General features: G+C 59.3%; 51 protein-coding genes and 1 tRNA gene. 16 read left to right on the top strand and 36 right to left on the bottom strand.

Going from position 1 to position 51,474, the window contains the following annotated elements; all coding sequences use genetic code 11:
- On the top strand, nucleotides 1-165 hold a 165-nt coding region (locus K6U75_12925), incomplete at its 5' end, for a hypothetical protein (GenBank protein ID MCL6475942.1).
- Between the two features lie 6 nt (nucleotides 166-171).
- Here K6U75_12925 and K6U75_12930 read toward each other — a convergent pair.
- From K6U75_12930 to K6U75_12975, 10 genes are all read right to left on the bottom strand, one after another.
- Entirely contained in the window at nucleotides 172-834 is a 663-nt protein-coding gene (locus K6U75_12930) for a hypothetical protein (protein MCL6475943.1), read from the bottom strand.
- 23 nt (nucleotides 835-857) lie between these two features.
- The gene (locus K6U75_12935) at nucleotides 858-1,202 is read right to left on the bottom strand and encodes a hypothetical protein (protein ID MCL6475944.1); all 345 of its coding nucleotides are present in this window, start codon (nucleotides 1,200-1,202) and stop codon (nucleotides 858-860) included.
- Nucleotides 1,202-2,056, bottom strand: coding sequence for an NAD+ synthase (locus K6U75_12940; protein MCL6475945.1), 855 nt, complete (start codon nucleotides 2,054-2,056; stop codon nucleotides 1,202-1,204). The genes K6U75_12935 and K6U75_12940 overlap by 1 nt, the downstream gene beginning before the upstream one ends.
- 5 nt (nucleotides 2,057-2,061) lie before the next feature.
- A complete protein-coding gene (locus K6U75_12945) occupies nucleotides 2,062-2,964 on the bottom strand; it encodes a beta-ureidopropionase (protein ID MCL6475946.1) in 903 nt (300 codons plus the stop codon).
- Between the two features lie 268 nt (nucleotides 2,965-3,232).
- Nucleotides 3,233-4,225, bottom strand: a complete 993-nt coding sequence (gene murB / locus K6U75_12950; protein MCL6475947.1) for a UDP-N-acetylmuramate dehydrogenase — start codon at nucleotides 4,223-4,225, stop codon at nucleotides 3,233-3,235.
- A 29-nt stretch (nucleotides 4,226-4,254) separates the two neighbouring features.
- Nucleotides 4,255-4,347: transfer RNA gene (locus tag K6U75_12955), tRNA-Ser, on the bottom strand.
- Nucleotides 4,348-4,448: 101 nt separating this feature from the next.
- Nucleotides 4,449-5,225: a PD-(D/E)XK nuclease family protein gene (locus K6U75_12960; GenBank protein ID MCL6475948.1), complete on the bottom strand. Its 777-nt coding sequence runs from the start codon at nucleotides 5,223-5,225 to the stop codon at nucleotides 4,449-4,451.
- A 2-nt stretch (nucleotides 5,226-5,227) separates the two neighbouring features.
- Entirely contained in the window at nucleotides 5,228-5,695 is a 468-nt protein-coding gene (locus K6U75_12965) for a hypothetical protein (GenBank protein MCL6475949.1), read from the bottom strand.
- Nucleotides 5,685-6,752: a malate dehydrogenase gene (locus K6U75_12970; protein ID MCL6475950.1), complete on the bottom strand. Its 1,068-nt coding sequence runs from the start codon at nucleotides 6,750-6,752 to the stop codon at nucleotides 5,685-5,687. Before K6U75_12970 ends, K6U75_12965 begins: the two co-directional genes overlap by 11 nt.
- A 2-nt stretch (nucleotides 6,753-6,754) precedes the next feature.
- Nucleotides 6,755-7,297 (bottom strand): cob(I)yrinic acid a,c-diamide adenosyltransferase, encoded by a 543-nt coding sequence (locus K6U75_12975; GenBank protein MCL6475951.1) that lies wholly within the window; start codon nucleotides 7,295-7,297, stop codon nucleotides 6,755-6,757.
- A gap of 123 nt (nucleotides 7,298-7,420) precedes the next feature.
- Between K6U75_12975 and K6U75_12980 the strand changes: the two genes are divergently transcribed.
- Complete coding sequence (locus K6U75_12980; GenBank protein MCL6475952.1) at nucleotides 7,421-7,960, top strand: thermonuclease family protein; 540 nt, start codon at nucleotides 7,421-7,423, stop codon at nucleotides 7,958-7,960.
- Between the two features lie 89 nt (nucleotides 7,961-8,049).
- On the opposite strand, the gene K6U75_12985 is transcribed toward K6U75_12980, so the two are convergent.
- The 7 genes from K6U75_12985 to K6U75_13015 form a co-directional block, all read right to left on the bottom strand.
- Entirely contained in the window at nucleotides 8,050-10,956 is a 2,907-nt protein-coding gene (locus tag K6U75_12985; GenBank protein ID MCL6475953.1) for a hypothetical protein, read from the bottom strand.
- A gap of 447 nt (nucleotides 10,957-11,403) precedes the next feature.
- Nucleotides 11,404-11,799, bottom strand: a complete 396-nt coding sequence (locus K6U75_12990; GenBank protein MCL6475954.1) for a polysaccharide biosynthesis/export family protein — start codon at nucleotides 11,797-11,799, stop codon at nucleotides 11,404-11,406.
- 27 nt (nucleotides 11,800-11,826) lie between these two features.
- Nucleotides 11,827-12,600: an enoyl-ACP reductase gene (locus K6U75_12995; GenBank protein MCL6475955.1), complete on the bottom strand. Its 774-nt coding sequence runs from the start codon at nucleotides 12,598-12,600 to the stop codon at nucleotides 11,827-11,829.
- A gap of 84 nt (nucleotides 12,601-12,684) precedes the next feature.
- Nucleotides 12,685-13,050, bottom strand: a complete 366-nt coding sequence (fliT, locus tag K6U75_13000) for a flagellar protein FliT (protein ID MCL6475956.1) — start codon at nucleotides 13,048-13,050, stop codon at nucleotides 12,685-12,687.
- Nucleotides 13,040-13,468 (bottom strand): flagellar export chaperone FliS, encoded by a 429-nt coding sequence (fliS, locus tag K6U75_13005; GenBank protein MCL6475957.1) that lies wholly within the window; start codon nucleotides 13,466-13,468, stop codon nucleotides 13,040-13,042. Before fliS ends, fliT begins: the two co-directional genes overlap by 11 nt.
- Nucleotides 13,469-13,496: 28 nt before the next feature.
- A complete protein-coding gene (fliD, locus tag K6U75_13010) occupies nucleotides 13,497-15,776 on the bottom strand; it encodes a flagellar filament capping protein FliD (protein ID MCL6475958.1) in 2,280 nt (759 codons plus the stop codon).
- Nucleotides 15,777-15,819: 43 nt separating this feature from the next.
- Nucleotides 15,820-16,245 carry a hypothetical protein gene (locus K6U75_13015; protein ID MCL6475959.1) on the bottom strand — a complete coding sequence of 142 codons (426 nt, stop codon included), beginning with the start codon at nucleotides 16,243-16,245 and terminating at the stop codon, nucleotides 15,820-15,822.
- A gap of 92 nt (nucleotides 16,246-16,337) precedes the next feature.
- On the opposite strand from K6U75_13015, the gene K6U75_13020 reads away from it, so the two are divergent.
- The 3 genes from K6U75_13020 to K6U75_13030 all read left to right on the top strand — a co-directional run bounded on the left by K6U75_13020 (nucleotide 16,338) and on the right by K6U75_13030 (nucleotide 20,740).
- The gene (locus K6U75_13020) at nucleotides 16,338-18,407 is read left to right on the top strand and encodes a glycosyl hydrolase (GenBank protein ID MCL6475960.1); all 2,070 of its coding nucleotides are present in this window, start codon (nucleotides 16,338-16,340) and stop codon (nucleotides 18,405-18,407) included.
- A gap of 16 nt (nucleotides 18,408-18,423) precedes the next feature.
- The gene (locus K6U75_13025; GenBank protein ID MCL6475961.1) at nucleotides 18,424-20,469 is read left to right on the top strand and encodes a glycosyl hydrolase; all 2,046 of its coding nucleotides are present in this window, start codon (nucleotides 18,424-18,426) and stop codon (nucleotides 20,467-20,469) included.
- 127 nt (nucleotides 20,470-20,596) lie between these two features.
- On the top strand, nucleotides 20,597-20,740 hold the full coding sequence (locus tag K6U75_13030; GenBank protein MCL6475962.1) for a hypothetical protein: 144 nt from the start codon (nucleotides 20,597-20,599) through the stop codon (nucleotides 20,738-20,740).
- Nucleotides 20,741-21,274: 534 nt separating this feature from the next.
- Here K6U75_13030 and ilvA read toward each other — a convergent pair.
- From ilvA to K6U75_13045, 3 genes are all read right to left on the bottom strand, one after another.
- Nucleotides 21,275-22,483, bottom strand: a complete 1,209-nt coding sequence (ilvA, locus tag K6U75_13035) for a threonine ammonia-lyase (protein MCL6475963.1) — start codon at nucleotides 22,481-22,483, stop codon at nucleotides 21,275-21,277.
- 30 nt (nucleotides 22,484-22,513) lie between these two features.
- Complete coding sequence (locus K6U75_13040) at nucleotides 22,514-23,500, bottom strand: ABC transporter substrate-binding protein (protein MCL6475964.1); 987 nt, start codon at nucleotides 23,498-23,500, stop codon at nucleotides 22,514-22,516.
- Between the two features lie 142 nt (nucleotides 23,501-23,642).
- Nucleotides 23,643-24,488, bottom strand: coding sequence for an SAM-dependent chlorinase/fluorinase (locus K6U75_13045; protein MCL6475965.1), 846 nt, complete (start codon nucleotides 24,486-24,488; stop codon nucleotides 23,643-23,645).
- Nucleotides 24,489-24,723: 235 nt separating this feature from the next.
- Here K6U75_13045 and K6U75_13050 point away from each other — a divergent pair, with 235 nt between their 5' ends.
- From K6U75_13050 to K6U75_13075, 6 genes are all read left to right on the top strand, one after another.
- Nucleotides 24,724-25,326: a sigma-70 family RNA polymerase sigma factor gene (locus K6U75_13050; protein ID MCL6475966.1), complete on the top strand. Its 603-nt coding sequence runs from the start codon at nucleotides 24,724-24,726 to the stop codon at nucleotides 25,324-25,326.
- Nucleotides 25,323-26,060, top strand: a complete 738-nt coding sequence (locus K6U75_13055; protein ID MCL6475967.1) for a hypothetical protein — start codon at nucleotides 25,323-25,325, stop codon at nucleotides 26,058-26,060. Before K6U75_13050 ends, K6U75_13055 begins: the two co-directional genes overlap by 4 nt.
- A 13-nt stretch (nucleotides 26,061-26,073) precedes the next feature.
- Nucleotides 26,074-27,210 carry a S1C family serine protease gene (locus K6U75_13060; GenBank protein MCL6475968.1) on the top strand — a complete coding sequence of 379 codons (1,137 nt, stop codon included), beginning with the start codon at nucleotides 26,074-26,076 and terminating at the stop codon, nucleotides 27,208-27,210.
- On the top strand, nucleotides 27,207-27,677 hold the full coding sequence (locus K6U75_13065) for a hypothetical protein (GenBank protein MCL6475969.1): 471 nt from the start codon (nucleotides 27,207-27,209) through the stop codon (nucleotides 27,675-27,677). The genes K6U75_13060 and K6U75_13065 overlap by 4 nt, the downstream gene beginning before the upstream one ends.
- Before the next feature lie 105 nt (nucleotides 27,678-27,782).
- Nucleotides 27,783-29,084, top strand: a complete 1,302-nt coding sequence (locus K6U75_13070) for a glycoside hydrolase family 140 protein (GenBank protein MCL6475970.1) — start codon at nucleotides 27,783-27,785, stop codon at nucleotides 29,082-29,084.
- Nucleotides 29,085-29,123: 39 nt separating this feature from the next.
- Nucleotides 29,124-30,074, top strand: a complete 951-nt coding sequence (locus K6U75_13075; GenBank protein MCL6475971.1) for an aldo/keto reductase — start codon at nucleotides 29,124-29,126, stop codon at nucleotides 30,072-30,074.
- On the opposite strand, the gene proC is transcribed toward K6U75_13075, so the two are convergent.
- The 10 genes from proC to K6U75_13125 all read right to left on the bottom strand — a co-directional run bounded on the left by proC (nucleotide 30,071) and on the right by K6U75_13125 (nucleotide 39,179).
- Nucleotides 30,071-30,883, bottom strand: a complete 813-nt coding sequence (gene proC, locus K6U75_13080; GenBank protein MCL6475972.1) for a pyrroline-5-carboxylate reductase — start codon at nucleotides 30,881-30,883, stop codon at nucleotides 30,071-30,073. The two genes, K6U75_13075 and proC, sit on opposite strands and share 4 nt — an antisense overlap.
- The gene (locus K6U75_13085) at nucleotides 30,880-31,287 is read right to left on the bottom strand and encodes a cell division protein SepF (protein ID MCL6475973.1); all 408 of its coding nucleotides are present in this window, start codon (nucleotides 31,285-31,287) and stop codon (nucleotides 30,880-30,882) included. Before K6U75_13085 ends, proC begins: the two co-directional genes overlap by 4 nt.
- 14 nt (nucleotides 31,288-31,301) lie before the next feature.
- Complete coding sequence (locus K6U75_13090; GenBank protein MCL6475974.1) at nucleotides 31,302-31,979, bottom strand: YggS family pyridoxal phosphate-dependent enzyme; 678 nt, start codon at nucleotides 31,977-31,979, stop codon at nucleotides 31,302-31,304.
- Entirely contained in the window at nucleotides 31,976-32,692 is a 717-nt protein-coding gene (gene phoU, locus K6U75_13095; protein MCL6475975.1) for a phosphate signaling complex protein PhoU, read from the bottom strand. Before phoU ends, K6U75_13090 begins: the two co-directional genes overlap by 4 nt.
- Before the next feature lie 93 nt (nucleotides 32,693-32,785).
- Entirely contained in the window at nucleotides 32,786-34,327 is a 1,542-nt protein-coding gene (locus tag K6U75_13100; GenBank protein ID MCL6475976.1) for a calcineurin-like phosphoesterase family protein, read from the bottom strand.
- 17 nt (nucleotides 34,328-34,344) lie between these two features.
- Nucleotides 34,345-35,145 (bottom strand): phosphate ABC transporter ATP-binding protein PstB, encoded by an 801-nt coding sequence (gene pstB, locus K6U75_13105; GenBank protein MCL6475977.1) that lies wholly within the window; start codon nucleotides 35,143-35,145, stop codon nucleotides 34,345-34,347.
- 68 nt (nucleotides 35,146-35,213) lie between these two features.
- Entirely contained in the window at nucleotides 35,214-36,071 is an 858-nt protein-coding gene (gene pstA / locus K6U75_13110) for a phosphate ABC transporter permease PstA (protein ID MCL6475978.1), read from the bottom strand.
- A complete protein-coding gene (gene pstC, locus K6U75_13115; protein ID MCL6475979.1) occupies nucleotides 36,071-37,045 on the bottom strand; it encodes a phosphate ABC transporter permease subunit PstC in 975 nt (324 codons plus the stop codon). Before pstC ends, pstA begins: the two co-directional genes overlap by 1 nt.
- A 4-nt stretch (nucleotides 37,046-37,049) precedes the next feature.
- A complete protein-coding gene (gene pstS / locus K6U75_13120) occupies nucleotides 37,050-38,105 on the bottom strand; it encodes a phosphate ABC transporter substrate-binding protein PstS (protein MCL6475980.1) in 1,056 nt (351 codons plus the stop codon).
- Nucleotides 38,106-38,195: 90 nt separating this feature from the next.
- The gene (locus K6U75_13125) at nucleotides 38,196-39,179 is read right to left on the bottom strand and encodes a DUF3187 family protein (GenBank protein ID MCL6475981.1); all 984 of its coding nucleotides are present in this window, start codon (nucleotides 39,177-39,179) and stop codon (nucleotides 38,196-38,198) included.
- 132 nt (nucleotides 39,180-39,311) lie between these two features.
- Here K6U75_13125 and K6U75_13130 point away from each other — a divergent pair, with 132 nt between their 5' ends.
- Nucleotides 39,312-39,773, top strand: a complete 462-nt coding sequence (locus K6U75_13130; protein ID MCL6475982.1) for a heme-binding protein — start codon at nucleotides 39,312-39,314, stop codon at nucleotides 39,771-39,773.
- Nucleotides 39,774-39,776: 3 nt separating this feature from the next.
- Here the strand turns inward: K6U75_13130 and K6U75_13135 are convergent, their stop codons facing one another.
- From K6U75_13135 to malQ, 6 genes are all read right to left on the bottom strand, one after another.
- Nucleotides 39,777-40,724, bottom strand: a complete 948-nt coding sequence (locus K6U75_13135) for an SDR family oxidoreductase (protein MCL6475983.1) — start codon at nucleotides 40,722-40,724, stop codon at nucleotides 39,777-39,779.
- Nucleotides 40,725-40,740: 16 nt separating this feature from the next.
- Nucleotides 40,741-42,945, bottom strand: a complete 2,205-nt coding sequence (locus K6U75_13140) for a DUF5703 domain-containing protein (GenBank protein ID MCL6475984.1) — start codon at nucleotides 42,943-42,945, stop codon at nucleotides 40,741-40,743.
- A gap of 155 nt (nucleotides 42,946-43,100) precedes the next feature.
- Entirely contained in the window at nucleotides 43,101-43,442 is a 342-nt protein-coding gene (locus K6U75_13145) for a hypothetical protein (protein MCL6475985.1), read from the bottom strand.
- 60 nt (nucleotides 43,443-43,502) lie between these two features.
- Nucleotides 43,503-43,910 carry a DUF1559 domain-containing protein gene (locus K6U75_13150; protein ID MCL6475986.1) on the bottom strand — a complete coding sequence of 136 codons (408 nt, stop codon included), beginning with the start codon at nucleotides 43,908-43,910 and terminating at the stop codon, nucleotides 43,503-43,505.
- Nucleotides 43,911-43,960: 50 nt separating this feature from the next.
- Nucleotides 43,961-44,197 carry a hypothetical protein gene (locus tag K6U75_13155; protein MCL6475987.1) on the bottom strand — a complete coding sequence of 79 codons (237 nt, stop codon included), beginning with the start codon at nucleotides 44,195-44,197 and terminating at the stop codon, nucleotides 43,961-43,963.
- Between the two features lie 77 nt (nucleotides 44,198-44,274).
- Nucleotides 44,275-45,777 carry a 4-alpha-glucanotransferase gene (gene malQ / locus K6U75_13160; protein ID MCL6475988.1) on the bottom strand — a complete coding sequence of 501 codons (1,503 nt, stop codon included), beginning with the start codon at nucleotides 45,775-45,777 and terminating at the stop codon, nucleotides 44,275-44,277.
- A gap of 72 nt (nucleotides 45,778-45,849) precedes the next feature.
- Here malQ and K6U75_13165 point away from each other — a divergent pair, with 72 nt between their 5' ends.
- From K6U75_13165 to K6U75_13180, 4 genes are all read left to right on the top strand, one after another.
- The gene (locus tag K6U75_13165) at nucleotides 45,850-46,212 is read left to right on the top strand and encodes a nucleotidyltransferase domain-containing protein (protein ID MCL6475989.1); all 363 of its coding nucleotides are present in this window, start codon (nucleotides 45,850-45,852) and stop codon (nucleotides 46,210-46,212) included.
- Nucleotides 46,209-46,706: a hypothetical protein gene (locus K6U75_13170; protein MCL6475990.1), complete on the top strand. Its 498-nt coding sequence runs from the start codon at nucleotides 46,209-46,211 to the stop codon at nucleotides 46,704-46,706. The genes K6U75_13165 and K6U75_13170 overlap by 4 nt, the downstream gene beginning before the upstream one ends.
- Nucleotides 46,699-48,111 carry a glycoside hydrolase family 13 protein gene (locus tag K6U75_13175; GenBank protein ID MCL6475991.1) on the top strand — a complete coding sequence of 471 codons (1,413 nt, stop codon included), beginning with the start codon at nucleotides 46,699-46,701 and terminating at the stop codon, nucleotides 48,109-48,111. The genes K6U75_13170 and K6U75_13175 overlap by 8 nt, the downstream gene beginning before the upstream one ends.
- A gap of 267 nt (nucleotides 48,112-48,378) precedes the next feature.
- A complete protein-coding gene (locus K6U75_13180; GenBank protein MCL6475992.1) occupies nucleotides 48,379-51,000 on the top strand; it encodes a DUF4838 domain-containing protein in 2,622 nt (873 codons plus the stop codon).
- Nucleotides 51,001-51,474 lie beyond the last annotated feature (474 nt).

The raw sequence follows: 51,474 nt of genomic DNA on the forward strand, positions 1-51,474 counted from the left end.
GACTGCACGAAGCGCACAGACTGGCACGGCGGGGGTATCAACATGGTGTTTGCGGATGGTCATGCCCGCTGGGCGCCTTTGGGTGGCATCTACTACCGCAACTGGAAGCGGGATATGCCCGAGTGGCATCCGAACTGGAACAAGCCCATCACCCAGGACTGGTAGACACACTTAGTCGGGAGTGTCGGGTTCGGCTACCGCCTGTTTCTGGTAGTTTTCCAGCTGTTCCAGCAGCAGGCGCATTTTGCGGGCGTGCGTCTCGGCGAGGAAGGGGTATCTTTCTACCAGCCGTACCGCCAGCGCGTAGAACCGCTCGCCGTTCGATTTGAACTCCTGCGCCACGCGCTGCAGCAACGGCATCAGCTGCTCAGGGGCAATGCAGGGCTTCTCCGACTCCTCCAGCTCCTGAAACAGGCGCAACATGCGCAGGGTCAGCGTGTTGAGGGTGAGTTCGTGGTAGACGCCGGTAATGGCAACGTATAACTCCTGTTCCTTCTCATCGCGGATGGGCAGGGTGATGTACTGCTGCAGGGCGTCGCGCTGGCTGCGCAGAGAGTAGGGCTCGGCAACCCAGCGGTAAAGGGCATCCTGCACCTCCTGCGGAGTGAGTATCTTCGCCTCGTGCGCCTTCAGCCAGCCGTCGATGATGGACTCGATGTAGGCGTTCCACGCGGCGTTGTCCAGTGCCTCCACCACGAGACGGTGCAGGATGTCGCGGCGACGCGATTCCTCGCGCGTGCGCTCGCGGAACACCTCCCAGCGCTTGAACAGAAAGTAAGTGCCTGCCGCACTTCCTGCCCCGATGATTGCCCCAACAATCAGCGAACTATCCATCCTGTCCTTCTGTTCGTGACTTCCTACCGCAAAAACTCTGCTTCAATCCATTCGCGGTTTTCGGGCAGTACGCGACCACCCAGCTGCATATCTATCACCACGCCACCCAGCCGTTGCGCAAGGTAGAAGGCGATGTCCATCGCCTGCCGGATGATCTCGACTCGCCGGTCCTCGCGTGCCCGCACCGCAATCAGTATAATCCCCGGACTTTCTGGCGAGCCAACGTCTACCCATACGGTTCCCTCTGCATTGGCGGCGATACAGCCTCCCTCGCTGGCGTTCAGCCCGATGGCTTGCAGAGCACCCTCTACCTCTTCCCAGCACCACTCGGTGTCTTCGTCTTCGGGTTCGATCATCAGGTCATACATCAGTAGTCCACCGGACGCAAATAGTAGTCATTGATCGACGTGGTGGAGAGCATGGCGGTGGTCGGCAGGTGACGTTTCCAGTGTGTGCTCTCCAGCCGTGCTTTGACCAGAAGTATCTTCTCGCGCGGATAGCCCATCTCCTCAATCTGCTCCACGCGATACCCGCGCAACAGGAAGTACAGTATCTGGTCAGCAAGGTGGTAGGAGATACCCAGGTCGTCCTCGTCTGTCTGCCCGACAATCAGGTCGGCAGAGGCGGGCTTGGACACAATCACCTCTGGCACACCCAGATACCGCGCCAGCTGCCACACCTGCGTCTTGAACAGGTCGCCCAGCGGGTTAATGGGGGGCGAGTCGTCGGCGTGCCACGTGAAGTAGCCAAACAGCCGCTCCGTCTTATTGCCGGTACCCACAGGCAGGGCGTTCAGCTTCGCGGAGAGGTCAAACAGCACAATCATGCGCATTCGCGCCATCACGTTGCCGCGTCGTCTACCGTCGGCATCGGGTTCGTACTGCAGATAACCGTCCACGGCAGGCGTGATGTCTATCGTGCGCGAGTGGATGCCCAGCTGGTCTATCACCAGCTGCGCGTGTTCCAGGCTCTCCGTGCTGCTGGTGCGGTAAGGCATACGGATGCCCCACACATTCTCTGCACCCAGAGCACGAGCGCACAAGAACGCCGTCACTGATGAGTCGACCCCACCGGACAGTCCCACCACGGCGCGGTAGAACCCCCGTCGGCGTATCATCTCGTCGCGCAGGAACTCTACCAGCCACTCGGTGACCAGCGGTGCATTGATGCGCAGCAGCTCCTCGGCGTCGTGTGTGCGCTCAGGGGCTTGGATGACTTCCAGTTTGCTCATTGTCGGTGCCTCGCATGTTGCTCTGCGGCGATTTCCTGCATCTCTATCAACAGGTCTGCCAGTCCCGCCTCCAGGTCAGCGAGCAGGGGAGCGTTCGCCCGTGCGATCGCTATCTCTTCGGTGTCGATAGTAGCGGTAATCATTGCTTCCCTCATCAGGGGAGCAGACACCACCACCTGCCCGAAGGGGTTCACCACCATCGAGTTCCCGACGAAGCCCTTGCCTCCCTCAAAGCCCACCAGGCTGGCGTTCACCACCCACACTCCATGCTCTTCCGCCATGTTACACAGCAGCTGCTGCCACTTCATGGCGTTGCCCACGCTCTCACCGTGAAAGCCCCTGCCGGGTGAGGCGGCAATCACGTAAAACACCTCGGCTCCCTTCAAGGCGGCGATGGCTCCCGTAATCGAGTGCCACACATCTTCACAGATTAATACGGTGGCGGGACCGAATCGCGTGGGGAATACCTCAATGTTACGCCCTCGCGCCACAAAACGCTTCTCCTGAAACACGCCGTAGGTGGGCAGGAAGAACTTGCGATGTGTGTGCACAGTGCGGCACGATTCGGACTGTGCGCTGAGGGTGAGGTAGAGGGCGGAGTTATAATACTTACCGTGCCACACCTCATAGAAACCCAGCACCACATCCAGCGGCTCTGGTCGCGCAAAGGGCAGATAGCGTTTCACCAGCGCCTCCAGTATCTGCTCGCGTGTTCGCGCCGCTTCGCGCACACCGCCCTCCAGAAAATATCCCGAAGTGATGGTTTCGGGAAACACCACGACATCAGCGGGCACGCCGTCTTCCACAATCTGACGCAATATCTCGGCGACCCTGTCCAGATTGTGCTCCACATCGCCCTTGCGTGGCTTGAATTGTACGGCGACGACACGGATTTTCATCTGCAGACCTCAGTCCTGCATTTTCAGCCCTGAAAGAAGTCTGAGCCAATGCTCTACCTGCTCCGTCGTTTCCGGTGTTACCCTGCCCCAAAGTTCCACAAATCGTTCCCGAGACAGGCAACGAGTGCCCTCGCACATGATGAAGCTCCGCTTGACCACGCCACCTAGTCCGTGCGAAGACGGGCATACGCCTCGTGAAGCTGACACGGACTGTCGTCGTCTGCTACGCAAAAAGTATCCCATATTGTCTGCGGGCTTGTCAACGTTTTTACGACCAGTCCCCGACAGTGAGTACCTCCTCTTCGAGCAGAACCCCAAACCTCTCGAAAACCACCTGCTTGACCAAATCTGCCAGTTTACGGATATCGGTCGCGGTAGCACCTCCGGCATTGATGAGAAAGTTCGCGTGTTTCACAGACACCATTGCCCCTCCAACGCGCGTGCCCTTCAGCCCCGCCTCCGCAATCAGGTAACCCGCAGGTACGACGCCCGCCTCTTTCAGTCCGGTAGGCAAACTGTATAGCTTCTGAGCCAGTTCCACATCATATACGTTCTTGAAGAAGCTGCCCGCCGAGGGGTTGGGGGGCTGTCGTTCGATGCGCCAGCGTTGCAGCTCGCGCGCTTTGGCGAAAATCTGGCGGCGGTCGCCACGGCGCAGACGCAGGGTTACTGCCAGTATAGCCGCGCGCGGGGGGTCCGGACGGCGCAGGATGCTGTCGCGGTAGGAGAACTGCATCCACTCTTGCGTCACCCGCTGGCGTTCGCCCTCTACCACCACGTCTATCGTCTCCACGAGGTCGCCGATGTTTTCGCGGAACGCCCCCGCGTTGGAGATGAGCGCACCACCCACCGTGCCCGGAATACCCACCGCGAACTCCAGCCCGGACAGCCCCGCCTGCGCGGTTTTGAGGAACAGCAACTGAAAGGGTGCGCCCGACTCCGAAAAGGTGATTTCTCCCACCTCGATGCGGCGACAGCAGTTGTATACCACCAGTCCACGGATGCCTTTATCGCTGACCAGCAGGTTGCTACCCAGTCCCAGGATGAAGGTGGGTACGCAAAGCTGATGCGCAGTGATGACCACCTGTGCGAACTCTTCGATGTCGGTCACCCTGTAGAAAAGGTCGGCGGGACCGCCCACGCGCAAGGTAGTATAGTTCTTTAGAGGTTCATTCAATCGCAGGTGAGAGGGAACGGGAACCGCCTGCATCAGGCGATGCAGAGCCTCAGACAGCGGCGTTTGCTGGCGCGGTGTGGTCACAAGTTTCGTCTGCCACCGAAGGAATAAAATGGCGGAGAGGGCGGGATTCGAACCCGCGACCCAGCTCTTCGCCGGGTACCCGCTTTCGAGGCGGGCGCACTAGGCCACTATGCGACCTCTCCGCCGTTAAATATACAGCATTTTGGGCGAGGAATCAAGGCGATCGGGGACGCGACCTGTGCTATTGTCGCCGCAGGCTTTAGAGTGCGCTACGCGGCAGGGATTAGAGCCGTTCCCAGATGCGCTGGCACAACGGCAGGAAATCGCACTCCTCGCAGTGCGGGATACGTTTGGGTTCCAGGTACTCGAAGTCGCGGGAGACGATTTCTTCTCCCAGAAGGCGGATGTCTTCGCGAAACTCCGCGAGTTCCTCGTCGGTGAGGCTGGCACTGGCAAACGCGCCCGTCTGCAGCGCGACGATGGTGGCTATAATGCGACGGTCGGGGTAGAGCTGCTTCAACAGCAGCTGGTAACAGCACATCGCGAGGTCATCATGCACCTCTTCGGGGGCGACGTCGGTGCGCCAGCTCTTGTAGTCGATAATCTCCAGTGTGCCGTCGGGGTGTTCGTCCACGCGGTCTACACGCCCTACCAGTGCGAACCTGCCCATGTCCATGCGCAACAACCGTTCCTGCATCAGCAGACGCGGGCGCTGTTCAGGGGGTGTTTGCTGCAGGCTCTCCTGTGTGCGTGCGTGATACTGCTCCAGCAACGCCGCCGCTACCTGCTGGAACTGCTGCTCTTCGTGCGGCGACTCGTAACCTGCCGCTACCCACTGTTGCTGCATCACCTGTTGCAGCTGCTCGACCGTTACGGCTTCCACTCCGCCCGAGGCGTGCAGGTGTTGCAACACCGCGTGCATGGTGGTGCCGAAGGAGTACTCGCGCTTGGCTCGCATATAGAACTTGCCGCGCGGGTTGAGGTAGGTGTGGTAATACTTCACCTCGCACAGCAGGTAGGTTCGGATACGACTGGGACTGAGTACCGGCTTGCGTGCCATCGTTACACCGCCATCACAGCCGAGACCACATCTTTGAGCGTGCCTCGTTCCTGCAGGGAATGCACAGCCCTGTCGACAGCCCGCGTGGCTCCCGTGAGCAAGACCGTTTTGCTGTCTCCGCTTTCCGAGATAATCTCTGTATGCACCTCTCTGGGAAGGTCGGCCATCTTTTCGTCTGGGCTTACGCGGACGATGGCGATACTGCGGAGTTCGCGCGCGGTGTACGGATACGCTTCTACCTGCACCACCTGCTGCAGGCGGGCAAGGGTGCGCAGGAGTGTCTCCTTTTTGCGCTCGGTGGCGTGGAAGCTGAGCACAATCGTGCTGGGCGCCTCCAGCAATCCCGCTGCGCTGCTGCCCAGCGTGGTATCCACCGAGACGCCGCGGCTGGAAAACACCGAGGCGATTGCCGTGAGCGCGCCCGGCTTGTCGTGTACCTTGATCACAAACACCCAGCGCTCATCCACCATGTTTCATCCACTCCCGCAGCTTACGCTGTACCTGGCTGGCTGCCTGCGTCAGCAATCGCGCCTCATCTTCCCACAGCTGCAACGGAACCACCTGCGACCAGCCGTTAGTGCCCACCACGATAGGAGCGCCGATGGTGGTGTGGATGCCATAAAACTCGCCATCCAGCCGCACCTGTCCCGCCACCACAATCTCGCGCCCGTCCATCAGCGTGCGCACCAGGTCTACCGTGACGTTGGCGGTCGCAACGGCTGTTTTCGCCCCCGACAAATGGGTGAGATAGGGCTTCAACACCACTCGCAGGTCAGGTGGGAGGCGGTCGACATGCTCAAACGCCTCGCGAATCAGCCCCTGCTGCAGGTAAGCCAGCGTCTGGATTTTTGCCTGCTGCACTTCGGAGGGGAAATCGGTCAGCTGACGCTTGCCCCGAAGCCGCGCCGTAATAGACAGCATCTCCTCCATATCCATGCCGTAAATACGCAGGCTACTCCACAGGGGAACCATCTGTTCGCCGTGTTCGCCCACCACGAAAGCGTGTACCATCTGGCGACGCACACCCACATCGGCAGCGATTTCGCGACGGAATCGCAGCGAGTCCGAGTATGCCCCGATGCCAATCACCCGATGCCTGCCCAAATAACGGCTGAATATCTCCACGCCCAGCTCCACCGGGTTGGTCACCACGATGACGACCTCGTTGCCGTGTCCATGCTTCTCGATAGCGCCGGCATAGGCATGAAACACGGGCAGGTTTGCCATCGCCAGTGTATCGCGCGATGGTGCGCTGGCGGCGTCCGTGGGAACCGCTTGCCCAGCTGCCATCACGATGATGTCACCGACTACCTCATCGGGGTGCAGGGCTACATCTATTTCGGGGGCGATTTCGGCGTAGGCGTCGGACAGGTCGCTGCGCAAACCGTGTAGCACCCGCTCACTCCTGCCGCCATGCCTGCCCACCAGTTGCAATCGCTCGTTTGGCGACAGCACTCGTTCCGCTACCAGCTGAATGGCGATCTCGCGCCCACAGTCGCCGCTTGCTCCGATAATCGATACGTCCATGTCTACAGTTCCCAGATAATGTCCTGTACGCCTTCGGCGGTGTTGACCGCTCGCGCCATCACAAACAGCAGGTCACCCAGTCGATTCAGATAGGTGAGAATATGCGGATTGCCGGGCTCCACATGGAACAGGCTGACTACGCGCCGCTCTGCGCGACGGCACACGGTGCGCGCCACGTGCAAAGCCGCTGAGGCAACCGTGCCCCCAGGCAGGATGAAATGATGCAGGGGTTCCAGAGTGTCCTCGATCTCGTCAATGTAGTGTTCCAGTTGCTTGACCTGTTGCTCCGAAATGGGCTTGATCACCGGCTTCTTGCCTACCGGAACCGCCAGCTCCGCGCCGATGACGAACAGCTCGCTCTGCACCTGTTGCAGTATCTGCCGGAATCGCTCATGCAACTGGAGATGCGCGATAGCCAGCCCCAGGTGTGCGTTCAGCTCGTCGACGCTGCCGTACGCCTCCACGCGGGGCGAGTCCTTACTCACCCGCTGTGCGCCCAGCAAGCCAGTGGTACCGTCGTCGCCTGTTCTGGTGTAGATACGCATGTCTCCCCTCGCCGGTACTTGATGATACCATTTTGCACCGTCGGGTAGCCGAATGTCAAGCGCAGGCGGGGCAGGGAACAGGGCAAAACCAACAACCTTCGTGGCAGGAATCAGCGTCCTTCCATGTCCAACTATCTCTTCGTGGCGAAAAGGAACCGAAGAACACGAAATGCTACCGTCTCCCTGGCGGCGGTCGTACTCGTTCTGGTGGTGTCCGCGCTGTGGCAGCGATGGATGCCGGCGCGAGGGGACTTCGTCGGCAGGGTGGTGGGCGTCTCTGACGGCGACACCATCGAGGTGATGCGTGCGGGTAGGGCGGTTCGCGTGCGCCTGCAGGGCGTTGATAGCCCGGAAAGCCATCAGGCGTATGGCACGCGGGCGAAACAGTTCACCTCCGATTTGGTGTTCGGCAAGACGGTGGCGGTGCAGGTACGCGGAACCGACCAGTACGGGCGCATCCTGGGCGAGGTCATCCTGCCAGATGGGCGCAGCCTCAACCGCGAACTGGTACGCAACGGCTATGCCTGGTGGTACCGCCGCTATTCGGATGACCCGGTGCTGCAACGTCTGGAGGAGGAGGCGCGGCGCGAAAGGCGTGGCTTGTGGCGCGACAAGAATCCGATACCTCCCTGGGAGTTTCGGAGGGAACGTCGTCAGCGTTAGGAGGTGGCTACACGACCTTCTGTCTGCATTTCCGTGAAAGCGTGGCGTCGGCGTGACCGTGCCTGACCCTCTCATGCCGGGTGCATCCCTCAACTCCCGCTGACAACCACAAATATCCACCTGCCCGATAGTTCCGGGCTGACCTCGATAATCACCCTGTTGCCCTCACGGCGGAAGGGAACCTCCCGCCCTTTGCTGCCCGGGGTCGCTCCCTCGAGGAACAGCTGAAACTGCAGAGGGAACAGGTTTTCGGAGAGCATCAGTCGGGCAGCGCCGTGCACCTGTATTTCCATCACCGCTCCGCCTGGAACTCGCCGTTCTGAGGCGACAGGCGCCCATGCCACCAGCGCCAGCGGGTTTTCACCGAGTCGCTCGGCGAAGTGATAGCGCTGGCCGTCAATCTCTATCTGTGTGCAGTCTGAGCCGCAGAATGCAGCCAGTTCTCCGCGCTCGTCGACGCGGAAGCTCACCGTGCCTGAAGCGTTGACGGTCACGCGGTGACCGTTCACGGCGAAGTCTTTCACTTCCACGCGCTCCGACGGCAGTTTCAGCCGCTGCAGAACCCGTTCATCCTCCTGCCGGTTTCGAGCGAAGCCGCCGCTCCAATCTTCGACGATATCCCGTGTATGAGGAGCGATGGCAATCGCGCCGTTCGGGAAGCGGGTAACCAGATACTGCCCTGTGCGCGAAAGGCATTCGGTGTTGTCGTTCACGCCGGGCAATTTGCCGGTGGGCGAGTAAGCCCCCAGTGCGCTCAATATCTCAAACCAGTTGCGGGCGTCATGCCCCAGGCTGCGGGATTGGTCGTCACGAGGGCGATAGCCGAGGAAGGCAGCGATCCCCCCTCGGGCAGTTCGCCTGAGCGTGCCCACCACCCGCTCACCGACGTGAGCCACTTCCTCAGTGCCTGGCTCAGCCTGCACAGGGTAGATGCGGTCTACCAGAAAGTCGGTCAGGATGGTTTGCGGAGCGACTTCTTTCAGGGTTCCGCTGAAAGTCACCACCCGCCCGGGTGCGGCGATGCCCTCGTTTTGTGCGGGGGTGTAGCGCACACCGAATATCTGTTGCCACAGCGGGAGCGCGGGTTCGCCCTCAGCAGTGAGTACCGGTGGAGGTCCCGACCATATCACCCGACCGCCTGCCTCCACCATCTTCTGCATCAGCTCCAGCGTCTTGCGCGAGGGGAAAGGCTCGAACAACGCCACGAGCGTGGTAAAGCGGTAGTCCCCAATACGGATGGCTCCGCCTTCCAGCTTGCCCTGTTCCAGCAGTTTCCACTGCGTGATGTAGTTGGCGTAGCCGTATTGCGTCATCCAGCTGCCGAACCGCTCTTCCACCGCCACGAGGTCCAGAGGGTAGAGCATCAGCACCTCTACTGCGCGGTGTTGCATACCCTGCACACGCCCATGATACCCCCCGGCGGTTCCATAGGCGCACTGCAACCACCAGTGCCTCTGGCTGATTTCCTGGGGAGACCCCCAGTGCGCCGCGTAAGAGTAGGGCACCTCGTTGAGGATACCGGTGGAACATCCGAGAGCGAGTCCGTAGTAGTTTCTGTCCAGCCAGCCTCCTTCCGAGTGGTCATTCCCGTTGCCGGTTAAGAAATCGCCCCAACGGAAGTAGTCGTAGCACGCCGAAGCCGCCTGATGCACCGTCACCGACCACACAAAGTTCGGGGTGTACTCGTACTTATGGCGGTTCATGTTCTCCTGCCCTACCTGCCAGTAGTCTACGGTGGGACTTTCCGCCCAGGTGGCATGCGCCCGTGCCTCGAGCTTGTGCCCCATGCGCTGCTCGGCATACCGCTTGGCGGCGACGAACAGGTCTACCACTCCATCCTGCAGCAGGCGGTAATAGCGCGCACGGAAAAGAGCGGTCTCGCGGATGGCTTCCGGCGTCGCACCGAAGACGTGCATCACTGGCTGCCGTGCGCTCAGGTCGTTGGCGAAGTCCTCCTGTGCGTACACGAAGTAAATCAGGTATCTGGCAAAGTCGCGGTACTGGTCACCGTACATCTGGGCGTAGCGACGCGCCAGGCTGTCGGTCACGTAGCGCATGGCGAACTCGCCATGTTCATGGTGGTTGAAGTATGCCCAGTCCTGCTGGATGTGCATTTCATCTGAATAGAGGGCATTGAGTTTCACCCCTGCATCCGCATACATATCTACCAGCGACTTCAAAAATGGCAATGCCTTCTCACTGAAATAGTCCATCTCCGGCGAGCGGTATACCTGTATCACCAGCACGCGGTTGAGGTCGCCGATGTCGGTGCGCCCTTCACCGTAGACGCGGATACGTTCAGCGGTAAAGTCTCCTGCCCGCGCCTGAACGTTCGAAAAGACCTCTACCTTTGCAGTCTCGCTAATCTCTACGATGTCGCTGGGGTCTACCACGCGGTACGGTGTGCCGGGGATGGATCGCTCGCGAAAAGCAAACACCCTCACGCCGGCGTCTTCCAGCTCCACCACCCCTTTGTTATTTGCCCAGCGCTTGTGTCGCCAGACCTGCACGCTGAATGCCCCTGTTTTCGGGTCGCGCAAGCCCTTGCGATACTGCATCCACACACCACATTCGCCCGTGCGGGCGCGGTAGGCAGGTCCCACCTCCAGCGGCGAGAGCAGACTGAGCTCCAGCCCCAGTCCATAACCCTGTGCGAACCGGGCGATACCTGCGATACGCTGCACGTACTCGTCCATGTCGGGGGTGTAGCGGCGCGGTCCCGCCTGTCCAGGACGATACTGGCTGAAGAAGTGGTCAAAGGCGATGATGAGAGTACGATGCCCTGCCGCTTTTGCCTGTTCACATACCTGGCGTAAGCTTGCCTCATCTTTTTCAAACGTCAGACTGAGGTTCAGCACCCTGTCGGGGTCGGAAAGCATTTCTAGTTCCTGATCGCTGACCAGAATGATAGCAGACTTGCCGATTTCGAAGCCGTACGCGCCCGGATAGCTGACCAGCTCGGCACGGTAGGTGTTTTCAGGGGCTTCGTTGTTCATGATGGTATCCTCCATATTGGCGAGTGCGGGTATCAGTATCCACAGTGTTACTAATGCCAGATACACCAGTTGCACCAGATGTTCGGCAACGCCTCTTCTCACTGGAGCCTCCTCGTCTGCTGGCGGACCATGCTTTTCAGCGCTTACAAAGACACTTTTCTGTCATGCTGAGTGCAAACGAAGCGTCTCATATCCTGTCACCCTGAGCGCCAGCGAAGGGTGTATGAGATTCTTCGCTTCGCTCAGAATGACAATACTTCAGAATGACGGATGATGTCGGTTTACGTCGCAAGCTTCCTGACAGTCTTCCAGCCACGTAACTCCTATAGTTCATGCCCTGGAGGGCGAACCTCGTGGTGAGCGGTAAAAACACACGCAACACCTCAGCAGGAGCCTTGCCCTCCAACGGGCAATCGGTTCATTAAGAGGTTCCTTACGCCACAGCACCTATCGCATTGGCTTGACGTTTACCTGTGGAAGCACTTCCCGCAGGTGTTTTGCCCATATTTCGCCCAGCTTCAACGGCGTGGTCTTGTTGCGAGCCGCGTGTTTCTTATCGACAGTGACCAGCAAGTTGTCTTTGACATATATCGCCGCCTCGCCACCGGCAATCGGCTTGACCACGATGTCCGAAGGCTGGATATCCGGGTCCTGCAAAATCTTGACCAGCCGCTGCGTAATCGCGTCTGCCCTCTGCTGCGGCGTCATACCGCCTGCGCTGAAGCGGATGCGCAGGATGAGTTCGCCTCCAACCGTGACTTCACCAGGAGGCTCTTCCTGCGCAAAGGTGAGGGGGACCATCGTGAACAGCAACGCCAGTGTCACAACCAGTGTCTTCTTCATCGCAGCAACCTCCATTCCACCTGACTTTTAGACCATGCCCATGACGTGGTAACCGCTATCCACGTAAAGCACCTCGCCCGTGACGCCCCGTGCGAGGTCGCTCAGCAGAAAGAGGGCAGCATCCGCCACCTCTTCGGCTTCCGTGTTGCGTCGCAGGGGAGCGACTTCGCGCACCCTTTGCAGCATGGTGGTAAACCCCGCAATCGCCCGAGCCGCCAGCGTGTTGATAGGTCCCGCCGAAATCGCATTCACCCGAATGCCCTTCGGACCGAGGTCGGAGGCGAGGTAACGCACGCTGGCTTCCAGCGCGGCTTTGGCGACGCCCATGACGTTGTAGTTCGGCACCACGCGCTCGCTGCCGAGGTAAGTCAGCGTCACCACGCTGCTTCCTTCTCCCATCAGAGGCTCCAGCGACCGACACAGCGCGACCAGCGAGAAGACGCTCACGTCCATCGCGATACGGAACCCCTCACGCGAGGTATCCACATAGCGCCCCGATAGCTCCTCTTTCTTCGCAAACGCGACACTGTGTACCAGAATATCCAGTTTGCCCCAGCGCGTCTGTAACTCCTGCGCCAGATTCGCTACCTGCACATCGTCGGATACATCGCACGGCAGGAGCAGCGTTCCCGGTAGACTTTCCGCCAGCGGACGCACGTTTTTCTCCAGACGCTCGTTCTGATATGTTAACGCCAGGTTTGCCCCTTCCTGCGCTAACCGCCGGGCAATCGCCCAGGCGATGCTGCGCTCACTGGCAACACCCAGCACCAGAGCGTTCTTCCCTTCCACCAAACCCGACATGCAATCACAGACCTCCACTTTCACGAATCAACGTCTCCCCTTTGTTCGATGAAAGTGGAACTTATCCCTGCATGAAGGGGAATTTTACGCTGCGCGGTCTTCCAGACCGCCCGTGGAGGCGCCGAAGTGATAGCGTTGCGCGTTTTCGCGGATACGATGGAGAGAAGCCATGTCTGCCCGCAGTGCGGTCATACGTTCTTCCATCATCTGCTGCAGATGCTGGTTCATCTGCCAGAGGTGCTGGGCAAATGCAAGAACTTCAGAGGGTAGTTGAGAGGGAGGTGTCTGCCGCAGTACCTCCAGAATTTGCTCCTGTTCCTGAAGCAGCTGTTGCAATGCAGGCCAGTCCTGACGGCGGATGGCGTCCTCTTGCAGGGCGCAGAGAAGCTTCACCCGCTCGGCATACTTCGCCAGCCACTTCTGCCAGGATGCATCGTCCTCAGGCGGCATGAGACACCTCCATTTTTTCACCGGCTGTTTGGGATGAAGCCTCGCGGACTGCGACTTCCACCTGCGCCCAGGCTTCTCGCAGGCTTTGCAACATCTCGCACACCTTTTGCACCTTTGCTACATCGTCTTGCAGGTTCGCCATCACCAACTGTTCATGCATGAACTGGTACAGCGCCATCAGGTTTTGGGCGATTTCTCCACCTGCTTCCATATCCAGCGAGCTTGCCAGCTCGGTGATAATCCGCTGGGCGCGCACCAGATAATGGTTCTGTTTCTCGCGGTCTCCCTGCTGCATGGCAGCCTGTCCCTGTCTCAAAAAACGGATCGCTCCGTCATACAACATCACCACCAGTTTGGCAGGTGATGCGGTGTCTACCTGCGTACGCTGGTAAACATCGTAGGGGCTTGTCAACGCCATCTTCCGCTTCCCTCTTTGTGAAGGTGTATTATCTTATGTTGAGACTGCTCAGCAGACTGGCTTGTCCGAACAGAGCAGTGAGATACTGCGCCTGAGAGCGCATCTTGTTCAGGGCGTTCTCCATCGACGTGAACTGTGCCCGCAGGTCGTTCGCCCGGCGCTGCATCGCCTCGTCAAACGCCGAGATGCGCTGCTTGATTTCATCGATCTGCTGCTGGATGGTCTTGGTTTCTTCGGTCAGCGCACCGCTGATGGAATCGGTAAACTGCTGAATCAGCTGGAACACCCGGTCTGCGATGCCGCGCGTGACCGTGACAGTGCCGATGATGCCCGGTGTGGTGGCGGTCACCCTTATCTGTAAACCGTCGGTGGTGGCGTTGCCTCTGTTGCCGGTCAGGAACTGACCATCACCTGTGGCGGCTTCGCCGTTAATGGTACCTGCCACATCCTGCCCACGCACTTCGAGCCGGGTGGTGCCGATGCCGCTGTTGTTATCTGCGGCTTCCTGGTCGCTGACTACGGTGAAAGCCGCTTTCGAACCATACTGCTTGGAGGTAAGCACCAGTCGTCCGCTCTCGTCCTTCGAAGCAACCAGATAGCGCGACAGCGTGGCGTCCGCGTTAATCTGCGCGATGGTGTCGTCGATGGTGTTGCCTGCGTTCAGCGTGATGGAGTACTCGGTGTTGTTGAACAGCGCGCCGCCAAAAGTCAATCGTTCGGTGGTGGTGCTTGCCTGTGTCTGCGCCAGCGAAGCCGTTGCCTGCGCTTGCGTGGCAACCTGGGTAATGTTGACCGTAAGAGGCTCGCCGGTGGCTTTGGTCTTGCTGGTAGCGATGACAAAGGTCAGACGCGGATCGCTGGTGCTACCCATCACCCGGAATAGCCGCTCCACATCGCTGAGACGGCTGTTCAGCGCGGCTTCCAGCTGCGACTCTTTCAGCACCAGCTTGCCGGAGCCGGTGGGGTCCAGGGTGATCCCCACCTGTGCCAGCATGCTCAGGTCGGAGGGCGCGCCTGCTACCACATCCGACACGGTTGCCATCAGCTCGGCGGTCAGCGCGTTGATGGTCGCGTTGCCGAACAGGGGTCCTGTGTCGTAGGTCTCTTTGTCGAAGTAGTCATACTTTTTGATGAGGTCTATCGTGGAGTTGTAAGCGTCCACGAATCCCTTAATGGCGTCCTTAATGCTTTTTATATCGCGGCTGACGGTGATCGTCGTTCTCTTCGGGTTGGTGGCGTCGGCATCCATCAGGGTGATAGTCACACCGGAGATGATGTTGGTCAGCACGTTACTGCTGCTGGTCAGGCTCATGTTGTCTATCTTAAACTGGGCGTCTCTCGCCTGAATCAGTTCGTTGCCGTAGCCTGCCTTCAGGATACCCAGCGTTTCCAGAACATGCTGGTCGTCGGTGAAAGTGGGCGTGCTGGCTCCAGTGATTTGCAGACGATAACGAGCAGTACCTTTTTCAGTAACCGTTACCACCGAAGCGGTAACGCCTGCCCCGGCATCGTTGATTTTCTGGGCGATACTGTTGAGTGAGTCCGTGCTGAGGTCAATGGCGATATCCACACCGTTGATTTTGACGGTTCCCGAAGGCGCACCGCTCAGGTTCAGCAAGGTGCCCACGGCTGTGCTGGTGTCTGCAAATTTATCGGATTGCGCCCCGTTGGTGACCGCGTTCTTGATGCTGACCGAGCTGGTTACCAGCCCCAAGGATTGCAGTACATTACCGCTGCCCAGATCGTTCAGGCTAATGGCGTTCGCTGCGCCGGACTCGTGAGCGGTCAGTACCAGATAGTGCTCGCTGCTGCTGACGCTGAGCACAGAGGCGGTGACCCCCGCTTTGGCGTTGTTGATTCGCGCCGCGATGTCGCGCAGGTTGTCGCTGGCTACTACAGTGACCTGTTTGCCATTGACCATAAAACAGCCGCTCAAGCCGAGGGCGTTCTCTGCAGTCGTCTGCGCGGTGGTACCGATTTTGTGGTTGGTCGCCAGCTGAGATACCTCCAGCAGGTATGTGCCCGGCAGGGCATCAGCGGTAGCGGTAACCCGTGCGACGCTTTCTGCGCTGCTGGTGGCGCTCGCCGCTTTGAAAGCGGTTTGCACGGTAACCTGAGAAATGGCGGATTGGAAGCCGAGCAGCTGCGTCTGTACAGCCTGTAACCCGCTCAGCCTCTGCGTCAACTGAGACTGTTGAGTCGACCATATCTTCTTGCGACGACTCTCTATCTGAATGATTTGTTGAATCAGGGTCTCCGTGTCCATTCCGGAGACAAGCCCTGAGAAGTTAATCCCGCTGGTGCTCAAATTGCCGACACCTGCCTTTCAACCGTCCGGTTCTGACTGACCGTTATGCCGCCTGCTGTTGCTCTAATTCCTCAGCCAGTGCTTGGAGCCGTGCCCGGATTTGAGCGATGCGTTCTTCCACTTCACGCTGGTAAGCCTGTTCGCGGCGCTCGCGCTCCTCCAATTGCGCACAATAGTATGGCACTCGCTGATTGATACGTTCCACGAATTCAGCAGCGAACTGAACGACCCTGCGCAGGTCGTCTCCCTCGGAAACGATGCAGCGCAGGCGGTCGCCCACTACATCCAGCTGCAGCTTGCGCGCGGCGATGATTGCCTTCCATTCCTCGCTGAACGCCAGCGTCCACGCCTCATTGGGCGTTTCGGATAGTTGCATGTAGAAGGCGTACGCGGTCGCAAATGAAGGGTCTTTCTCCACGCTGTTCACGTCGATGCCTGTGATCTCGATACGCTGCGCCGGATATGCCATACGACCAACCTCCTCTGCCCATATTATCGGCAGGACTCTCTGGCACTCACAGCGAATCCGTTCGGAAAAAGTACGGGGATTTGAATCGGGAAATGGCAGAGCATCGGTACTACCTTGTTAGCCAGCATGATTGGGCCAAGCGCATAGGCTTTTATCTCGCTTTCGAGAACCGTAACCCTTCCGGCCCATGTCGGGTCGAGACGCTCGGGCTGTTCTTCGGCGTTGCGGACGGCCAGAATTGGTACGTATCCTCTATCCCTGCTGGACAGTGGCGACTGGACACTCGCTACCACATCCGCGCAGAAATCACGGCAGAACGCGCGGTACTCTGGCAGAACGGCAAACAGGTCGGCGAGCAGGCAGTACGTCCACATCTGGTATCAGGCAAGTTGAACATCGGCGAAGTACCTTCGTGGGCGTTTGGGGATACTGATTATCATCTAGTGCCTGCGGAGCTGCGTCTCCTGCAGGGCGGTAGGGAACAACGGTTCAAAATCGGAGGCCCGCCTGCCGACCTGCCTGAACCGCTGCGCTTTTTCAACCCCCATGTCTTTTGGGGACTGGCTACTAACTTCTCCACTCATCAGATAGAGTTCGTCCCCAGTCTGCCAATTGCTGTAGAAGTAACTATCCAGCTGGCGCGGATACCAGACTGGCGGCGGTATATCCCTTATGTGGACCGATACGGGCAGTGTCGCTACGCAGACTACCCAACCAAGGTGCGTCGTGATGCTGATTTGCGCCGCGATTACGAGCAGGAACAGCGCATCCTTCAACAGTGGGGTATCCCTAACATCTTCGACGCGTACGGGGGCTACCTGCGCGCAGGGTGGCGTGAGAGACCGACTGGTTTTTACCGTGTCGTGCGCCGTGACGGATACTGGTGGCTGATTACGCCCGAAGGCTACCCCTGCTTCTATACTGGCGTTTGCAGCGCGCCGATGGAGGTGTGGGAACTGACCCCCGTTTCCGACCGCGAGGAGATATTCGAGTGGCTGCCGCCGCGCGAAGGAGAGTATGCTGGCATCTGGGCAACCAACGCCTGGGGTGAGAACACGGGGGCGGAGTACGTTAGCCTGTATGCCGTGAACCTGATGCGACGCCTCGGCACGAACTGGAGGCAGGCCTGCCGCGAGCTGGCTAAAAAGCGGCTGCGCACCTGGGGCTTCTCGGGGGTCGGCAAATGGGGTTACCTCGAGGAGATGCCGTTCGCGTCTGTGCTGTCACGGGGGAATGTGCCCAACCTCGTTAGCCATCCCGACATCTTTGACAGCAGCGTTCAATCGCGGTTCCGCGCCGAGCTGGTTCGGCAGATAACGCCGTACCGACGTAGCCCGTGGGTGCTGGGCTGGTCGGTGGGCAACGAGGATCAAGAAATCATCCGGCGCGATGAGATTCGCAAAATCCTCGAGCTGCCGTACGCCCCACCCGCGAAGGTGGCAATCGTGGAGCATCTGCTGCGCACACGTTACGACGGAAACCTGAGCAGGCTGGCGCAAACATGGGGTGTGTCTGCAGGCAGTCTGGAGACCCTCTGTCGGGCGTCCATCACGAGGGCTTCTGACGAGGAGCTCGAAGCCATGCGCCGTTTCTATGCCGACCGCTACTATGACTGGATATACCGTACAATCAAAGAGATTGACCCCGACCACCTCTATCTCGGCTTCTGGATTTATCCGTACGGCTGGGAAAACGACGAGGATTGGAACCTGATTGCGAAACACTGCGACGTGTTGGGTTATGACTACTACAGCCTCACCTTCTCGCCACCGCAGTTGGCACGCCTGTTCGACAGGGTCGATAAGCCAATCCTGTGTGGCGAGTTTGCGTTTGCAACTTATCACGGCGGGAAGCGCGGTTGGGGGGCGTTTATGGGGTCGTCAGCAAGCGATGACCGCGAGGCAGGCGAACTCTACGTTCAGTGGATTACCGATGCCGCCCAGCACCCCTTGTGCGCCGGGGCAATGTGGTTTCAGTACCGCGACCAGCCGATTACTGGGCGAGGGCCAGGACGGGGGAAGCAGCTGTTTATCGGCGAGCACACGGCGCACGGATTAATCGAGTTTACAGACCATCCGAAGTGGGACATGCTGCGACGGATGCGCGAGGTTAATCTCAAAGCGGTGCCCGTACGGCTGCGAGCGGCAGAGCAACGTCGTTGAAAGGGGGAAGGCTATCGTGCCAAGCCATCGCTATCACTTCGCTGCCCAATTCGACTGGGCAAGACGCACAGGGTTTTACCTAAGTCTTGAAAACGACTCAACTGAGCCGATTTGCAGGCTCGACACGCTTCGTGTTGCGATGGGCATCGGCGACGGCAACGCATGGCGCTTTATTGTCGGCTCAGCCGACTGGGACTGGGGCAAAACCTTCGCCCTGCGCGCACGGATCACTCAGCAAACGGCGTCCTTATGGATCAACGAAAAACTGGTTGGCGAAAGCGCTGGCGCCGTCGCTGCTCACCAAGGTGCCCTCGAGGTTGGAGTGACCCCAGTCTGGGCAATGGCACCAACGCAGTACTATGTCACAGCGCACCGGGTCGCCATCCGTGCCGGCTCTGGCAAACCGCTGGAGTTCGCGTTAGGGGCATTTGCACCCGCCGTGCCCGAACCGGTGCGGATGTTTAACCCCGAAACCTTCTGGGGACTGCCGGTTTACCGAAGGGGGTTTACCCCTGCCTTTCCAGTCACCATCGAGGTGACGTTTCGCCTCGCGCCGATGCCCGATTGGAAGCAGTTCCAGCCTTATATTGACCGCTACGGGCAGTGTCGCTATCTGCAGACCCCCGACAAGGTTCGGCGCGATGAGGACTTGCGGCGCAGTCTGGAAGAGGAGCGACGGCTTCTGAAACAGTGGGGCACGCCGACCGACTACGACCCTTATGGCGGTTACCGCAAGGCAGGCTGGCGCGAAATCGCAACGGGCTTCTATCGCGTGGTGCGCCGGGACGGGTTTTGGTGGCTGATTACCCCCGAAGGGAATCCCTGTTTTTATTTGGGAGTATGCTCTGTTCCCGCGCTGAACTGGGAGAAGACGCCCGTCTCGGAACGTGAAGCCATTTTTGAATGGCTCCCTCCGCGCGAAGGAAAGACCGCCGAATTGTGGGGCAGGGATGTCTGGGGCGAGCAGGCGGGCACCGACTACGTCTGCCTGCACGCCGCCAACCTGATGCGACGTTTCGGGAGCGACTGGAAAAAGCAAAGTATTCAACTTGCGCGACAAAGGTTACTCACATGGGGCTTTTCTGGCGTTGGTAAGTGGGACCGTTTGGAGAACTTTCCGCATGCACCTGTTTTGAATCGTTGGGGCATTCCCACCTTGGTGCGCCATCCTGATATCTTCGACCCCGTGATTCAGGCACAGTTCCGCGAACACCTGCGCCGACAGATAGAACCCTATCGCAACAGTTCGTGGGTGCTGGGCTGGTCGCTGGGGAACGAGTATGACGAGATTGTCACCCGCGAGGAAACATTACAAATCCTCCGGCTGCCCGGCGCACCTGCGGGTAAGCGAGCTTTGATAGATTTTGCGCTGGAAAACTTATACCGAAATAATCTCTCGCGGCTATCTGCAGCGTGGAACCTGAAGGCGCGTGACCGCAGCGCGCTTTACACCTCGCAGTCAACCCCACCCGACGAAGATGTCGAAACACTACGCCGTTTTCTTGCAGACCGCTATTACGCATGGATATACCGCACGGTGAAAGAGATAGACCCCAACCATCTCTATTTTGGCTTCTGGGTGGTGCCCGGCTGGTGGGAAAACGAAGAGGACTGGATGCTGAGTGCGCGGCACTGTGATGTGCTGGGCTACGACCTTTACGCGCCCGAATTCGCCGACAACCGGATGAAACAGCGGCTCAGCCGCATCGATAAACCTGTCCTGTGCGGCGAGTTCTCCTTCCCACCGTATCACGATGGTGCCCGCGCTTACGGACGCTATCACGTGTGGGCGAAGGATGAAAGGGAGGCGGGGGAACTTTACGCACGCTGGGTAGGCGATGCGGCGCAGCATCCTGCCTGTGTGGGAGTGATGTGGTTCCAGTATCGGGACCAGCCGCTCACCGGACGCGGACCCGGCAGAGGCAATGTGCTGGTTATCGGTGAACACTATGCCTTCGGGTTGGTTGATTTCACCGACCGTCCCAAGTGGGAGATGCTGCGACGGATGCGCGAAGTCAACCTGAAGGCGGCAGCCATCCGTCTGCAGACGAGGATGAAATAGGGCTCGTCGAACCGGATGTGTTACGGTAGCACGAAGGGTGTACTGCCAGAAACGAAGCACCTGCGACGACGCTGCCCAGAAGCCGACGTTGTCGTCGTTGGGGTTGGTGCTGTAGGTTACCCAGCCCGTGATGTGCAGTGTTTTCGGCTGCGTGAGCACCACCTCCATGGTGGGCGCATTGGTTTTCCAGCTGGACGTGCCGCCAATCAGTCCGAAACGGCTTGCTGTCCTCGCGGGGTACACCACCCAGCCGCTGGAAGGCAGATTATAGAGACGTCCCTCCACATGTGCCGCGCGCGTATCCCACTGTGTTGCCGAAATATGCATCGAAGACAACATGACCGGCTTGAAGGCTTCGCCCGGACGGTTATCCAGAGTGAGGTTACCGGTGACGCTTAGCGTCTTCACCTGTGCCACGAGGCTATTCTTCGCCGGCGGATAGAGCCGTACCTCCAGCGATACCTGCAGGCTGGCGATGGTTCCCGATAGAGACAGGAGCAGAGCGTGGTCTTCTGTGCGCCAGTTGGCGGTCACAGGCGCGCCCTGATAGTACCTGCCTCCCGACCAGAAGGCAGGCATGAGGATCACCGAAGTGCCCCATCCCGACTGAGGGGAGTACACCATGCGAAAATAGCTGCTGTCCAGATGTAGAGCAGCATATTGCGGGAAACGAGACCCGCTGCCGTATGCAATTTCCAGTATCGTGCCACGCTGCCGAACCAGCCATGTTTGCGCCAGAACGGATTGCGCAGATAGAATCAGTATCCCTGCCAGCACGTACCATCGGCTCATCGCGATTTCCCTCTCACTCCAGCACCCTGACCTCGTAGTGGTTCTCCTGCAGCAACCTTCCTATCTGTGCGATATGCTCAGCATCGCGCACTTCCACCAGCAGCTCCACCCCTGTCCAGCCGTGTGGAACGGAAGGGTGGATGCGATTGTGGTGGACACTCATTATGTTGCCCTGCGCCTGCGCGACCAGCTTCAGCAGAGCCGCCAGTCCGCCCGGACGGTCGGGTACGGCGGTGAAAAAGTGGAAGTAGCGGTGTGCCAGCAGCATCTCGCGCTCAATCAGGTCGGAGAGCGTTTTCGCGTCAATATTGCCTCCAGAGACCACGATGACGGTTGTTCCGCGCAGCTGGATATTGCCGCTCTGCACCGCTGCCACTCCCGCCGCACCAGCCCCTTCTGCGACAATCTTCTTCCGCTCCAGCAGCCACAGCACTGCCCGCGCGATACTGCGGTCGTCCACCGTAACCATCTCGTCAGCGTAGCGCCGGATGTACTCAAAAGTGCGTTCCGACGGCGACTTCACGGCGATGCCGTCCGCGAGGGTGTAGCGCACCGGCGCCGGTTCTGCCAATCTGCCTTCCCGCCACGAACGAACGGCGGTGTCTGCCCCCTCCGATTGCACGCCAATCAGGGAGACTTCAGGCTTTTTCGCCTTCACCGCCGCCGCGATGCCCGCGAACAGCCCCCCTCCGCCCACAGGCACGACAATCTGCTCCACTTCGGGCAGGTCTTCCAGAATCTCCAGCCCGCAGGTGCCCTGCCCGCAGATGATGTCGTCGTGGTCGTAGGCGGGGACGTAGGTGGCTCCGGTTTCCCGCGCGAATTGCTGCGCCGCCTCCACCGCCTCGGCGAAACCTTCCCCCTGCAGGATCACCTGCGCCCCGTACGCCTTCGCCGCCTGCATCTTCGCGATAGAGCCGAAAACGGGCATGAAAATGGTGGCAGGGACCCCGAAAATCTGTGCCGCCAGCGCGAGTCCCTGTGCGTGATTGCCCGCTGAGCCGGTAACCACCCCTCGCGCACGAATTTCTGGAGGCAAGCGACGCAGGCACTCATACGCACCGCGAATCTTGAACGAACCGGTGCGCTGGAAGCTTTCCACCTTCAGCCATACTGGCACGCCGGCGATTTCGCTCAGCATTCGCGCGGGAAAGAGGGGCGTGTGCTGCACTATCCCCTGCGCTGCCCCGCGTGCTTCCTCAATGCGCTCCAAACTGACCAACGTTCCACCCCCTGTGGGGAGCGCAGGCGGCTACTTTCTCTCCTTCAACAGCTCCTGCACTTCCGGGGTATCGATGTTCTCCTTCGTCACCACAGTAACACCCGTGTCCACGCGCTTGGGGATACTGGCGCGGTCGCCCTTAATGGCTTTTACCGCCAGCTTGACGCCCTCGTAGCCCATCTTGAACGGGTTCTGTACGATGAGCGCCTGAATGGTGCCGCGCCGCAGGGCGTCAATCTCAGGCTGGGCGGCGTCGAAGGCGACCAGTTTCACCTTGCCCGCCAGACCACGCTGTTCCAGAACCGTTGCCGCGCCCACCGCGCCCGGCTCGTTCGCCGCGAAGATGCCTACTAAATCGGGATTGGCGGTCAGCATGTCCTCGGTCACCTGCATGGCGCGCTCCACCTGGCTCTGCGAGTAAAGCACCGGTCCCAGCGTAACGCCGGGGCACTTTTGGATACCCTCGCGAAAGCCCTGTTCGCGCTGTTCGGAGGATGCTGCACCCTTGATGAAGGGGATCATGCCTACCTTGCCCTTGCCACCTACCAGCTCGCACAGTACCTCTGCCGCTTTTGCGGCTGCCGCGACGTTATCCGTAGCGACGAAGCTCAGCGGGTCATCGGAGTTCACTCCCGAATCGATGGTGATGACCGGAATACCCGCCGCCATCGCCTGCTTGACGATGGGAACCATGCCGTCCGCATCGCACGCCGCCATCACGATAGCATCTACCTTCTGGTTGATGAAATCTTCCAGAATGCGCTGCTGTCCCTCGACGTCCGTCTCTTCGGCGGGACCTTTCCACAGAATCTGCACGCCCTCTTCCTGTCCTGCCTGTTCTGCACCAGCTTTCACTGTTAACCAGAACGAGTGCGCAGTACCCTTCGGCACGACAGCAATGCGCAGTTGCCCTTGCGGTGTAGCGGTGGTTTCCGATGTCGTCTGGCGTTTCGCGCAAGCAGAGAACAATACGGCAACGACTACCAGCAGAATCGGCACATGCACAAACCGTCTCATGACCATCCTCCGGTGCGATTGTGAAGTGGACATCTTTCTTTTCGCAGTGGATATGTGGCTTCCTGCTTGCTTGTCGGTGCGGATGTGCGCGAAGCTTTTACTTCGCCGTGTTCCGGACGGAAACGGCTGCCGTTCCCGCTCGTTACTGTAGTCCCAGAGTTCTTTGCACCCGTGGGGGAGGTGTGCTTTCACGGCGCAACACCTTGATCGTATCCCCTCGCCGCAGGGCGAGCTCACGGGCCGCGCTACCGCCGTTGACCGCTATCTCCAGCCGCTCGCTGCTGCCGAACAGCGCCAGCGCTTTCCCGCGAGCCACGTCGCCGTAGGTACTTGCTATGGGCAATAATGTGTTACTCGCCGCTACCTGCACGGCGGGTTCTTTCACGTCCCAGCGGGTGCGCCATGCCTCGTAGTTATCGCGCGTCAAGTTCGTGATGGCATTGCCAAAGCGATCGATGTGTACCACTGTAGCACGAATACCCTGCCAATCTACCCGTATGCGCGGCAGAGGCAGTCGCTGCAGGTGATGAATCGGTGTGCCCAGTTCCTCCATAGGAACCCCACACGCGATGTGGGCGGCGACCGGTGCGAAGATGTCCCGTCCATGAAAGGTGGAACTTACCGTCGGCAGGTGATAGCGGGGGTTATCGAGGCATATCGCCTGAAGCAGCTTCTGCCGCTGCAGCACGAGCGTAAAGATGCCGTTATCAGGACCAACAAAGAACGCCTTCGCGGTGCGAAGAGCAACGGGCTTTCGCGCTGTGCCCACCCCGGGGTCCACCACCGCGACATGTATCGTGCCTTCGGGGAAGTAATCCACCGAAACGTCCAGCAGGAAAGCACCCGTTGCGATATCCTGAGGCGGCACCTGATGCGTGAGGTCTATCACCTGTGCGCTGGGGCAGATGGAGGTGATGACCCCTTTCATCACGCCTACGTAAGTGTCTTCCGTGCCGAAATCGGTTAACAGGGTGATGATGGCACTCATAATCCTATGATAACAAAAAGGCTCAGAAGTCGTCTATGTCATTGGAACAAGGGGAGGACGTGCGAGCAAAGGAAGGCGTGTCTCACGCTGGGACAGTCGTCCCGTCGCCGCCCGGCGGAGCCCGCCCGCCCATGTGTGTCAGAAACGGTGCGGGCACCCGCTGTCTCTCCGCAGTGTGGGTTGGCGCGAGGGGGAGCCTACGGTGCTCGCACCGAAATAGATAAGGAGCGACGCAATGGACGCGCAAGTATGGGAGTGGCGAGTGGCAACCGGAGAGCATCCCCGGCAAGAGGGCGAGCAGCAGCTCATTGAACGCTGCCGCGCGGGCGATATGGAGGCGTTCGGCACGCTGTGGCAGCAGCACCGCACAGCGGTCTTCCGCAGTATCCTGGGTATCGTGGGCAATCCACAAGATGCCGAAGACCTCACCCAGGATGCTTTCTTGCGTGCCTATCGCGCTCTGGATAGCTTTCGCGGTGAGGCACAACTGCGAACGTGGCTCATCCGTATCGGCGTGCACCTGGCGATAGACCATGTGAAGCGCAAAAAAGCGCGTCCGGAGGTGTCTCTGGACTGGGATGTGGGCGGCGGATATGCAGACATAGACCCGCATACCGCTGCCGAGCGCAACGAACTGCGCGAAACGGTGCGGAAAGCCATCGAAGCCCTGCCTCCCCATCATCGCGCAGTGATTGTGTTGCGAGATATGGAAGGAATGGATTACTCGGAGATGGCGCAGGCGCTGGGATGCAGCGTGGGTAGTGTGAAACTACGCCTGTTTCGTGCCCGGCGACTGCTCAAGCAGCGACTGGAAGTGCTTCTGGGGGGATCACCATGAAACGGCTTCTGTGCCGTTGGGTAGAATACTACCTTGCCCTGTGCGAGGATGACATAGAACCCGGCTTGCCCGGCTGGGTGCGCCGGCACCTGCAGTCTTGCGCACGCTGTCAGGCGGAGGCAAATGCCTATCGCCGCGCGCGTGAGGCGGTACGCCGATATGCCCGACTGTTGCCCGATGCACCCGTCGGAGGCTGGCAACCGGTGCAGGTTCATGCAGAGAGGAAGCAAAGGGTCTTCCCGTTGCAGGTGGCGCTGGCTCCTGTCGCAGTGGCAGTAGTAGCGTTGATTGGGTTTGTCGTGTGGCAGAGGGCTTCGGCACCAGTGGATGACGGAGTTCCCCAAACGCAGATAGCGCAGATCGCCCAGCCATCGCAGCAGGAAGCGGTGGAGCGGGCTAAAAAGGTTGTTGCTCCCGCGGCAAAAGGCACTCAGCGCAAACAAAACCCACCTGCGCAACGAGTCGGGCCGGAGCCGAACAGACCTGCTCCATCACTGCGTCAAGCACCCTCGCCACCGGTGCATCGTCCTCCCAAACGCATTCTGGTCGCTGCTCAGCCGCTCGCTCAGACTGCGCCTGAGACGGAGACCCAGCCTGCTGCTGAATCGTTACCTGAAGTGGAGGTACCCGTGCAGCCAGTGCTGGTGGAGGCATCTCCTCCTGCAACTCGCGATATACCGGAAGCCTATGTGGTACAGCCGGCTTACGCCGCTGCAGCGGGCGGAGTAGAGTAGGGGGGGAAGTACCATGCGGTTACTCGTATCCTTTCTGCTGCTTGTGCTTGTCACCGGCGCGGTATGGGCACAGGGGGTGCTGGACTCTCTGGAGCGCGAGGTGACCGCGCTGGCTCGTAAGACACAGAACGCGGTGGTCTCTGTGGAAGGGGGCGCGCTGGCACCTCCGGGTTCTTCGCCTTCTGCCTTCTGGATGAGACCCGAGAACGAGCCCACACGCCGTATGCTGCAGACCTTCCGGCTGTTCAACCTGCCCAATCCCATCACCCGCAAGGGCAGTGGTTTCATTGTGGACAGGGAGTGGGTACTGACCAGTGCGGATGTGGTGCGGGGAGCGGAGCAGTGCGTCGTGCGCCTTGCAGACGGCACCAAGCTGACGGGCCGGGTGGTCAGCCTTGATGATGTGACCAATCTGGCGATGGTGAAAATCCCTGCGGTGTCTTTGCCTGCCTTGCCTCTGGGCGACTCGGATAGGGTAGAGCAGGGTAGCCTTGTGCTGTGCATGGGCACGCTGGGCGGTTACGAGCGGTCGCTTGCCCTGTGTGTGGTTGCAGGGAAGGAGCGCACGGGCGTTATTGGTCAGCAGCAGTTTTTGTCCAACCTGATACAGATTTCGGGCGCAATCGGAGTGGGGAGCAGCGGTGCGCCGGTACTCAACTCGCGGGGCGAGGTGGTGGGTGTGATTGTCGCCAGTATCGCCCCCGGGATGCTCTTTCGCCCGACCGATGCAGGGGATAGCAGGCAAACCGGCACCCCCGCGCCCACTCTGGGAACTTCGGTAGACATGTCGCTGCTGGGCACGACGGGCGGCGCGCTGGCAGTGCCAATTAACGATGTGAAAGCGGTGCTGGACGATATGCGGGCAGGGAGATTGCGTCGCCCCTTCCTCGGTATCATGCCCGCTGACCGCGACGGCGCGGAGGGCGCAGAGGTGGTGCGTGTGGTGCCAGGCAGCCCCGCTGCACGTGCCGGAATCCGCCTGGGAGATGTCATCCTGTCTCTAAATAAGTCGCCCGTACGCCGCGCTGCGGACGTGACGAGTGTCCTGCGTCGTCTGAAACCCGGAGACGTTGTGGAGATAGAACTTTTGCGTGGTAACCAGAGGCTCCGGGTAAGCGCGCCTCTGGCAGAAAGGGGCAACTCGCGATGATGTGCCGATTGAAAACCGTCGGCGATAACGAAGAGGACATCGCCCCGAACTTTACCCTTCCTGATGTCCGTAACGGGCAGCCCGTGTCTTCTGCGGCTTTCCGACAGAAAAAGCCGATGGGGCTTTTGCTGGTGCAGGACGTAGAGGTCGCCGACCGCGCTGTGCATTATGCCAGCGAATGGTTAAGTCATTTCTGTGAAGCCCACGCCGTCCTCACTGTAGTCGTGCGCCGTCCGGTAACTGTAGATTATCCCGAGCCGTTGCTGGTGTTGATGGATAGCAACGGCAGCGTTTTCGAACAGTACGAATGCCCCTTGGACGCCGCGGTGTGCGTCTACGGACTGGACCGTTTTGGAGCCGTGGTGTATCTTGCCAGCTGCGGTGCGGAAGATTTGCCCGCGGTTCTCCCCCGCCTGCAGGATGCCATCGAACTCTCCGAGATGCAGTGCCCCGAGTGCGGTGTGTAACGCGATGCAGGAATCTCCTGCGTTTGCGTGAAACATCACTAAAACGATTTAGCAAGGGACAAGGCGTTACCAGCATTGTGCAAGGAGTTAGCGATGAACCTGACGATTCACCCATCACGGCGCTTTCTCATGTGGGAGAACGGAACTCCCTTCTTCTACCTGGGCGACACCGCGTGGGAGCTGTTCCACCGCCTGAACCGGCGTGAGGCGTCACTCTACCTGAAAGACCGTGCTGCCAAAGGCTTTACCGTCATTCAGGCGGTCGCACTGGCAGAACTGGACGGACTGCACACTCCCAACCCTTACGGGCACAGGCCTTTGATCAACGATGACCCCACGCGCCCCAATGAAGAGTACTGGAAGCACGTGGATGACATCGTGGACATGGCGAACCGTCTCGGAATGTTCATCGGATTACTACCCACATGGGGTGACAAGTGGAACAAAAAAATGGGGCGTGGGCCCCGAATCTTCACCCCGCAGAATGCTCGTGTTTACGGTGAATGGATTGGCAACCGCTACAAAGGACGCAAGATTATCTGGATACTGGGGGGCGATCGTCCTCTGGAGAGTGAGCAGCATTATGCCATCCTGCGCAGCATGGCAGAGGGCATCCGTGCAGCCGTCGGACGCAGCCAGCTGATGTCCTTCCACCCAGTGGGGCAGCAACACTCCTCCCAGTACTTCCACAAGGATGATTGGCTGGACTTTAACATGGTGCAGTCCGGGCACATCCAGAACAACGAGAACTGGAAGTTCATCGCCAGGGACTATGCACTAAACCCGGTGAAGCCCTGTATGGACGCTGAGCCCGGCTACGAGAACATGGCGTCCCATTTCGAACCCAAAAACGGCTTTATGACAGCGTACGACTCGTGCAAATTCGCCTACTGGTCGCTGTTCGCGGGGGCGCATGGACACACTTACGGTTGCAACGAGGTCTGGCAGATGTGGCAACCGGGGCGTGAACCGGTTTTGCACGCCCATTTGCCGTGGCGAGAGGCAATCAAGCTGCCCGGTTTCGGTCAGGTACAGTACGCGAAGCGGCTGCTGCTGTCGCGCCCCTTCTTCGATCGGATGCCCGACCAGAGTATTCTTGCGATGGAGGAGGGGGCAGGGGCACTCCACGTACAGGCAACCCGCGCCATCGATGGCAGCTACGCCATGATATACCTGCCCCTGTGCAGACCTGTCCAGGTCAACATGGACAAAATCGCAGGTAAACGGGCGGTCGCATGGTGGTACGATCCCCGAACGGGCAAGGTGAAGCACGCGGGTAGCTTCGCAACACGCGGAGTGCAGCAATTCATCCCTCCGCCCGCGCCTGATGGCGGTGATTGGGTGCTGGTTCTGGATGAAGAGGAACGTAGGTTTGCCGAACCGGGTAAGCAGGTATCGGCTGGCTGATGACGAATCCAATAACAACTGCGAACGGGAGGCAGTACCATGAACTACAAACGGCTGGGCAAAACGGGACTGTGGGTGTCCGAACTGTGTATGGGCTGCATGACCTTCGGTGGAGAGGCGGATGAGCCGACCTCAATCGCCATGGTGGAGCGTTGTCTGGAGGCGGGTATCAACTTCTTCGACACCGCCAACGTGTACACGGGCGGACGCTCGGAAGAGATTCTGGGCAAGGCTCTGCGACCCTATCGCGACAAAGTGGTCATTGCGACCAAAGTGCGCGCTCGCGTGGCGGAGGGTCCCAACGGCGAAGGGCTGTCAAGATACCACATCATGCAACAAGTGGAAGCCAGCCTGCGCCGCCTGCAAACCGACGTCATCGACCTCTATCAGGTGCACTCGTGGGATGAGAACACGCCGCTGGAGGAAACCCTTTCCACACTCAACGACCTGGTGCGGCAGGGCAAGGTGCGCTATATCGGCTGTTCCAACTTCGTAGCGTGGCAGCTGTGCAAGGCGTTGTGGCTCAGCGACAAGCACGATTGGGCGCGCTTCGACAGCATCCAGCCCCGTTACAACCTGATCGACCGCGTCATCGAGATGGAACTGCTGCCTCTGTGCGAGGCGGAAGGCGTGGGCGTGATGGTGTACAGCCCGCTGGCGGGAGGCATTCTCACGGGAAAGTATCGCCCTGGCGAACCTCCTCCGCCCGGTACTCGCGCCGCCGAGAACAAATGGTTTTTGGAACGGCGGGCGCAACCCCACAACATCGAACGGGCACAGCGCATCGTAGAGGTGCTGAAACGCTTTGACCGTCCTCTGGTGCAGACGGCGATTGCGTGGACCATCAGCCATCCCGCGGTGACCTGCGCCATTATCGGCGCGCGCAACATGGAGCAGCTGAACCTCATACTGAACGGCTGGAGCGGACCGCTACCGCCGGAGGAGAAAGCCGTGCTGGACGAAGCGAGCGCGTTGCCGCCTTTGAATTAGGAGAGTTCGTTTGCCCGCTCGATGGCGGCGGCGACCGCTTCGATCAGGGCGGAGCGCACGCCGGCGCGCTCCATCACTACCAGCGCGGCGATGGTGGTTCCCGCCGGGGTGGTCACCATGTCTTTCAGCTGCGCCGGGTGCATCCCTGTTTCCAGCACCATCTTCGCCGCGCCCAGCATGGTCTGCGCCGCCAGAAACGTAGCGATGTCGCGTGGTAGCCCTGCCCGTACTCCACCATCGGAAAGGGCTTCGATCATCAGGTAGGCGTAGGCAGGACCGCTGCCACTGATGGCGGTGACGGCGTTCAAGAGGTGTTCCTCCACCTCCACCGCCTCGCCGAAGGAGGTGAAAATCTCATGCGCGGCTGCGGCGTGTTCTTCGGTAGCATAGCGACCGCGTGCGTATGCCGCCGCCCCCGCTCCCACGATGGCGCAGGTGTTCGGCATGGCGCGAATCACCGGTGTGCGAGGAGGTAGCAGGTCCTCGATACGCGAAATCGGTACACCTGCGGCAATGGAGATGATGAGCTTCTGAGGGGTGATGACGCCTGCAATCTCTTCCACCACGTCGTGGATGAGATAGGGTTTCACACACAGCATCACGATGTCCGCCTGTCTCGCTGCCTCCACGTTCGATGGTGCAGAACGGATACCCAGCTCATGCACCAGAGCGTCTACCTTTTCGCGGTGGATATCCGTGGCGACAATCTGCTCGGGTTCTACCGCTTTCGCCTTCAGAAGCCCGCGACAGGCTGCGGAACCCATCGCGCCCGTGCCGATAATCGCTATCGTTTTGTCCTTTAAGCTCACCGCTCGCGTTCACCCCATGACCCGTTATGGAAATCGTCGACAGTGGTCATTTCCACCTGCACATTGGCAGGCGCGAACAGAAACACCTGCTCGTGCACACGCTCTACGGTGCCCTCCAGTGCATACACCACGCCCATCAGGAAGTCCACCACTCGCTCACGCACGCGGGCATCGGCATACTGGAAGTTGACCAGCTGCTGATGCCCTGCTTTCAAGCCATCCGCAGCGCGCCGGGCATCCTCGAAGGAACGAGCGTAGAGTACGTTTACCCGCTGCGCCGGGCGCGTGTGAAGGCGGATCACCGTGCCGCCATCCTGCTCCTCTTCCTCATCTGTGCCGAACAGTCGTTCCTTAATCCGTGACCACCAGGAACGCCCCGCCTCTTCCTCGAAAGGTTCCTGCACCCCTTCACCCTCCTTTAAGATCGCGCACCGAAAATCGCCGTGCCGATTCGAACCATGGTTGCCCCTTCTTCAATCGCTACCTCGAAGTCCTGTGTCATTCCCATAGACAGGTGTATACGGTGGGCTTCGGGCAGCTTCTCAAACAGGCGACGCAGCCCGGCGAAATAGGGGCGGGCTTGCTCTGCATCTTCGACGATGGGAGCCATGCCCATAAACCCCTCCAGCTGCACGTGCGGCAGCTGCGCTATTCGCTCCGCCAACGACAAAGCCTCTTCGGGACGCACCCCATACTTCTGTGGTTCTTGAGAGATATTGACCTCTATCAAAACGCGTTGTCGCTTTCCCGCCGCCTGCGCTCGCCGATCGATTTCGTGCGCGAGGGCTTCATCGTCAACAGTGTGTATCCACTCGAATAGGGGCACGACACCTCGCGCCTTGTTCTTCTGCAAATGTCCGATGAAGTGCCATTGTACGGACGCGCTAATCAACGGTATCTTCTCGCGCGCCTCTTGATAGTAGTTCTCTCCGAAATGCACGATTCCTGCCGCGATAGCTTGCTCGATACGCGCGATGTCCACCGTTTTGGAGACAGCGATTAACGTAACCTCTTCCGGTTTGCGCCCGGCACGTTCGCACGCCCGGGCGATGCGCTCGCGCACTACCGCCACATTCCGCGCGATATCGACGCTCATACGCTGTCTGTCCAGTTGGTGTTTTCTTCTGGGATATATTCGCCGCGGTGACTGACTGCCAGCTGCCGCAGCACACCGGTTTCTACAAAAACCACGCGCTCCGCCACGTTCACCGCGTGGTCTGCACACCGCTCCAGATAGTAGATGACCAGCAACATAGTGGTTGCTGCTTCGAGATGTTCGGGGTTAATCTGAGTTGCGGCGATGATGGCACGTCGCATCCGGCGGTAGAGCTTGTCCACCTCGTTGTCCATTTCACATACGTCGTACGCCATCTCGAGGTTGTGCTGAGTGAAGGACTCGAGCCCGCCGCGGATCATGCTGCAGACTTTCCGCTTCATCAGAGGAACGTCCACTAAGGAGATGACGTGTGGAAAATCCTTGAGTGCAATTGCCGCCTTGGCAATATCTACCGAGTGGTCTCCGATGCGCTCGAGGTCGGTAATGGTCTTCAGCACCGTGCCGATGAGGCGCAGGTCGCGTGCCATCGGTTGTTGCAAAGCCAGCAAGCGCAGGCAGTGCATCTCGATGTTCACGTCCATCTCGTCCACTTCATCATCGCGACGAACAATCTCCTTGGCAAGCTCCTCATCGCGATTACATAGGGACTGTACTGCCTGATCCAGCATCTGCTCGACGAAACTGCCCATCTCCAGCAGTTCATTCTGAAGCAGCTGCAACTCCTCATCGAATGCATGGCGTACGACGGTCATGTCTGGAATCTTCTCCTTCTTCTGCGTCGTCGGTTGGGCTTATCACTATATTATATATTATTCCACGCAGAAACAGCAGGAAGGAAGTGCCGCTCAGCGCACAGAGAAGATTCTTCGATCACTCCATGTCCGCCCGAACATATCGGTTGTCCTCACGTGCAAAAGGTAAGTTCCGCGAGGGAGGTTTGCGGGAAGGTTCGCCGCCCACAGATGAGGAGAGTTCATTAAACCAGGCAGCCTCCGTCCGGGCAGGGTGTACTGCTCTTCCAGCTTCTTCATCTGAGCATAAGCTGGGTCGGGTTCCTGCACGCGCGTCATGGTTATCCATTCACCTGTTTCCCCAACGCGCATTTCCACCTTGCACTTCTCCGAGCCGAAGAAGACGTTCACCAGCACGCGCGTGTTAGCCAGCTCCCTTACGGGAACGATGTCAGGGAGGTAGATGTGCATCTGGTAGTCTTCTGGACGGCGGGCGGCTTTGTAGCGGATGGTGTATCGAGTGCCGGCGAAGTCCGCGATCAGATATCCATTGGGCGTGCCATCACGCATGGTGGTGTGCGGGATGCCCAGCGGGTCGGGTACCCCAGTCCACCAGCTACCACACACCGTCACCGCGTTCACGTGATGATGAGGACGTGAGCCCCTCCATCCCTGCTCCGCGGTGAAAAACATGTGCGTCTGGATATGGGTGTGCGCGGAGAAGGACAGCGTGTTCGCGAAAGGCGCCAGTGCATCGAAGAGCTGCTTGCGTTCCGACTCTGGAAGCTGCCAGAGGGGAATGTGCATGAGCAGCACAACGAGGTTACTGCGCGGCACGTATTTGAGGTAGTTGCGCACAAACTCGATCTGCCTGTCTCCCAGTCCCGCTGTGTATCCCTGTCCTTGCCAGTTGACGTCATCCAGCACGATAAAGCTCACCCGCCCGTATTCAAAGGCATAGTATGGCGGTCCGTAGACCCGCTCATAGGTCTCATCGGCGAGATGGTCCTGTTGCCCATCGAAGTTCATGTCATGATTGCCGATGACGGGATACCAAGGGACACCAATCTGGGCAAGCACCCGATTCAACGGCTCGAAGAGGTTTAAGTCATCGAACACGATGTCGCCCAGCACGGTCGCGAAGGTGACATCCTTTACCCCAGCCAGCTCCCGCACGACGTCATGGGCGATGTAACCGACCTCCTGCAGGTCACGAGGTTGCGTATCGCCGAAAACGAGTATTCTGAACTGATCCCGCTCGCGATGCGGCATCAGGGCAAAGTCTACCGACTTGGGCAGATCACCTGTCGGCGGTACGCCTGCATATCGCAACGCTGGAGAACCTTTCGGTTTATGGATGTAGTAAAATTGCGGCAAATTCTGTTCGCTGAGCGGTACCTGCCATCCTCGGGGCTTGATCACGAACAGAATAGTATCGTCGGCGACGGGCAGTTTGTACCGCCCCTGCCTGTCGGTGCGAACGACCTCGCGCTGATTGGATACCAGCACGTTCGCGATGCCGGGCTCTGCCGCATCGCGGACTCCGTTGCGGTTCACATCGTGGAAAACCACGCCTGTAGCGAACTTCTGTGCTTGCGCCGACAGCGCCAGCAGAAGCCACAAGACTGCGACAACGTAGCCCAATCTCCGTCTCATTGTTCTACCTCTTCCCGTTATCCAAATCGTCCGCGGATGTAGTCTTCAGTCTCACGCCGTTCTGGGTTCGTGAATATCTTGGCTGTTTCGCCAAATTCGTACAGCTCTCCTTTATAGAAGAACCCTGTGTACTGACTGACACGTGCTGCCTGTTGCATGTTGTGGGTGACGATGACAATGGTATACCGGCTTTTCAACTCCTGCATCAGCTCCTCGATGCGGAAGGTTGCGGTAGGGTCCAGCGCGGAGGCAGGCTCATCCATCAGTAGCACTTCCGGTTGCACTGCCAGCACCCGCGCGATGCACAACCTTTGCTGTTGTCCGCCGGACAATGCCAGCGCGGATTGCCGGAGCTTGTCTTTGACCTCATCCCACAGCGCTGCCTGTCTGAGGCTTCGCTCGACTATCTCGTTCAGCGCACTGCGGCGACGTATCCCGTGTATGCGTGGACCGTACGCCACGTTATCATAGATGGACATGGGGAAGGGGTTCGGTCGCTGGAACACCATACCCACCCGTCGCCGCAGAGCGACCACATCCGTGCGCGGGTCGTTGACATCCTGCCCATCCAGCAATACCGAGCCTTCCACACGCGCGTTCTCAATCAGGTCATTCATGCGGTTGAGGCACCGCAAGAAGGTCGATTTTCCGCAACCCGATGGTCCGATAAGTGCCGTGATGTGATTGGGCAGAATGTCCAGATTGACATCCTTTATCGCATGGAAGTTGCCGTAGTAAACGTTCAGGTTGCGCGTGCTGATTTTGGGCTGCGGCGGTGCGGTTACCTCCTCGCGCCGCGGAAACACAACGGTTGCCATAGATGCATCCTCCCGCATCAAGAGGTCAGGTTGGACGGTGAGAGCAGGAATACCTTCTTGCATCGGTGTCACCTCAATGCACGGAATCGCTCACGGGTTGAGATACGCGCGATGACATTCAGCACCAGCACCACTGTAATCAATACCAGCGCAGCCGCCCACGCCTGGCGGTGCCAGTCTACATAAGGTGACTTGGCGTACTCGTATATCTGGGTGGGCAGGTTCGCCATGGGGCGGTCCAGATAGAAGTTCCAGTAGCGGTTGCCCAGTGCGGTAAACAGCAGAGGAGCAGCCTCCCCAAACGCGCGCGCCAGAGCCAGCATCACGCCAGTGACGATACCCCCTCGTGCGGCAGGCAATACCACACTCCACATGGTGCGGGCGTAGGTCGCGCCCAAACCCAGCGATGCTTCACGCAGCATGTTAGGAACCGCGCGTACCATCTCCTCGGTCGTGCGGGCGATCATGGGGATCATGATGAACGATAGCGCCACTCCGCCAGCCAGCGCAGAAAACGAACGCAAAGGCACCACCAGCAAAGCCCATACCGATACGCCGATGACGATGCTGGGCACCCCGTTCAGCACATCGGCAATGAAACGAATCACCTGCGCATAGCGCGTCCGCCCGAACTCCGCCAGGTACACGCCTGCACCCACACCAACGGGTAACGAGAGAATGAGCCCCAACCCTACCATGTAGAAGCTGCCCACAATGGCGTTTGCCACTCCGCCGCCCGGCTCTCCTGGCGATTTGGGTAGACTAGTGAGGAACTCTACGTTGATGGATCGAATGCCGTTCATGAGCAGGTAGGCGAGGATGATGAACACCGGCGCCATCACGATGGCTGCGCAAACGCCGGTAAGTGCCAGCGATACTGCGTTGATAAACCTGCGCCAAAACTCGTGAATCCTTGAGATGCGCATCAGTAATGCACCTCCCCTCTGGAAACGCGCCACACGAGGAACCGAGCCAGCGCGTTAATCAGCAGGGTGATAACGAACAGCAATAAACCTATCTCGGTAAGCGATGACAGATACAGGGGCGAGGTGGCTTCGGTAAACTCATTGGCGATGACGCTCGCCATGGTGTAGCCGGGGTGCAGCAGGGACAACGAGATTTCGGGACGGTTGCCGATGACCATTGTGACCGCCATCGTCTCGCCAACAGCGCGCCCATACCCGAGGATAATTGCGCCGAGTATACCCACCCGTGCGTAGCGTAGCACCACCCGCCGGATGGTTTCCCACTTGGTAGCACCCAGACCGTACGATGCTTCACGCTGCGACTGTGGCACCGCCAGTATCACCTCGCGCGATACCGCGGTGATGTAGGGGATAATCATGACTGCGAGCACCAGGATAGCTGCCATCATGCTGACACCTACGGCAGGACCTTGAAACAGCGGGATATGCCCGAATCGCTGTTCCAGCGGAATCTGCACGTGCTCACGCAACCAGGGAACCATCACAAACACTCCCCACAAGCCATACACCACAGAGGGAATGGCTGCCAGCAGCTCCACGACGAAAGAGACCGGCGGTCGCAGCCAGCGGGGGGCGACCTCAGCGATGAAGATGGCGGTTCCCAGGCTGAGCGGCACGGCGAGAATCAACGCAGCGATGGAGGTGACCAGCGTGCCCCAGATGAAGGGCAAAGCCCCAAACCGTTCGCGCACCGGGTCCCAATCGCGCGACACCCAGAACCGCCATCCAAAGGTACGGATGCTCAGCGTCGAAGACTGCCACAGCTCGTACGCAAAGAACAGTATGAGCAGTCCCAACACTGAGGCTGATGCAATGACAACCGCCCTGAAAAGACGGTCAGACCAGAAAGCGCTGCTTCTCCTGTACCGACGTATCCTGAAACTTGCAGCTGCATCCGTTGCCGGTTCGTTCATTCAGTTATGGCACCTCGGCGAGTTTCTGCAAGGACATTTGAACCACTTCTTCTGCGAGCGGCACGTAGTCCAGCTCCCCTGCTATCTTCTGTCCGTTCTTCAGTACCCACTCGAAGAACTTCTTCATCTCTGCCGACTTTGCCGTATCTTTGGGCTGTTTGTCCAGCAAGACATATACGAAGCCGGTAATCGGATAGGCGTTTTCCCCAGACATGTTCACCACGCTGCTGCGGATGTCCCGCTGTAGTCGTTCTAAGGCGGCGCGGGTCGCTGCGGTACCGGTCTCCTGACTGGGCAATACAAACTGGCCAGCCGCGTTCTGGATGGCTGCAAATGCCAGGTTATTCTGACGCGCGTAGTTCAGCTCTACATATCCGATTGCGCCCGGCAATTGCTTCACCTGACCGGTGACCCCTTCATTGCCCTTCGCCCCAACACCGGTCGGCCAGCTCACCGACTTCCCACGCCCCACCTTCTGCTCCCACTCGGAGCTGACCGTAGACAGGTAGTCCGTGAAAATGTACGTGGTGCCGCTGCCATCCGACCGATGGACAACCACGATGTTCATATCCGGCAACTGCACATCCGGGTTCAGCTGCGCAATGCGCGCATCGTTCCACTTCTTCACCTTGCCGAGAAAGATGTCTACCAGTACGTCGGGGGTGAGTTTCAGGTTCTGGGTGATGCCGGGCAGATTGTAGACCACTGCCTCCGTGCCCGCTACCACCGGAAATTGCACAAATGGACGGGTGAAGGTTTTCTCCTCCTCTTCCGACACTGCTACATCGGTCGCACCGAAGTCAATGGTGCCCTCCTTGAACTGCTGGATGCCTCCCCCGCTACCGATGCTCTGGTAATTCACCTGTACGCCCGTCAGTTTGGCATACTCCGAAGACCAGCGCGACATCAGGGGATACACAAAAGTGGATCCCGCTCCTGTAATCTGCACTTTGCTGGCGCTATCGGTTGAAGCCTGTTTTTTAGGCGCACACCCCACTGCCATGACTACAGCCAGAACTACCGGCAAATACGCCGTTGCTGCTAAGGCTTTAAGCCGCATGCCTATCGTCCTCCCTGTTTCTTTCTCTCGTGACATCATTGTTTACGCCACAATTATCGTAACGCACCAATGTTAAAGAAATTTTAAGGTTTACCGCTCCCATCGTATGCCAAGATGCAAATGGAAGTCCGGGGCGACTCGTGCCAGCCAGCCGAACTGGTTTTGGGTAAGTGACAGCTCCGCGTGCAGTCCGGAGCGAATTTCGCGAATCAGTCCGATGGTGAGGGAGCGGCGCGCGCCATCGGCGTAGGGCAATCCCACAACGACAGGAGTACGGTTGTCGTCTATCTGAGCGACCAGAGAGACCTGCCTGTCTGCCAGATACTCCACCGCCAATAACCATTGCACCATGTCGCGCGCTGACACGCCGAGGCTGGAAGGGCGTCCTACCCATACTTTGCTCAGGTTCATGTGCCACACCAGGCGGCTCCCGCACCAGTAGGTCATTACAACTCCAGCCCCTGCGTCAACCGCTCCACTGCCAAACTGCTGTGAGGCGCAGCCCGTTGGCAGTTTGAGCATCACCCGCACCGCCCAGAAGCTTCGTCCGAGCCGACCCAGCGACTGGCGCACCTCCAGCGTGGTATCTCCTATCCCAACGGCGGCACCGTCCAGTGAAACCAGTGTTTTTCCGTCACGCACAATCCACTCGCGTACCCGGTAGCTGCGGTGGCTGGCTCTTCCTCCGCCTTTGAAGCCAAACCAGCGGTGCCAGGTGTTGATGACCTCATCCATGACGCCGCCGTTGCGTGCGAGCATGGGCAGGTGCACAACAACCTCCGCGTTATTGCCGACACCGCACGCGACCGTTGCGGTGAGCCGCTGTACCTCGAAGTCCTGTTCCAAACGGCTTCCTGAATCCCTATCAAACAGCAGGTGATTCACCACGTCCAAGTTCAATTGCAGTTGTGTCTCGCCTTCCGTGAGAACCGATGCTGAAGCAGGAGGAGCCTGAAGAAAGAGGATGTTCAGCGGTTCAGCGTTGCGTACTAGCACCGGGGCACGCCAGTTACTCTGGCAGTTGCCACGCCCTGCCAATGCCAGTCCACACCCTATACAAAACACGGAAAGCAACCAAACCCTCATTTTCTGCTTGTATTCGCCACAGCAAACAAAGCTCCTGCGCCGCCGTTGCTCACGACCGATTGAAGTGGTATACTGGGTTACAGGACTATCCAAAAAGCGATTTTTCAGGGAGGCACATCGATGGCGCTGGTACAGCGAAACCGAATCAAACTGACGCTGGAGGGAGCAAAGTTAATCGTTCAGGCGTGTGAAGCCAAGTCTCGGGAATTGGGACAGGATATGGACATCGCCGTCGTGGACGACGGCGGTAATCTACTCGCCTTTTGCCGCATGGACAATGCCCGCATCACCAGCATCGACATCGCCATCAACAAAGCATTTACCGCTGCGGGCACAAGGCGAGGCACCCACGAGTACGCCCTGAGTGCTTCACCGCAAGGAGGCCCGGTTTTCGGCATTCACGTCAGCAACCAGGGACGGTTCATGATTTTCGGCGGTGGACTGCCTATCATTGTCGACGGACAGGTCATCGGCGCGGTCGGGGTGAGCTCCGGTACGGTGGAGCAAGACCGCATCGTGGCTCAGGCGGGCGTGGATGCGTTTCTGGCAGCACTGGCGGAAGAGAAAGAGGCGACGTCATAAAAGTTATCTTCCGGCGAGGCGCGCCCGAAAGTGTTCGAGGGTGCGCCTCAGTCCTTCTTCCACGCTCACCTGCGGTTCCCAGCCCAGCAGCTGACGTGCACGGGTGATATCGGGTCTGCGTCGGCGCGGCTCGTCCGGAGAAAATAGCGGGCAGAACACGATGTTGCTGGAACTTTGCGCCAGCTGTTTGACCAACTGAGCAATTTCCAGCACCGTGCGCTCATCCGGATTGCCGATATTGACCGGCTCGTGATAGTCGGGCAGCTGTGAGAGCCGCCAGACTCCTTCAATCAGGTCGGAAACGTAGCAGAAGCTGCGGGTCTGCTGTCCATCGCCGTACACGGTGATAGGCTCGCCACGCAATGCCTGCCCGATGAAGTTGGGGATCATCCTGCCGTCATCCAGGCGCATCCGCTCGCCAAAGGTATTGAAAATACGCACAATGCGTGTGTCCAGCCCGTGATGGCGATGGTACGCCATCGTCATCGCTTCTGCAAAGCGTTTGCCCTCATCATATGCACCCCGCACGCCGACTGGGTTCACATTGCCCGTATAGTCTTCGGTCTGCGGATGCACCAGAGGGTCGCCGTACACTTCGGAGGTGGAAGCCAGCACGTATCGCGCGCCTTTCGCCTTCGCCAGCCCCAGCGTTTTGTGGGTGCCCAGTGCGTTCACCTTCAGTATCTGAATGGGCCTCGTGGCGAAGTCCACCGGGCTGGCGGGCGAGGCGAAATGGAACACGATGTCTACCGCACCATCGATGTACAGATACTCGGTAACATCCTGTTTGATGAAGCGGAAACGCTCGTTGCCCGCAAGGTGCGCGATGTTCTCGATGCGTCCGGTAATCAGATTATCCAGCGCAATCACTTCGTAGCCTTCCGCCAGCAACCTGTCTACCAGATGCGACCCCAGAAATCCCGCTCCGCCTGTGACGATCGCACGCGGCATAACCCGTTTCCTCGCTCTACTGAGGCTCTAGCACAGTAACATCCTTCTCCCTGATGGCGGGCGTTACCTTCAGCGTTTGCAGCTTGCCCGCGCGGAACACGCCTTCCACCACCGTTTTGCCCGGCGCGTGCAGGCGGAAGGAAACGTCCCATCCTTTCGGCCACGCAGGGAACAGCAGAATCCTGTTGCCATCCGTCTGCATCAGCATCGCCTGCAGTGCAATCATGCCTGCGCAGCCATGGTCCTGGTCGGGTATCCAGTCGTAATTGGGTCCCCAGAAGGCAGGAAACCGACTGCCGGGGTGTTTGGTGGCGAATCGCTGCGCTACCATATTGCGGGCTTCTTCTGCCATTCCCAGCATCGCCGCCCAGATGGGATCCTGTCGCCAGCCTTCGTTGCCTTTGTAAGGACGACGGGCGTAAGTATTGCGTGCTACCTGAATGTCCGGCTTGCCCACGCCGTAAAGTCGGTACGGAAAGACGGCGTAAAGTTCGGGGTTTTCCGAGTTGATGGGCGGCGCCAGTATCTCCTGCGCAGGCAGCAGGAAGGTTTGCCCGTTCTCGGTCCTTGCTGGCAAAGGCGGCAACTGCCCAAGCAACCGTTGCCACAGGTGGCGCCGATGTGCGTGTTCTTTACCCAGCGGCAGCCGCAGCAACCCCTCCAGCGTCCAGCGCAGTCCGGCGATATCCGGCAGAGGGTTGACCACATCGGGGTATGTCTCCAGCGATTGCGCTGGCTTGAACAGCAATTTACCCCCATCATCGCGTGGGAAGTGGCGGTCGTAGAACGCGATAGAAGCATCCGCAAAAGGCAGAAGCGTGTCATGGAGAAAACGTTTATCGCCTGTGTGGAAGAAGTACTCCAGCGCCAGCGTCAGCAGTTCCAGATTGCACGAGTAGTAGTAACGGATATAGGGGTTATCGATATGGGAAATCGGCTTGCCTTCGCGGTTCCAGCCGTAGTTGCAGTTGGCGTAGGTTCCCCAGAAGGTGATGGTTTCGGGGAAATAGGCTCCTTCGTGTCCAAAGTAGAGGCGGGTTCGCTCCTTCGCCAGAGGTAAGGCGTTCGCATACATCCTGAACAGAGGCTGCATCATCTCGAAATCGCCCGCAGGTATCATGCTCCAGTAGGGCAACCGCGTGTTCTGAAACCAGTACTCCCCGCCCCATCGACGGTAATCCGCATCGAAGTGCTCGTCCGATTCACGCGAGTCCACCGTAAAAATGGAGCCATTGAACTTGATGGGATACGCCCCTCGCCCGGCGCAGGCGTTGATGAACCGCTGCAGCGCATACCCTTGTGTGACAACATCAGCCTGCGGGGTGCTACTCACCACAATCCAGCTCCGTCGCCAGAAGCTGAGCCACCATCGCTGATGTGCGGCTCGCGCCTGGTTGCGCGGAACCGATTCCGTTCTCGCCGCCTGGGCTTCCAGTCTTTCAATCCATTGCTTTACCGTGTCGGTCTGCGCAGTCAGTAAGTGTATCGCGATGGAAAACCGCTTTGCGGGGTTGGCACTGCGCAGGGTGCGCGCATCCTCACGGGTCAATCCTTTGCCGCGCATCATCCCGCCGAAAGTGCGATAGAGCAGGGGGTCGGGTATCTTCCCAATCAGGCTCTGCAGCCCCTGATGGCGCAGGGTTTGCTCGAAAATAGAGGTGGGGTTGCGGTGGAACCAGACCACGCGGTCGCGATGGTCTTCCAGGACGGTGTCGGCATGTTCCACCACGGGGAAAGGGGCGTCCATCAGCCCGTATGCGCTGAACAGCTCGCGTCCTTCCAGCCTGCGGTTCGAGTTGCGCCAGATTTCCACATGGGCACGAACATGCACGGGCTGCGGGCTGTCGACATCCACCCACACCACAGGACGATAGGCGTCTACCCATACGCGCAGGCTGGTCGGTTTGTCGGGGTTACCTCCCTGAATCAGCACCTCGCCCTGCAAGAGCCGAAGCTCCTGCCGGAAGAACCTGCCTCCGTTCAGCAGGGAAGGGGAGAGGGTCACGCGCACCCTGCCCAGCTTCAGCAGGCGGTTTACCTCGCTCCATGCATCGGTCTTGCTGAGGTAGAACACGAGGTCGCCGTTCGGTTCCACCCACACGTTCACGCCAATGTCGCCGTTGCCCAGCGGCATGGAGCCGGAGCTATCGGCAGAAGGGGTATCCCATATCACGTTGCATCTCTGCAAATAAGCCAGTGCATCGTCAGAACGGCCAGGCATGTTGCCTCCCTTTGTGTTAGCGGTGAGCAGCAACGCAAACAACGTGAAAAACAGAATGCCACATTTCATTCCGGCGACTTGCGCCTCCGCTTCCTTTATGCAAACAAAGGGCGAGCGCGCCTCGCTCGCCCTTTGGTCAGACTGTAGACCGCAGATTACAAGCTGCCGGTCGTCATGTTGCCCCAGGTCAGCTGCGTCCAGCGGAAGAACTTGGCGTGTCCGTCCACGAAGCTCACGTTCTCGCCGCCAGCGTGGCGGGGCAGCTGGTCCAGTTCACCCTGACCGAACTCCTGAATCCAGGATTCGGCGGTGCGGCAGCAGGTCCATATCTTGCAGCAGCCTTCAGTGGCAAATGCGGTGCGTGCGGCAATCCAGTTGAAGTTGTCCGCATTGGGTCCTTCCCCGACCCAGATGTCTACCAGCTGCGCCGAGCTGTCGAAGAACAGAGCCCAGTTGGACGGGGTGGGAACACTGGCGAGCGCACGTCCGTTAGCCAGAGACTCGTTTAAGCCATACGAGACGAAACGCGGGTTGCAGGCGTCCCAGAAGTTGCAGGGCTAACCGTTTGCAGGGTTGATGGGCGCGAAGCGGTCATTCCGCCCTCCGTCGTCACTGCAGCTTGCCCATGCATCGTTCCACTGCAACGGGTCGTCCTGGCACTGATACACCCCGTCGTTTTTCACGTAGGGGTAGATTGCCATCGTCCAGAACGCGGCGGAGTCGCGGGGAAGACCCTGGTTCCCACCGTTGCAGAAGAAGCCCCAGTCCCATCCGGGGAACTTCTCATCGTAGTCCTGATTGTACTGCAGCATCCCCAGCGTCAGCTGCTTCATGTTGGACAGACAGGCGGTCCTGCGGGCAGTTGCTCTAGCCTGTGCAAACACAGGGAACAGAATGGCTGCCAGTATCGCGATAATCGCGATAACAACCAGTAACTCGATGAGCGTAAATGCGTGGCGTTTCATGGATACCCTCCTCAAGTATGTTGTGGTGTGTTTTGGATATCGTGCCAGCCTCACCGCGTCGATGGCGCGGTGGGCGCGGGAGCACCCGGCGACGGTGCTCTGGTGCCGGGACCAGGGGGCTGATTGCCGAACATCTGTTCCATCTGCCTTCGCTGTTCCTCCGTCATGCCCTTGCGCCCCGGGCTACCCGTGTATCGCCAGATGGTGAACGCCGCGATAGCAACCACCACGATGATAGTTACCCAGGCGACCACCGGCGATATCTGTTGCTGTTTCCAACTGGACACCGAGAGTGTTACCCCCTTTCCGTCCTTTTCGGGTGTGTCTACCCTGTCTACACGTTAGCACAACTTCCATAAATCTGTCAATACCTTTTGCGCCCGTAAATCACACACATTTTCGCTATAGCCTCTGCTAACTCCTCATTCAGGTATTCTGACCGACACCGCCACTGCCAGTTGCCCTCTTCGCGACCGGGCTGGTTCATCCTCGCCTCGCTTCCCAACCCCAGCCAGTCCTGCAGGGGGATAACCGCTATCCATGCTACTGAAGCATAAGCCAGCCGAATCATCTCCCAGTGGATGCTGATGTCCTCGCGCCCGATATAATCGAACACGCGCCGTTTTTCCTCGTAGCTCAAGCTTGCAAACCAGCCGACCAGCGTATCGTTATCGTGCGTGCCGGTGTATACAACGGTATCCAGCTCGTAGTTAAAAGGAAGGTACGGATTGTCGGGGTCGCCGTCGAAGGCAAATTGCAACACCCGCATCCCCGGGAAGCCCAGTCCCTTACGCAAGCGCACCACATCCGGTGTGATGATGCCAAGGTCCTCTGCAACAATGGGCAGTTCGCCCAGCTCCCGCTTTAGCGTCCCAAACAGCTCCCTGCCGGGCACTCGCACCCACTTTCCGCTGACTGCCGTTGGTTCCGAAGCGGGTACCCGCCAGTATGCCGCGAAACCGCGAAAGTGGTCTACTCGCACCATATCCACCAGTTGCAAGATGGCGCGAAACCGCTCAACCCACCAGCGATAGTCTTGCCTCTTGAGCACATCCCATCGGTAGACGGGGTTGCCCCATCGTTGCCCCGTCGGGCTGAAGTAATCCGGGGGCACACCGGCGACGAACGTGGGGTTGCCGCGGCGGTCTAAATGGAACATTTCCGGGTGCGCCCACACGTCCGCGCTGTCGTGCGCCACGAAGATGGGCATGTCGCCCATGATGCGGATGCCTCGCTCGTTCGCGTAGCGCTTCACATCCAGCCACTGCTGACGGAACCGGTATTGCAGAAAAACATGGAACTGTATCGCATCCTGTAGCTCGCTACGCGCCTTCCGCAGCGCATCCGGGCGGCGCAGGGCGAACTCGTTGTCCCATTCCGTCCACGCTCTGCCCCCGAACACCTCTTTCAACGCCATGAACAGCGCGAAATCCTCCAGCCAGTGCGCCTGCTCCCTGCGAAAGGCGTCCAGCTGATGGTAATCCTCGCTGGTGGCTCGCGACTTCCATCGCTCATATGCCCGACGCAGCAACGTCATTTTGTGCGGGATGACCAGTCCGTAATCGACCCTGTCCTGCGGAAGCATGGGGTAATCGGCGAAGTCGCTGTCGGAGAGTAACCCTTCGTCATGTAGCCGCTGCAGGCTAATCAGCAAAGGATTGCCAGCGAAGGCGGAAAAGGCGGCGTACGGCGAGTCGGCGAATCCCGTTGGCGCGAGAGGCAACACCTGCCAGAGGCTTTGCCCCGCCCGCGCCAGCCAGTCTACAAATCGGTAGGCTGTACTGCCCAGCTCGCCGATGCCGAACGGACCGGGCAGAGAGGTGGGATGCAGCAGCACCCCCGCCATCCGTGTGTACCGATGCTTCATATTGGGTTACTTCCTCTACTTTCGGGAGAATCCTGCCCCGTATGCTATAATAGAGGCAAGGCGGTGGCAGCCATGAGCGAACCGGAGTGGCAGCCATACATCGAAACGTTGCGCCAGCGTCGTCGCAAAGTCGAGAGGCAGCGGCAGAAACGGTACCAGCGCGCGTGGCAGCTGGCTCGAGAAGCGGCGGAACTGTTGCGTCGCGAGTATGGAGTGACGCGCGTGGTAGTGTTTGGCTCACTGCTGCGCCCCAGCATGTTCGACGAACGTTCCGATGTGGACATCGCCGCGTGGGGTATCGCACCGCAGGATACCCTTCGGGCAATGAGTGCTGTTGCTTATCTGGACAGCGAGATAGAGGTCAATCTGGTGGATGTCAGCACGTGTCAGCCGGGCATCCTGCACGTGATTGAGCAGGAGGGTGTAGACGTATGAGCCACGATGACTACCGCGTACTCGCCGCGCGCATCCGCACGGAGCTGCAGGATATCGAACAGGTAGTTCGCAGGGCAGAGCGCGCACGGCTACTTCTGCATCAACATCCCGGCGAGGACGTTTACCTGGACGCTGCCGCACACAACTTGCACGATTTTTACACCACGCTGGAGCGAATCTTCCTGCAGATTGCACGAGTCGTAGACCACTCTGCGCCCGCCGGAGAGCGGTGGCATCGCGACCTGCTGGAGCAAATGAGTTTCTCCGTGCCCACAGTGCGCCCGCCTGTACTCGACGAAGGCACAGTGACGCAGCTGGATGAGTACATGCGCTTTCGCCACGTGGTGCGCAACGTCTATTCTTTCCGATTGAACCCGCAGCGGGTGATGCAACTGGTCGAAGAGATGCGTCCACTCTTCGATCGGGTGCGCACGCAACTGCAACAGTTCGCACAGATGCTGGAGCAATGGAGCCAGGAAGCCCAAGATGAGTGAGTTCCGCACGCCCAACTGGGTGAAACACGCCGTCTTCTATCAAATTTTCCCCGACCGCTTTGCCAACGGCGACCGTACCAACGATCCCGCCAACGTGCATCCGTGGGGCGCCCCGCCCACGCCCTATAACTTCATGGGCGGCGACCTGCAGGGCATCCTGCAGAAGCTGGACTACCTGCAGGAGCTGGGCATCACCGCCATCTACCTGAACCCCATCTTTCAAGCCACTTCCAACCATCGCTATAACACCTACGACTACTTCCGCATCGACCCTAAACTGGGCACGATGGAGGACTTTCAGAATCTGGTGCAAGAGATGCACCGTCGCGGGATGCGACTGATTCTGGACGGCGTGTTCAATCACTGCGGGCGCGGCTTTTATGCGTTCCATGATGTGGTGGAGAACGGCGCACACTCTCCCTACGTGGGGTGGTTCCACATTAAGAAGTTTCCCATCTTCCCCTACGATGGGCGCAAGAAGGCGAATTATGAAAGCTGGTGGGGCATCCGTTCGCTGCCCAAGTTCAACACCGACAACCCGCAGGTGCGACAGTTCCTGCTGAGCGTGGCGCGTTACTGGATCGAGCAGGGCGCGGACGGCTGGCGGCTGGACGTGCCGAACGAAATCGATGACGATACCTTCTGGCGCGAGTTCCGACAGGTGGTGAAATCGGCGAACCCCGACGCCTACATCGTGGGCGAAATCTGGAAAGACGCCAGACGCTGGCTGCAGGGCGACCAGTTCGATGCGGTGATGAACTATCCCTTACGCGACCTGTGCGTGGAGTTCTTCGCGAAGGGCACCATGGATGCATCCACTTTCGCCACGAAGCTCAGCCGCCTGTTCCGCCGATACCCATCGGAGGCGACCTGCGCCCTGTTGAACCTGCTGGGCAGTCACGACACCGCACGCTGGCTGACCGTGTGCAGCAACGACACCCGCCGCGCCATGCTGGGCTACACGTTGCTGTTCACTCTGCCGGGGGCGCCCTGCATCTACTACGGTGACGAAATCGGCATGACGGACGAAGCTGACCCGCATTGCCGTGCCTGCTTCGAGTGGGACAAACGGAAGTGGAACCGTCGTCTGCATCAGCACATCCGCGACCTTATCGCCCTGCGTCAATCCAGCACCGCGTGGCGCACCGGCGCGTTTGAAGTACTGACTGCGGAGAACAGCGTATTCGCTTACGCCCGCTGGGACGCCACCGATGCCTTCGTGGTACTGCTGAACAACAGCCAACGCCGATGGGAGGGTGTCGTGCCGTTGCGCAAGCGCAGTCTGCCGCCAGTTGCTGCACTAAAAGACGTCCAAAACGGTGAAACTGCAATCCCGCGCGGGAGGGTTGTTCGCATGAGTATATCGCCTTACTCGTACCGTGTTTTGCAGGCACGGGCGGACTGAGGCTGGAATAAGCCCTGCGTAGTTAGAAACCTGCCACCGGGAGGTTTTTTCCCGACTCACCAAAGATTAAAATATGCACATGTAGGGTCACGGAAACAAACTCTTCGTGTTCCTGGTGTCTTGGTGGTTCAATTCAGAGGAAAACCACTAAGGCACGAACACACAAAGGGTCAGCAAGGTGAAATCTTTGTGTGCTTGGTGTTCTTAGTGTCTTGGTGGTTCATGAGGTAACAAATTGAGCTGTCTACACTTACGGGAGACAAGACCATGAAAGGGCTGGCTATGATGTGCATATTGACCATTACCGCTACTGCTGTGCAGAGCGAACCGTTCACCATCGCAGAGCGGGGCAAGCCGCGCTGCGTCATCGCAGCTGCCCAGCAACAGGAACATGCCGACCTCGCCAAGGAACTCGCCGAGTGGCTTCAGAAGGTAGTGGGTGCGGAGAAGTTTTCCATACAAACTCTCCCCACCACACAACCCGCCATCATCCTGGCGACCGCTGAGCAGTTCCCCGATGTCGCGCAACGCGAGCAGTTAGCGGATCTGGGCCCTGAAGGCTATCTCCTCCGCAGCGAGGCGAAACGGCTATGGCTACTGGCAAACACCACACTGGGTTTGCAGCACGCGGTGTATCGCCTGCTGGAGGAGACGGGCTGTCGCTGGTTCTTTGCCGACCCCGCGTGGTGGGTCATCCCCCGCAAACCCACGCTTCGCGTGAACGTGAACCTGCGCGAGAAACCTGCCTTCAAAGACCGCGTTATCTGGTATAACTGGGGCGCAAACACCCCCACGCTTGCCCAGCACTACCGCACGTGGTTCAGAGCCAACCGTCAGGGAGGACACTTCCCCGTGAGGGCTGGACACGCCTACGAGGCGTACGTGCCCCATAGCGAGTTTGAGCGGCATCCCGAGTGGTTTGCGCTGGTGGATGGCAAGCGCCAGCCCACGCAGTTGTGTGTGAGCAATCCCGCGGTGCAGCAACGGGTGATAGAGGGCGTGCTGGCGCGGTTCGCGCAGAACCCACAAGAGGTGATGGCGTCGGTGGAGCCAAACGATGGCGGCGGCTACTGCGAGTGCGACGGCTGTAAAGCCATCGGCAATGCCAGCGACCAGGCGTTCTATCTGGCGAACCTCGTGGCGAAGGCGGTGCGCGCCCGCTACCCCGACAAATGGGTGGGCTTGTTATCCTATGCCTACCACAGTGAACCGCCCCGCTTTCGTATCGAGCCGGGCGTCTACGTGCAGGTGACCACTGGCTTCCGCTACACCAGCCTGACCTTCGAGCAGCAGGTCAGCCGGCTGCGAGAGCTGGGCGCCGAGTTAGGGGTATACGACTATTTCGGGGTATATCCGTGGGACTGGAGCCTGCCCGGAGCTGCCAAAGGCGGTCGCTTCTATGAAATCGCCAGCAGCATCAAAGAGTATCATCGGCTGGGATTGAACACCTACAGCGCGGAGTCGTCCATCAACTGGGCATCGAACGGACCCGGTTACTGGATAGCGGCGCGGCTGATGTGGAACCCCAACCTGGATGCCACGTCATTGGCGAACGAGTTCTACCAGAAAGCGTTTGGTGCTGCCGCCAGACCCATGCGCCGTCTGTATGAACGTTGGGCAAAAGGCGAACGCTTCTCCCCCCGTGGGTTGAAGCTTGCGCTGACCGACCTGCAAGAGGCATACCGTCTCGCAAAAGACCCGCAGGTGCGCGCCCGTTTAGACCAGATAGCGATGTATCTGCACTGGCAACGCCTGTGGATGGAGTATGACCGCGTCGCGCGCTGGGACGAGGGCGGTAAGCTGGTGAGCGACCCCGCCGAGGTATTGGCGCGGGCGCGGGAGCTGGTAGTCTACTCGCGGCGCGTCATGGATACCGGCATCGTGCATTCCTACCCGATGTTGAACGACTGGTTCCGCCCGCGCTTCGCCGCGCTGGAGCGTATCCCCGGCTTCAGCTGGCAGCAGACGGATGCGTGGAAAACCGAGCGCACCGACATCCCGACGCCCGAAGAGGTGCAACGCGACTTCGCCGATGACCTGAAGCGATTGGACGAGCTGGTGCCGGTGGCGGTGGAGATACAGGGCAAACAGTTTACTGGGAAGCTGGTGCCCGCACAGGAGCGGCTTTCTAAGGCAGTGCAGGCGTGGGGGGAGGTACCCCGTTCCATGCTGTTCGTAGAGAGTGGGCTGCACTTCTTCACAGGCAAACAGGGGGAGCCGCTGCGCCTGACCTTCACCCCCTTTGACGGCGGGCACACCATAGACTGCCGTTGGAGCCTGCAGACAGCGGGTGGCAATCCTGTCGCGCAGGGAGAACTGAAGGCGGAAAAGGGACAGCCTGCGACTCTGCAAGCCACCCTGCCCGCCGACGGCGTGTATGTGCTGGACCCGGGCACCGACTACTGGAAGGCAGCGCAGATAGAGTTTGACCGGCGTCCGCTCTCAGTGTGGGCGGGGCGAGGGAATCGGTGGGAGCAGAAGCCGTTGTGCCTGTGGATGCCTCGCTTGGACCAGCCGCTCTACTTCTACGTGCCGAAGGGCACGAGGCATTTCGTTATCGGCGTCGTCTCTGGAGGCTGGCCGCACACCACAGTGGAGATACGCTTGCCTAACCGCACGGTGATCCGTCGCGAAAAGGTACTGGCGGGTGACCAGGTATCTGTCATCGTGGACCAGGACATCCGCGAGTATGGCGACATCTCCGAGATGGGCAGGCAAGCAGTGTTGCCGTCCCAGCAGCTGACCGTCGTGGTTCCAAAGGGGGCAGATGGGCAAATCTGGGCGATTGCGCTGGACAGCCTGCGGTGCGTGCTGGAGTTATACGACGTGCCGCCATATGTGTCCCGTCACCCGTCGGAGCTGCTCGTGCCTGAGGCGGTATTGAGGTAACTGTACAACCGCAGGGTTCAAGCACCGACTTACCGGCAGAGGGGTGTTTGAAAGTGCACTGCGCGCCTCTGCATGGCAAGGCACCTGCTGATGTGTGACATGCCTCCCCGCCCGCCGGAAGGTCGGGTGGGACTACCTACTTTTTGGGGAACTCCCCTCAAAACCCGAGGGTGTTCGAAATTGGTGGTTGAATGGATAGATTACCTAACCCCCTTGCCCCCTTCCCTCGCAGTGAAGGGGGAACGCCCCTCTCCTCGTAGGAGAGGCGACGGGGGTCAGGTAAGACAAGGAGTAGCAAGAACTCCTCTCTCCTTGCGCTACAACCAACTTCTCAACAATTCTCGAACGCCCTCCCAAAACCGTTGACATTTTGGGAAAATCGCTGTATCATGTAAGCAGACTTCTACCCCTCGTGAAAGGAGCAAAAGAGATGAAACGCCTTGCTTTGCTACTCAAACGGGGGGGGGGTACTGA

Source organism: Bacillota bacterium (assembly GCA_023511455.1).
In the GTDB taxonomy this organism is placed as follows: domain Bacteria; phylum Armatimonadota; class HRBIN16; order HRBIN16; family HRBIN16; genus HRBIN16.

Coding starts and splice junctions, on each gene's coding strand:
- K6U75_13050 (MCL6475966.1), top strand. CDS start 24,724: ATGGACGCGCAAGTATGGGAGTGGCGAGTGGCAACCGGAGAGCATCCC.
- K6U75_13180 (MCL6475992.1), top strand. CDS start 48,379: ATGAAAGGGCTGGCTATGATGTGCATATTGACCATTACCGCTACTGCT.
- K6U75_12970 (MCL6475950.1), bottom strand. CDS start 6,752: ATGGACGTATCGATTATCGGAGCAAGCGGCGACTGTGGGCGCGAGATC.
- K6U75_12975 (MCL6475951.1), bottom strand. CDS start 7,297: ATGCGTATCTACACCAGAACAGGCGACGACGGTACCACTGGCTTGCTG.
- K6U75_13065 (MCL6475969.1), top strand. CDS start 27,207: ATGATGTGCCGATTGAAAACCGTCGGCGATAACGAAGAGGACATCGCC.
- K6U75_13165 (MCL6475989.1), top strand. CDS start 45,850: ATGAGCGAACCGGAGTGGCAGCCATACATCGAAACGTTGCGCCAGCGT.
- K6U75_13150 (MCL6475986.1), bottom strand. CDS start 43,910: ATGAAACGCCACGCATTTACGCTCATCGAGTTACTGGTTGTTATCGCG.
- pstB (MCL6475977.1), bottom strand. CDS start 35,145: ATGGCAACCGTTGTGTTTCCGCGGCGCGAGGAGGTAACCGCACCGCCG.
- K6U75_13020 (MCL6475960.1), top strand. CDS start 16,338: ATGGCAGAGCATCGGTACTACCTTGTTAGCCAGCATGATTGGGCCAAG.
- K6U75_13140 (MCL6475984.1), bottom strand. CDS start 42,945: ATGCCTGGCCGTTCTGACGATGCACTGGCTTATTTGCAGAGATGCAAC.
- K6U75_13060 (MCL6475968.1), top strand. CDS start 26,074: ATGCGGTTACTCGTATCCTTTCTGCTGCTTGTGCTTGTCACCGGCGCG.
- K6U75_13055 (MCL6475967.1), top strand. CDS start 25,323: ATGAAACGGCTTCTGTGCCGTTGGGTAGAATACTACCTTGCCCTGTGC.
- malQ (MCL6475988.1), bottom strand. CDS start 45,777: ATGAAGCATCGGTACACACGGATGGCGGGGGTGCTGCTGCATCCCACC.
- K6U75_12995 (MCL6475955.1), bottom strand. CDS start 12,600: ATGTCGGGTTTGGTGGAAGGGAAGAACGCTCTGGTGCTGGGTGTTGCC.
- K6U75_12960 (MCL6475948.1), bottom strand. CDS start 5,225: ATGGCACGCAAGCCGGTACTCAGTCCCAGTCGTATCCGAACCTACCTG.
- K6U75_12930 (MCL6475943.1), bottom strand. CDS start 834: ATGGATAGTTCGCTGATTGTTGGGGCAATCATCGGGGCAGGAAGTGCG.
- fliT (MCL6475956.1), bottom strand. CDS start 13,050: ATGCCGCCTGAGGACGATGCATCCTGGCAGAAGTGGCTGGCGAAGTAT.
- K6U75_13135 (MCL6475983.1), bottom strand. CDS start 40,724: ATGCCGCGTGCGATCGTCACAGGCGGAGCGGGATTTCTGGGGTCGCAT.
- K6U75_12965 (MCL6475949.1), bottom strand. CDS start 5,695: ATGGTGGATGAGCGCTGGGTGTTTGTGATCAAGGTACACGACAAGCCG.
- K6U75_13090 (MCL6475974.1), bottom strand. CDS start 31,979: ATGAGCGTCGATATCGCGCGGAATGTGGCGGTAGTGCGCGAGCGCATC.
- K6U75_13130 (MCL6475982.1), top strand. CDS start 39,312: ATGGCGCTGGTACAGCGAAACCGAATCAAACTGACGCTGGAGGGAGCA.
- K6U75_13045 (MCL6475965.1), bottom strand. CDS start 24,488: ATGAGTGCCATCATCACCCTGTTAACCGATTTCGGCACGGAAGACACT.
- K6U75_12935 (MCL6475944.1), bottom strand. CDS start 1,202: ATGTATGACCTGATGATCGAACCCGAAGACGAAGACACCGAGTGGTGC.
- pstC (MCL6475979.1), bottom strand. CDS start 37,045: ATGAACGAACCGGCAACGGATGCAGCTGCAAGTTTCAGGATACGTCGG.
- pstS (MCL6475980.1), bottom strand. CDS start 38,105: ATGCGGCTTAAAGCCTTAGCAGCAACGGCGTATTTGCCGGTAGTTCTG.
- K6U75_13170 (MCL6475990.1), top strand. CDS start 46,209: ATGAGCCACGATGACTACCGCGTACTCGCCGCGCGCATCCGCACGGAG.
- K6U75_13015 (MCL6475959.1), bottom strand. CDS start 16,245: ATGGCATATCCGGCGCAGCGTATCGAGATCACAGGCATCGACGTGAAC.
- K6U75_12945 (MCL6475946.1), bottom strand. CDS start 2,964: ATGAAAATCCGTGTCGTCGCCGTACAATTCAAGCCACGCAAGGGCGAT.
- K6U75_12990 (MCL6475954.1), bottom strand. CDS start 11,799: ATGAAGAAGACACTGGTTGTGACACTGGCGTTGCTGTTCACGATGGTC.
- K6U75_12985 (MCL6475953.1), bottom strand. CDS start 10,956: ATGAACAACGAAGCCCCTGAAAACACCTACCGTGCCGAGCTGGTCAGC.
- pstA (MCL6475978.1), bottom strand. CDS start 36,071: ATGCGCATCTCAAGGATTCACGAGTTTTGGCGCAGGTTTATCAACGCA.
- phoU (MCL6475975.1), bottom strand. CDS start 32,692: ATGACCGTCGTACGCCATGCATTCGATGAGGAGTTGCAGCTGCTTCAG.
- K6U75_13175 (MCL6475991.1), top strand. CDS start 46,699: ATGAGTGAGTTCCGCACGCCCAACTGGGTGAAACACGCCGTCTTCTAT.
- fliS (MCL6475957.1), bottom strand. CDS start 13,468: ATGGCGTTGACAAGCCCCTACGATGTTTACCAGCGTACGCAGGTAGAC.
- K6U75_12980 (MCL6475952.1), top strand. CDS start 7,421: ATGTCCAACTATCTCTTCGTGGCGAAAAGGAACCGAAGAACACGAAAT.
- K6U75_13040 (MCL6475964.1), bottom strand. CDS start 23,500: ATGAGACGGTTTGTGCATGTGCCGATTCTGCTGGTAGTCGTTGCCGTA.
- K6U75_13075 (MCL6475971.1), top strand. CDS start 29,124: ATGAACTACAAACGGCTGGGCAAAACGGGACTGTGGGTGTCCGAACTG.
- K6U75_13100 (MCL6475976.1), bottom strand. CDS start 34,327: ATGAGACGGAGATTGGGCTACGTTGTCGCAGTCTTGTGGCTTCTGCTG.